This window comes from Streptomyces sp. NPDC001480 (assembly GCF_042894725.1).
In the GTDB taxonomy this organism is placed as follows: Bacteria; Actinomycetota; Actinomycetes; order Streptomycetales; family Streptomycetaceae; genus Streptomyces.
In genome coordinates this window covers 56476-111625 of record NZ_JBIAVX010000010.1, presented here as the reverse complement: position 1 = coordinate 111625, position 55150 = coordinate 56476, and the positions used below count along the sequence as shown (strand labels likewise).

At 70.3% G+C, this 55150-nt stretch carries 56 protein-coding genes and 5 pseudogenes (2 of these 61 running past the window's edge); 26 read left to right on the top strand and 35 right to left on the bottom strand.

Features of this window, described 5'->3' with window-relative positions:
* The 3 genes in view from ACFY01_RS25470 to ACFY01_RS25460 are tightly spaced (at most 16 nt apart) and all read right to left on the bottom strand, a layout consistent with a single transcriptional unit that may run on beyond the window.
* A protein-coding gene (locus tag ACFY01_RS25470; RefSeq protein WP_390738042.1) for a flavodoxin domain-containing protein crosses the window boundary here: on the bottom strand, window positions 1-151 show its start. The gene continues 344 nt to the left of window position 1, outside the view; only the first 151 of its 495 coding nucleotides appear in the window; it begins with the start codon at window positions 149-151; its stop codon lies beyond the left edge, outside the window.
* 16 nt (window positions 152-167) lie between these two features.
* Window positions 168-899, bottom strand: a complete 732-nt coding sequence (locus ACFY01_RS25465) for a CBS domain-containing protein (protein ID WP_390738041.1) — start codon at window positions 897-899, stop codon at window positions 168-170.
* 13 nt (window positions 900-912) lie between these two features.
* Entirely contained in the window at window positions 913-3606 is a 2694-nt protein-coding gene (locus ACFY01_RS25460) for a GNAT family N-acetyltransferase (protein WP_390738040.1), read from the bottom strand.
* A gap of 155 nt (window positions 3607-3761) precedes the next feature.
* On the opposite strand from ACFY01_RS25460, the gene ACFY01_RS25455 reads away from it, so the two are divergent.
* The gene (locus ACFY01_RS25455; RefSeq protein ID WP_390738039.1) at window positions 3762-4127 is read left to right on the top strand and encodes a DUF5808 domain-containing protein; all 366 of its coding nucleotides are present in this window, start codon (window positions 3762-3764) and stop codon (window positions 4125-4127) included.
* On the opposite strand, the gene gap is transcribed toward ACFY01_RS25455, so the two are convergent.
* Complete coding sequence (gap, locus tag ACFY01_RS25450; RefSeq protein ID WP_390738038.1) at window positions 4079-5092, bottom strand: type I glyceraldehyde-3-phosphate dehydrogenase; 1014 nt, start codon at window positions 5090-5092, stop codon at window positions 4079-4081. The two genes, ACFY01_RS25455 and gap, sit on opposite strands and share 49 nt — an antisense overlap.
* 76 nt (window positions 5093-5168) lie before the next feature.
* On the opposite strand from gap, the gene ppk2 reads away from it, so the two are divergent.
* The gene (gene ppk2, locus ACFY01_RS25445) at window positions 5169-5972 is read left to right on the top strand and encodes a polyphosphate kinase 2 (RefSeq protein ID WP_390738037.1); all 804 of its coding nucleotides are present in this window, start codon (window positions 5169-5171) and stop codon (window positions 5970-5972) included.
* A gap of 14 nt (window positions 5973-5986) precedes the next feature.
* Here the strand turns inward: ppk2 and ACFY01_RS25440 are convergent, their stop codons facing one another.
* From ACFY01_RS25440 to ACFY01_RS25425, 4 genes are all read right to left on the bottom strand, one after another.
* Complete coding sequence (locus ACFY01_RS25440) at window positions 5987-6859, bottom strand: universal stress protein (protein WP_390738036.1); 873 nt, start codon at window positions 6857-6859, stop codon at window positions 5987-5989.
* A gap of 5 nt (window positions 6860-6864) precedes the next feature.
* A complete protein-coding gene (locus ACFY01_RS25435) occupies window positions 6865-7887 on the bottom strand; it encodes a zinc-dependent alcohol dehydrogenase (protein ID WP_390738035.1) in 1023 nt (340 codons plus the stop codon).
* Between the two features lie 39 nt (window positions 7888-7926).
* A complete protein-coding gene (locus ACFY01_RS25430) occupies window positions 7927-8871 on the bottom strand; it encodes a universal stress protein (RefSeq protein ID WP_390738034.1) in 945 nt (314 codons plus the stop codon).
* Window positions 8872-9032: 161 nt separating this feature from the next.
* Window positions 9033-9659, bottom strand: a complete 627-nt coding sequence (locus ACFY01_RS25425; RefSeq protein WP_390738033.1) for a hypothetical protein — start codon at window positions 9657-9659, stop codon at window positions 9033-9035.
* Between the two features lie 232 nt (window positions 9660-9891).
* Here ACFY01_RS25425 and ACFY01_RS25420 point away from each other — a divergent pair, with 232 nt between their 5' ends.
* On the top strand, window positions 9892-11604 hold the full coding sequence (locus ACFY01_RS25420) for a SulP family inorganic anion transporter (protein WP_390738032.1): 1713 nt from the start codon (window positions 9892-9894) through the stop codon (window positions 11602-11604).
* A gap of 46 nt (window positions 11605-11650) precedes the next feature.
* Here the strand turns inward: ACFY01_RS25420 and ACFY01_RS25415 are convergent, their stop codons facing one another.
* From ACFY01_RS25415 to ACFY01_RS25400, 4 genes are read right to left on the bottom strand one after another with little or no spacing between them, the layout of a single operon-like run.
* Entirely contained in the window at window positions 11651-12574 is a 924-nt protein-coding gene (locus ACFY01_RS25415; RefSeq protein WP_390738031.1) for a carbamate kinase, read from the bottom strand.
* A gap of 3 nt (window positions 12575-12577) precedes the next feature.
* Entirely contained in the window at window positions 12578-13579 is a 1002-nt protein-coding gene (gene argF, locus ACFY01_RS25410; protein WP_390738030.1) for an ornithine carbamoyltransferase, read from the bottom strand.
* 18 nt (window positions 13580-13597) lie between these two features.
* Window positions 13598-14812: an arginine deiminase gene (locus ACFY01_RS25405; protein ID WP_390738029.1), complete on the bottom strand. Its 1215-nt coding sequence runs from the start codon at window positions 14810-14812 to the stop codon at window positions 13598-13600.
* Between the two features lie 28 nt (window positions 14813-14840).
* A complete protein-coding gene (locus ACFY01_RS25400) occupies window positions 14841-16331 on the bottom strand; it encodes an APC family permease (RefSeq protein ID WP_390738028.1) in 1491 nt (496 codons plus the stop codon).
* 551 nt (window positions 16332-16882) lie between these two features.
* On the opposite strand from ACFY01_RS25400, the gene ACFY01_RS25395 reads away from it, so the two are divergent.
* Window positions 16883-17332 carry a cyclic nucleotide-binding domain-containing protein gene (locus ACFY01_RS25395; protein WP_390738027.1) on the top strand — a complete coding sequence of 150 codons (450 nt, stop codon included), beginning with the start codon at window positions 16883-16885 and terminating at the stop codon, window positions 17330-17332.
* A 27-nt stretch (window positions 17333-17359) separates the two neighbouring features.
* Window positions 17360-18064: a CBS domain-containing protein gene (locus ACFY01_RS25390; RefSeq protein ID WP_390738026.1), complete on the top strand. Its 705-nt coding sequence runs from the start codon at window positions 17360-17362 to the stop codon at window positions 18062-18064.
* A gap of 182 nt (window positions 18065-18246) precedes the next feature.
* Here ACFY01_RS25390 and ACFY01_RS25385 read toward each other — a convergent pair whose 3' ends face one another.
* A complete protein-coding gene (locus ACFY01_RS25385; RefSeq protein ID WP_390738025.1) occupies window positions 18247-18939 on the bottom strand; it encodes a response regulator in 693 nt (230 codons plus the stop codon).
* A gap of 326 nt (window positions 18940-19265) precedes the next feature.
* Here ACFY01_RS25385 and ACFY01_RS25380 point away from each other — a divergent pair, with 326 nt between their 5' ends.
* From ACFY01_RS25380 to ACFY01_RS25370, 3 genes are all read left to right on the top strand, one after another.
* Window positions 19266-19661, top strand: coding sequence for a hypothetical protein (locus ACFY01_RS25380; protein WP_390738024.1), 396 nt, complete (start codon window positions 19266-19268; stop codon window positions 19659-19661).
* 268 nt (window positions 19662-19929) lie between these two features.
* A complete protein-coding gene (gene adhE, locus ACFY01_RS25375) occupies window positions 19930-22617 on the top strand; it encodes a bifunctional acetaldehyde-CoA/alcohol dehydrogenase (RefSeq protein ID WP_390738023.1) in 2688 nt (895 codons plus the stop codon).
* Between the two features lie 215 nt (window positions 22618-22832).
* Complete coding sequence (locus ACFY01_RS25370; RefSeq protein ID WP_390738022.1) at window positions 22833-23297, top strand: pyridoxamine 5'-phosphate oxidase family protein; 465 nt, start codon at window positions 22833-22835, stop codon at window positions 23295-23297.
* Window positions 23298-23393: 96 nt separating this feature from the next.
* On the opposite strand, the gene ACFY01_RS25365 is transcribed toward ACFY01_RS25370, so the two are convergent.
* The 3 genes and pseudogenes from ACFY01_RS25365 to ACFY01_RS25355 form a co-directional block, all read right to left on the bottom strand.
* Window positions 23394-24308 carry a universal stress protein gene (locus ACFY01_RS25365; protein ID WP_390738250.1) on the bottom strand — a complete coding sequence of 305 codons (915 nt, stop codon included), beginning with the start codon at window positions 24306-24308 and terminating at the stop codon, window positions 23394-23396.
* 127 nt (window positions 24309-24435) lie between these two features.
* A pseudogene (locus tag ACFY01_RS25360) lies at window positions 24436-24647 on the bottom strand (pyruvate formate-lyase 1-activating enzyme); the annotation flags it as partial.
* 322 nt (window positions 24648-24969) lie between these two features.
* The gene (locus tag ACFY01_RS25355) at window positions 24970-25410 is read right to left on the bottom strand and encodes a pyridoxamine 5'-phosphate oxidase family protein (RefSeq protein WP_390738021.1); all 441 of its coding nucleotides are present in this window, start codon (window positions 25408-25410) and stop codon (window positions 24970-24972) included.
* Window positions 25411-25587: 177 nt separating this feature from the next.
* Here ACFY01_RS25355 and ACFY01_RS25350 point away from each other — a divergent pair, with 177 nt between their 5' ends.
* A complete protein-coding gene (locus ACFY01_RS25350) occupies window positions 25588-25977 on the top strand; it encodes an STAS domain-containing protein (RefSeq protein WP_390738020.1) in 390 nt (129 codons plus the stop codon).
* An 89-nt stretch (window positions 25978-26066) separates the two neighbouring features.
* Here the strand turns inward: ACFY01_RS25350 and ACFY01_RS25345 are convergent, their stop codons facing one another.
* Complete coding sequence (locus ACFY01_RS25345; RefSeq protein WP_390738019.1) at window positions 26067-27047, bottom strand: Acg family FMN-binding oxidoreductase; 981 nt, start codon at window positions 27045-27047, stop codon at window positions 26067-26069.
* Window positions 27048-27457: 410 nt separating this feature from the next.
* Between ACFY01_RS25345 and ACFY01_RS25340 the strand changes: the two genes are divergently transcribed.
* Both ACFY01_RS25340 and ACFY01_RS25335 read left to right on the top strand, forming a co-directional pair.
* Window positions 27458-27946: a hypothetical protein gene (locus tag ACFY01_RS25340; protein WP_390738018.1), complete on the top strand. Its 489-nt coding sequence runs from the start codon at window positions 27458-27460 to the stop codon at window positions 27944-27946.
* Between the two features lie 706 nt (window positions 27947-28652).
* Window positions 28653-29117, top strand: a pseudogene (locus ACFY01_RS25335) (transposase); the annotation flags it as partial.
* Between the two features lie 128 nt (window positions 29118-29245).
* Here ACFY01_RS25335 and ACFY01_RS25330 read toward each other — a convergent pair.
* Window positions 29246-29962 carry an SDR family oxidoreductase gene (locus ACFY01_RS25330; RefSeq protein ID WP_390738017.1) on the bottom strand — a complete coding sequence of 239 codons (717 nt, stop codon included), beginning with the start codon at window positions 29960-29962 and terminating at the stop codon, window positions 29246-29248.
* Window positions 29963-30033: 71 nt separating this feature from the next.
* On the opposite strand from ACFY01_RS25330, the gene ACFY01_RS25325 reads away from it, so the two are divergent.
* Both ACFY01_RS25325 and ACFY01_RS25320 read left to right on the top strand, forming a co-directional pair.
* Complete coding sequence (locus tag ACFY01_RS25325) at window positions 30034-30849, top strand: helix-turn-helix transcriptional regulator (protein ID WP_390738016.1); 816 nt, start codon at window positions 30034-30036, stop codon at window positions 30847-30849.
* Between the two features lie 305 nt (window positions 30850-31154).
* On the top strand, window positions 31155-31892 hold the full coding sequence (locus ACFY01_RS25320; protein ID WP_390738015.1) for a hemolysin III family protein: 738 nt from the start codon (window positions 31155-31157) through the stop codon (window positions 31890-31892).
* Window positions 31893-31988: 96 nt separating this feature from the next.
* On the opposite strand, the pseudogene ACFY01_RS25315 reads toward ACFY01_RS25320, so the two are convergent.
* Window positions 31989-32195 (bottom strand): annotated as a pseudogene (locus ACFY01_RS25315) (MerR family transcriptional regulator); the annotation flags it as partial.
* A gap of 14 nt (window positions 32196-32209) precedes the next feature.
* On the opposite strand from ACFY01_RS25315, the pseudogene ACFY01_RS25310 reads away from it, so the two are divergent.
* A pseudogene (locus ACFY01_RS25310) lies at window positions 32210-33268 on the top strand (IS30 family transposase).
* Between the two features lie 72 nt (window positions 33269-33340).
* Here ACFY01_RS25310 and ACFY01_RS25305 read toward each other — a convergent pair.
* The 4 genes from ACFY01_RS25305 to ACFY01_RS25290 form a co-directional block, all read right to left on the bottom strand.
* The gene (locus ACFY01_RS25305; protein ID WP_390738014.1) at window positions 33341-33667 is read right to left on the bottom strand and encodes an SCO5918 family protein; all 327 of its coding nucleotides are present in this window, start codon (window positions 33665-33667) and stop codon (window positions 33341-33343) included.
* Between the two features lie 50 nt (window positions 33668-33717).
* Window positions 33718-34119 carry a CBS domain-containing protein gene (locus ACFY01_RS25300; protein WP_390738013.1) on the bottom strand — a complete coding sequence of 134 codons (402 nt, stop codon included), beginning with the start codon at window positions 34117-34119 and terminating at the stop codon, window positions 33718-33720.
* A 45-nt stretch (window positions 34120-34164) separates the two neighbouring features.
* Window positions 34165-35661 (bottom strand): DEAD/DEAH box helicase, encoded by a 1497-nt coding sequence (locus ACFY01_RS25295; protein WP_390738012.1) that lies wholly within the window; start codon window positions 35659-35661, stop codon window positions 34165-34167.
* A gap of 347 nt (window positions 35662-36008) precedes the next feature.
* The gene (locus ACFY01_RS25290; RefSeq protein ID WP_014145516.1) at window positions 36009-36212 is read right to left on the bottom strand and encodes a cold-shock protein; all 204 of its coding nucleotides are present in this window, start codon (window positions 36210-36212) and stop codon (window positions 36009-36011) included.
* 473 nt (window positions 36213-36685) lie between these two features.
* Between ACFY01_RS25290 and ACFY01_RS25285 the strand changes: the two genes are divergently transcribed.
* Window positions 36686-37015: a hypothetical protein gene (locus ACFY01_RS25285; RefSeq protein WP_390738011.1), complete on the top strand. Its 330-nt coding sequence runs from the start codon at window positions 36686-36688 to the stop codon at window positions 37013-37015.
* 156 nt (window positions 37016-37171) lie between these two features.
* Here ACFY01_RS25285 and ACFY01_RS25280 read toward each other — a convergent pair whose 3' ends face one another.
* From ACFY01_RS25280 to ACFY01_RS25270, 3 genes and pseudogenes are all read right to left on the bottom strand, one after another.
* Entirely contained in the window at window positions 37172-37414 is a 243-nt protein-coding gene (locus ACFY01_RS25280; protein WP_134028265.1) for a DUF5302 domain-containing protein, read from the bottom strand.
* Window positions 37415-37626: 212 nt separating this feature from the next.
* Window positions 37627-38001 (bottom strand): annotated as a pseudogene (locus ACFY01_RS25275) (RNA helicase); the annotation flags it as partial.
* A gap of 533 nt (window positions 38002-38534) precedes the next feature.
* Entirely contained in the window at window positions 38535-39536 is a 1002-nt protein-coding gene (locus ACFY01_RS25270) for an IS110 family transposase (RefSeq protein ID WP_390738010.1), read from the bottom strand.
* 181 nt (window positions 39537-39717) lie between these two features.
* Here ACFY01_RS25270 and ACFY01_RS25265 point away from each other — a divergent pair, with 181 nt between their 5' ends.
* Window positions 39718-40908, top strand: a complete 1191-nt coding sequence (locus ACFY01_RS25265; protein WP_390738009.1) for an IS110 family transposase — start codon at window positions 39718-39720, stop codon at window positions 40906-40908.
* A 219-nt stretch (window positions 40909-41127) separates the two neighbouring features.
* Here ACFY01_RS25265 and ACFY01_RS25260 read toward each other — a convergent pair whose 3' ends face one another.
* The 5 genes from ACFY01_RS25260 to ACFY01_RS25240 form a co-directional block, all read right to left on the bottom strand.
* Window positions 41128-42333, bottom strand: a complete 1206-nt coding sequence (locus ACFY01_RS25260; RefSeq protein ID WP_390738008.1) for a PP2C family protein-serine/threonine phosphatase — start codon at window positions 42331-42333, stop codon at window positions 41128-41130.
* Between the two features lie 993 nt (window positions 42334-43326).
* Window positions 43327-43830 carry a hypothetical protein gene (locus ACFY01_RS25255; RefSeq protein WP_390738007.1) on the bottom strand — a complete coding sequence of 168 codons (504 nt, stop codon included), beginning with the start codon at window positions 43828-43830 and terminating at the stop codon, window positions 43327-43329.
* A 98-nt stretch (window positions 43831-43928) separates the two neighbouring features.
* On the bottom strand, window positions 43929-44297 hold the full coding sequence (locus ACFY01_RS25250; protein ID WP_390738006.1) for a hypothetical protein: 369 nt from the start codon (window positions 44295-44297) through the stop codon (window positions 43929-43931).
* Window positions 44294-44965, bottom strand: a complete 672-nt coding sequence (locus tag ACFY01_RS25245) for a hypothetical protein (RefSeq protein ID WP_390738005.1) — start codon at window positions 44963-44965, stop codon at window positions 44294-44296. Before ACFY01_RS25245 ends, ACFY01_RS25250 begins: the two co-directional genes overlap by 4 nt.
* Window positions 44956-45531, bottom strand: a complete 576-nt coding sequence (locus tag ACFY01_RS25240; protein ID WP_390738004.1) for an RNA polymerase sigma factor — start codon at window positions 45529-45531, stop codon at window positions 44956-44958. Before ACFY01_RS25240 ends, ACFY01_RS25245 begins: the two co-directional genes overlap by 10 nt.
* 153 nt (window positions 45532-45684) lie before the next feature.
* Between ACFY01_RS25240 and ACFY01_RS25235 the strand changes: the two genes are divergently transcribed.
* From ACFY01_RS25235 to ACFY01_RS25205, 7 genes are all read left to right on the top strand, one after another.
* A complete protein-coding gene (locus tag ACFY01_RS25235; protein ID WP_390738003.1) occupies window positions 45685-46182 on the top strand; it encodes an Asp23/Gls24 family envelope stress response protein in 498 nt (165 codons plus the stop codon).
* An 84-nt stretch (window positions 46183-46266) separates the two neighbouring features.
* Window positions 46267-46434, top strand: a complete 168-nt coding sequence (locus tag ACFY01_RS25230; protein ID WP_030645371.1) for a hypothetical protein — start codon at window positions 46267-46269, stop codon at window positions 46432-46434.
* The gene (locus ACFY01_RS25225) at window positions 46431-46838 is read left to right on the top strand and encodes an Asp23/Gls24 family envelope stress response protein (RefSeq protein ID WP_365245119.1); all 408 of its coding nucleotides are present in this window, start codon (window positions 46431-46433) and stop codon (window positions 46836-46838) included. Before ACFY01_RS25230 ends, ACFY01_RS25225 begins: the two co-directional genes overlap by 4 nt.
* Window positions 46839-46950: 112 nt before the next feature.
* Complete coding sequence (locus ACFY01_RS25220; RefSeq protein WP_390738002.1) at window positions 46951-47577, top strand: DUF6286 domain-containing protein; 627 nt, start codon at window positions 46951-46953, stop codon at window positions 47575-47577.
* Between the two features lie 28 nt (window positions 47578-47605).
* Window positions 47606-48214 (top strand): alkaline shock response membrane anchor protein AmaP, encoded by a 609-nt coding sequence (locus ACFY01_RS25215; protein WP_390738001.1) that lies wholly within the window; start codon window positions 47606-47608, stop codon window positions 48212-48214.
* Window positions 48215-48303: 89 nt separating this feature from the next.
* Window positions 48304-48459 (top strand): DUF6131 family protein, encoded by a 156-nt coding sequence (locus ACFY01_RS25210; RefSeq protein WP_099054839.1) that lies wholly within the window; start codon window positions 48304-48306, stop codon window positions 48457-48459.
* Window positions 48460-48803: 344 nt separating this feature from the next.
* Window positions 48804-49772, top strand: a complete 969-nt coding sequence (locus ACFY01_RS25205) for a PP2C family protein-serine/threonine phosphatase (RefSeq protein ID WP_390738000.1) — start codon at window positions 48804-48806, stop codon at window positions 49770-49772.
* Between the two features lie 51 nt (window positions 49773-49823).
* Here ACFY01_RS25205 and ACFY01_RS25200 read toward each other — a convergent pair whose 3' ends face one another.
* Window positions 49824-50429, bottom strand: coding sequence for a DUF5994 family protein (locus ACFY01_RS25200; protein WP_390737999.1), 606 nt, complete (start codon window positions 50427-50429; stop codon window positions 49824-49826).
* A 361-nt stretch (window positions 50430-50790) separates the two neighbouring features.
* Here ACFY01_RS25200 and ACFY01_RS25195 point away from each other — a divergent pair, with 361 nt between their 5' ends.
* From ACFY01_RS25195 to ACFY01_RS25185, 3 genes are all read left to right on the top strand, one after another.
* The gene (locus ACFY01_RS25195) at window positions 50791-51480 is read left to right on the top strand and encodes a DUF5994 family protein (protein ID WP_390737998.1); all 690 of its coding nucleotides are present in this window, start codon (window positions 50791-50793) and stop codon (window positions 51478-51480) included.
* 139 nt (window positions 51481-51619) lie between these two features.
* On the top strand, window positions 51620-52231 hold the full coding sequence (locus ACFY01_RS25190; RefSeq protein ID WP_390737997.1) for an SPFH domain-containing protein: 612 nt from the start codon (window positions 51620-51622) through the stop codon (window positions 52229-52231).
* A gap of 118 nt (window positions 52232-52349) precedes the next feature.
* The gene (locus ACFY01_RS25185) at window positions 52350-53618 is read left to right on the top strand and encodes an ATP-binding protein (protein WP_390737996.1); all 1269 of its coding nucleotides are present in this window, start codon (window positions 52350-52352) and stop codon (window positions 53616-53618) included.
* A 38-nt stretch (window positions 53619-53656) separates the two neighbouring features.
* Here ACFY01_RS25185 and ACFY01_RS25180 read toward each other — a convergent pair whose 3' ends face one another.
* The 3 genes from ACFY01_RS25180 to ACFY01_RS25170 form a co-directional block, all read right to left on the bottom strand.
* Window positions 53657-54145, bottom strand: a complete 489-nt coding sequence (locus tag ACFY01_RS25180; protein WP_390737995.1) for a DUF5994 family protein — start codon at window positions 54143-54145, stop codon at window positions 53657-53659.
* A gap of 283 nt (window positions 54146-54428) precedes the next feature.
* On the bottom strand, window positions 54429-54953 hold the full coding sequence (locus ACFY01_RS25175) for a hypothetical protein (RefSeq protein ID WP_390737994.1): 525 nt from the start codon (window positions 54951-54953) through the stop codon (window positions 54429-54431).
* On the bottom strand, window positions 54950-55150 hold the 3' portion of the coding sequence (locus ACFY01_RS25170; protein ID WP_390737993.1) for a DUF5994 family protein. Its footprint extends 348 nt past the window's final position; the window shows 201 of its 549 coding nt (coding positions 349-549); the start codon falls outside the window, past its right edge; its stop codon occupies window positions 54950-54952. The genes ACFY01_RS25175 and ACFY01_RS25170 overlap by 4 nt, the downstream gene beginning before the upstream one ends.

The window sequence follows — 55150 nt, the reverse complement described above, 5'->3', positions numbered from 1 at the left end:
CAGCGTCGTATGTCTCGATGCTCGCCACCGATGACGCAGGCCGCGCCTCGGCCGTCAGCCCCTCCTTGCACAGGACCTGGGCGACGGCCTCGGCGATCTGCGCGGTCGATCCGTTCGTCGTCCCGTAGGCGACCAGGACACTGCCGGTCATGGCAGTCCTCCTCCCCTCACAGGCGGCGCAGCCAGTCGTCGGCCACGCCATGCAGGGCCTGCTCGGCGGGCTGGACGTGGCTGTCGTCCAGGCGGTAGGCGAGGTTGTCGACCACCGCGACCACGCCGTCGATCTGCTTGGTCATGGAGACGGCGATCTCCGTCTCACTCTTGCGCTCCATGTGGCCGGCGAGCGTGACCACACCCTCCACCACGGAGACGTCGATGCTCTGCGGCGGCAGCCACAGCGCGCGGCCAAGGACTTCCTCGACCACCTCGTCGCGGATCTCCGTGTCCGGCCGGAGGAAGACCTGGAGCAGGTCCCGGCGGGTGACGATGCCGACGAGCCGGTCCTCGTCGTCCACGACCGGCAGCCGCTCCACGCGCCGCTGGGCCATGGTCCGCGCGGCCTCGACGATGGTGTCCTCGGCGCGCACGGTGACGGGCGGTTCGGTCATCAGCCGGCCGGCGGTGCGGGCCACGGCCTTGGCGGCCCTCCGCCTGCCGTCGCGCGTCAACGCCGCGATGAGCGAGCGGTGCTTCGGCTCGTACGGGTCGGGGGTGTCGGCCTGGCGGGCCATCAGGTCGGTCTCGGAGACGACGCCGATGACCTTCTCGTCCTCGTCCACGACCGGCAGTCCGCTGATCCTGTGGTCAGCGAGCAGCCGGGCGACTTCCTTGAAGGGGGTGCCGTAGGAGGCGCGGACGACGTCCGTGGTCATCACGGAGCCGATCTTGTTGTGCTTCATCTCGGGTTCCTCCTCAGCGGAGTCGGCGCAGATAGGGATCCTGGGGCCGGCGCGGCACCAGCCGCACCCGCGCGTCGAGCACGGATACGTCGGCCGTGGTCGCGAGCACGGGGTTGAAGTCGACCTCGGCGAGCTGCGGCAGGTCGGCCGCCATCCGGGACAGGCGCAGAAGCAGCTGCTCCAGCCCTTCGAGATCGGCCGGCCCGTTGCCGCGGGCGCCGAACAGCAGCGGTGCGCAGCGCGGCGCGGTGATCAGGTCGTGCACGTCGTGGTCGGTGAGCGGGGCCAGTCGGGCCGCGTGGTCGCCGAGGACCTCGGTGGCGGTGCCGCCGAGCCCGAACAGCACGAGCGGGCCGAAGACCTCGTCCTGGACGACGCCCGCGAACAGTTCGGTGCCGCGCGCGGCGAGCGGCTGGACGACCACACCGGTGAGCAGCCCCGCGAACCGGGTCTCGAAGTCCCGGAAGGCCGCCCTGACTTGGGCATCGCCCTGGAGGTCGAGATGCACGGCACGCTGCTCGCTCTTGTGGACCAGTCCAGGCCAGTGGGCCTTCATCACCACCCGGTCGTCCGGGCCGCGCAGCCGCTGGGCCGCGAGCACGGCATCGTCCTCGGTCTCCGCCCACGCCCACGGGATCTGCGGGATGCCGTAGCAGGACAGCAGGTCGGCGCAGGTGCGTGGGTCGAGCCAGGCGCCGTCCGGGTGTGCGGCCAGGAAGGTGTCGGTGATCTCCTGGGCACGGGTGGTGTCGATGCCGTCGAGTTCCGGGACCGTGCCTACGGGCCGGGCGAGCCAGGCCGCGCGGCGGGCGGCGTGGGCCAGCGCCCGTGCCGCCGCCTGCGGTTCGGCGTACGAGGGGATCGTGCCGCCTTCTACGGCGGGCAGCAGCTTGACCGGCAGGTCCTGTTCGAGGCGGACGGCGGCAACCGGCTTGGCCCTGTGCGCGGGGGCGTCGGTGAGTGCCCGGATGAGGTCGTCACCGGTCGCGGCGGCGACCGCCGTGGGTACGAGGGCCACCAGGACGGCGTCGATGCCCGGGTGGTGCGTCAGCCGGTCCAGGCAGTCCGCGAGCTGTTCTTCCGTGACGGCCGCGGTGGCGTCGACGGGGTTACCGACCGCCGCACCCTGCGGGAGCACGGCGAGCAGGTCGTCGACGACGTCAGCGGGCAGCGGCGGCAGCGCCAGTCCCGCCTCCGTGCAGGCGTCGGCAGCGAGGACGCCTGCACCGCCGGCGTTGGTGACGATCGCGACGCGGGTGCCTGCGGGGAGCGGCTGGGAGTTCATCAAGGCGGCGGTTTCGAGGAGTTCGCCGACGGAGCGGGTGGCCGTGATGCCGGCCTGGGTGAACAGTGCCTGCCGGGTCATGGTGCGGGTGGCGGCGGCCGCGGTGTGGGAGGCGGCGGCCCGGCGGCCCGCCTCGGTACGGCCCGCGTCGACGGTCAGCACCGGCATGCGGCGGGTGACGCGGCGGGCCGTGCGGGAGAACGCTCGGGGGCTGCCGAAGGACTCCAGGTGCAGGAGGGCGAGTTCGGTCCGGCCGTCGCTCTCCCACCACTGGAGCATGTCGTTGCCGCTGACGTCGTATTTGTCGCCGAGGGAGGCGAAGGACGAGACGCCGATACCCAGCCGGGACAGCCCGTCGAGCAGGGCGATGCCGACCCCGCCGGACTGTACGGCGACGCCCGCGGTACCGGGGCGGGGGTGGTCGGCGGCGAAGGTGGCGTCCAGGCGCAGGTCGGGGTCGGTGTTGGAGATGCCGAGGCAGTTGGGTCCCACCAGGCGCATGCCGTGGGTGCGGCACGCGGCCAGCAGCGCCTGCGCCTGGTCGGCGTCGAGGCCGGCGGTGACGACGAGCAGCGCCCGGACGCCGGCCTTGCCGCACTCCTCGGCCGCAACCGGTACCACTGCGGCCGGGACGGCCACGACCACCAGGTCGGGGGTCTTCGGCAGCGCGCTCACGGACGGGTACGACGGCACGCCGAGGATGTGGTTCACGCTCGGGTTCACGGCGAACAGGCGGTGGGTGTAGCCGCCCGCCTTCAGGTGGTGCAGGATCGCCCGGCCGACCGAGCCGGGTTTGCGTCCGGCACCGACGACTGCGACCACGTTCGGGCACAGCAGCGGCTCGAGGCTGGCCACGTCGGCGGCCCGACCCCGGGCCTCCACGGCCGACAGATAGGCGTCGTCCGCGTCGAGCCGGATGGTGCAGCGCACCTCGGGACCCTCGAAGCGGCGGGCCGTCCGCAGGCCGAGGTCGGCGAACAGCCGGAGTATCTCGCGGTTCTCGCTGAGCGCGTCGGCGGTGAACGTGGTGATGCCGTCGGCCCGGGCTGCGGAGACCAGGTGCTCGACGAGCAGGGTGCCGACCCCGCGGTGGTGCAGCCCGTCGCAGACGGCGATGGATATGTCGGCCTCGTCCTTCTCACCCGCCGTGTCGTACTCGGCGATCCCGATCACCTGACCATGCGTCTCGGCCAGCAGGGCCCGGTAGCCGGGGCGCGCCGGGGCGCAGGCCCGGTCGGCGGCCAGGGCAGCGGACCGCGGGCTCAGCGAGAAGAACCGCAGACGGAGATTCTCCGGCGACATCTCCTCGTAGAGCCCCTGCACCTGGTCGTGGTCGGCCGGGGTCACAGGACGGATGCACACGGTGGTGCCGTCAGCGAGCAGGGCGTGAACCGGCGGTCGGTTGAGCACGGCGTCCGACATCAGGGATCTCCTCCAAGCTTCTCGATGGTTCGAGCATCCAGCGGACGGCAGGGCCGTCCCAGGGGCTGTCCGGGGCCGGGCGTTGGGCCGGTCGGCCCTGGTTGCGCTGCGCCATGGCCTTGGCCTCGAGCCTGGACGCCGCGTAGCGTCTGACCGTGAACAGGCAACTGCGAAAGAACGTGGTGCTCGTTGCCGCCGGCGCGGTCGTCGCTGCAGCCCTGGCGAAGGAACTGCGCCAACCCCCAAAGGCGCGCACATGGACAGGGCGCATCTTCGGCCTCCCGTACGACTTCCGGCGGCCCACTCCGGAGAAGATCGCCCGCGAGTTCTGGGATCCCGACAGCGACGCCTTCTTCACGCCGCACGCCTTCGGCGTCGGATACGGGCTGAACCTGGCCCGTGTGACCCGTGGGCTACGCCGTTGTCGTCGACCGGGTTCCAGCGGCCACCTACAGCTGCCGGCCGTTGTCCATCAGACGTCGGCGACCAGCGCAGTGAGGTCCAACAGCCGGTTCGTGTAGCCCCATTCGTTGTCGTACCAGCCGAAGACCTTGGCGAGGGTGCCGTTGGCCTGGGTGAGCGCGGCGTCGAAGACGCAGGAGGCCGGGTCGCCGATGACGTCTCGGGAGACGATGGGCGCCGTCGAGACGCGCAGGATGCCGTTCAGCGGTCCTTCGGCCGCCGCGGCGAAGGCAGCGTTGATCTCGTCCGCAGTGGCCTCGCGGTTCAGCACCACCGTGAGGTCGGTGAGCGAGCCGTCCTCCACGGGCACCCGGACGGCGATCCCGTCCAGCGCACCGGCCAGCTCCGGCAGTACGAGACCGACGGCGCGGGCGGCACCGGTGCTCGTCGGGATGATGCTCAGTGCCGCCGAGCGGGCGCGGCGCAGGTCCTTGTGCGGGCCGTCCAGCAGGGACTGGTCGTTGGTGTAGCCGTGGACGGTGGTCAGCAGGCCGCGGTCGATGCCGAAGTTCTCGTCGAGCACCTTGACCATCGGCGCGAGGCAGTTGGTGGTGCAGGAGGCAGCCGAGATGATCCGGTCACGGTGCCGGTCGTAGGTGTCGTCGTTGACGCCCATCACGAGGGTGGCGTCCACGCCCTTACCGGGCGCCGACAGGAGCACTGTGTGGGCACCCGCCTTCAGGTGCAGGGCCGCGGAGTCGCGGTCGCGGAAGCGGCCGGTGGACTCGATGACGATGTCGGCTCCGTGGTCGGACCAGTGCAGGGCGGCCGGGTCGCGCTCGGCGGTGACGGCAATACGCCGGTCGTCGACGGTGATCGAGCTGTCGTCGTGCGTGACCTCGCGTCCGATGTGCCCGAACGTCGAGTCGTACTCCAGGAGGTGGGCAAGGGTGGCGGGCGGGGCGATGTCGTTGATCGCGACGACGTGGACGTCCTGCGTGCCCGCCTCCGCGCGGTCGAGCGCCGCGCGGAGATAGGTGCGGCCGATGCGGCCGAAGCCGTTGATGCCGACACGTACGGTCATGGTGAGGAGCTCCTTCACAGTCGGGGGCCTACCGTGGTCGGAAGTGACTCAGTGAGTCGTCGGTGGTGGAGGCGGCATGGCCGGTAAGAAGGCGGCGAAGCTGCCGCGCGAGGTGTATGAGAAGGAACTTCTCTGTCTGCAGGCCGAGTTGGTGAAGCTGCAGGAGTGGGTGCGGGCGGAGGGTGCCCGGCTGGTCGTGATCTTCGAGGGGCGGGACGCGGCCGGCAAGGGCGGCACGATCAAGCGGGTGGCTGAGCACCTGAACCCGCGGGTGGCGCGGATCGCGGCGCTGCCGAAGCCGACCGAGCGCGAGCGGACCCAGTGGTACTTCCAGCGGTACGTCGAGCATCTGCCGGCCGGCGGGGAGATCGTGCTGTTCGACCGGTCCTGGTACAACCGGGCCGGAGTCGAGCACGTCATGGGCTTCTGCACCAGGGAGGAATACCAGCTGTTCCTGCGCCAGTGTCCGATCTTCGAGCGGATGCTCGTGGAGGACGGGATCCTGCTGCGCAAGTACTGGTTCTCGGTGAGCGACACCGAGCAGCAGGAACGGTTCCGGCGCCGGCTGGAGGATCCGCTGAGGCGCTGGAAGCTGTCGCCGATGGATCTGGAGTCGATCACCCGGTGGGAGGCCTACTCCCGGGCCAAGGACGAGATGCTGGTGCACACCGACATCTCCGAGGCGCCCTGGTACGTCGTGGAGAGCGACGACAAGCGCCGGGCCCGGCTGAACATGATCGCCCACCTGCTCGGGTCCCTCCCCTACCGCGACGTCCCGCCGCCGGTACTGGAGCTGCCGCAGCGGCCACCGTCGACCGGCTACGAGCGCCCGCCGCGCGATCTGCAGACCTACGTCCCCGATCACGCGGCCAGCCTGTAAACCGGTCATCTCGCTCATGCCCGCTGCGGTACGACGGCGACGGGACAGGTGGCGTGGTGCAGCACCGCGTGGGCGACGCGGCCGAGTTGGAGGCCGTAGTGGCCCTCGCGGCGCCGGGCCCCGACGACGAGCAGGTCGGCGTCGGCCGAGGCGTCGAGCAGGACCCGGCGGGCGTGGCCCTCGACGGTACGCCGATGCACCTCCACATCAGCCGGGACGTCCCGCAGGGCCGCTTCCAGCACCTCCGCGGCCCGCTCCTCATGCAGTCGGGCCGGTTCACCCGCCAGCAGGGGGTGGTCGGTCGTCTCGTGCGCGGGGCAACGCCAGGCCCGCACGGCTTCCAGCGGCACGCCTCGGCGCCGTGCCTCCTCGGCGGCGAAGCGCATCGCAGCCGCGTCCACCGGCTCCTCGCCCACGCCCACGACGATGCGGCCGTGCCTGCCGAGTACAGCCCGGTTGTCGTGGCTGCCACGCAGCACGATGACAGGGCAGTGCGCGTGGCCGGCCACCATCACGCTGACGGAGCCGAGGAGCGCCTCGGCCAGGCTGCTCCGGCCGCGTGAACCCAGGACCACGGCAGCGGCGGTGCGGCTCTCGCGGACCAGCGCGTACTCGGGTTCCTCGGGCAGCACGTCGACAGTGATCTTCACGTCCGCCTGACGGCCGTGCGCACGGCGCGTGGCGGCCTCCACGATGTTCTCGGCCCTCACCTGTTCGGAGGGCTTGCCGAGGTCCTTTGCGAGCGCGGTGCCTTCGTACCGTTCCCACAGCGAGGCGTACACCACTCGCAGCGGCAGCCCGCGCAGGGCGGCCTCGTCGGCCGCCCAGTCGACGGCGCGCAGGCTCGGCTCCGAACCGTCGACGCCGACGACCAGGGCGAGTTCCATCGTGCTCACCTTCCCGAGTCCAGGTCGAAGACGATCCGGGCCTTGATCTCGCCGCGCAGCACCGCGTCGATGGACTCGTTGACGGAGGCGAGCGGGCGGGTCTCATAGATGACCTTGGTGCGGCCGGCCGCGTGGAGCTGGAAGACCTCGGCGAGGTCCTGCCGCGTGCCCACGATCGAGCCGATCACCGAGGTGCCGTTGAGGACGGTGTCGAAGACCGGGACCTGGAGTGTGCCGTGCGCGGGCAGGGCCACCATGACGAGCTTTCCGCCGCGCCGCAGACCGGAGTTGACGGCCTCGAACGCTGCCGGGTTCACGGCTAGCGCGATCGCCGCGTGGGCGCCCCCGTGCTTCTTCAACTCCTTGCCGACGTCCCGCTTGCGGGCGTCGATGACGAGGGCGGCGCCCAGCTCGCGGGCGAGTTCGAGCTTGTCGTCGGTGACGTCGATGGCCGCGACGGTGGCCCCGGCGATCTTGGCGTACTGCACGGCGAGGTGGCCCAGCCCTCCGACGCCGGAGATCGCGACGAGTTGGGTGGGCCGGACGCCAGCGACCTTGAGGGCCTTGTACGTGGTCACGCCGGCGCAGGTCAGCGGGGCCGCGTCGAACGGGGTGACGCCCTCGGGCACAGGCTGGGCGAAGTCGGCCCAGGCCAGCATCTTCTCCGCGTACCCGCCGTCGCAGCCGTAACCGGTGTTGACCTGCTGCTCGCACAGCGTCTCCCAGCCGGACAGGCAGTGCTCGCACCGCCCGCACGCCCTGCCGAGCCACGGCACCGCGACGCGCTGCCCGACGGACAGGTGGGTGACGCCCTCGCCGAGCTTCTCGACGACGCCGACACCTTCGTGGCCGGGGACGAAGGGTGGGGTGGGCTTGACGGGCCAGTCGCCGTGGGCGGCGTGGATGTCGGTGTGGCACAGCCCGGAGGCCTCGACACGGATGCGGACCTGACCGGGGCCGGGTTCGGGGTCGGGGCGCTCCTCGATGACGAGGGGCTCGCCGAAGGCTCGTACGACCGCTGCCTTCATGATCTGTTCTCTCCTTTGGAGGGGTGCGGCGGTGGTCTCTCAGTCGTGGGCGACGACGGCGACGGGGGCGGTGGAGTGGTGCAGGACGGCGTGGGTGACGGTGCCGATGTGGGCGCCGACGGAGGAGCGGCGGATGCGGCGGCCGACGACGACCAGGGAGGCCTCGTGGGAGGCGTCGATCAGGAGGAGCGAGGGGCTGCCGTACTGCGACTGCTCGACGACCTCGACGTCGGGGTACTTCTGCCGCCAGGGGCGCAGCACCTCGCTCAGGATGGTGGCGTCGCCCTTCGCCATCTCCCGCTCGACCGCGGGCTCCAGGGCCATGCCATAGGCGTAGTAGGGCGGCGGATTCCAGACGTGCACGACCCGCAGCGGCACCGAGCGGCGAGCGGCGGCCTCGAAGGCGAACCCGAGCAGCGCCTCGTCGGGGCCGGCGACGTCGAGCCCGAGGACGACGGGACGAAACCCTGTGGCCGCGGACGGGATGCCCGCGGGGTCCATCTCGTGCTCGTCCGCGGCCTGCTCGCCGGCGTGGACCAGGACGACGGGCCGTTCGGTGTGCGCCACGACCGCGAGGCCGACCGAGCCGACCAGGAAGCCGCCGATGCCGCTCAGGCGGCGTGAGCCGAGGACGAGCAGTTCGGCGTCCTGCGCCGCCCGGGCCAGGGCCTCGGCAGGGACTCCGGTGAGCTGCTCCGTGGTCACCTCGACGCCAGGGTGGCGCAGCCGCAGTCCCTCGGCGGCCTCGCGGGGAATCCTCCCCCAGCCTTCGGCCGGGGGTACCCCCATCTCGCTTCGCTCGGTCCAGTGCTGGAGAGTCTCGGCGCCGCGATGCGTGGCTTCGGCCAGGTGCTCGGGGATCGGCTCCCAGGCGTGGACGAGCTTCACCGGCAGTCCCCGCAGCTTCGCCTCGCGGGCCGCCCATTCCGCTGCGGCGCGGCTCTCGGGCGAGCCGTCGAGACCCACCATGATGGTGCGGGACATGTTCTCCACCTCCTGAATCGGGCCCCGAGGGGGCCCGATTCCAGCGTCGTGTCGGGGGGTTGTTCGGGACAGGGGCCGCTGGTCCTTCGGCGGGGACCATGGGCCCCGGGAGCGGGTCGGCGGGACGGGCCCGGGGCGAGGTCCGTCCCGTCGCGTGAGGGTCAGCGCAGCCAGGTGTGGTCACGGACGATCGGCAGCCGTGCCCACAGCCGGCCCAGGCCCCAGGTGGTGCCCGCGCCCGCTGCCGCGACGGCGATCAGTGCGGCGGCGTAGATCACGTGGTAGTCGGTGAACGGGTTCGTCGACATGCTCGGCGAACCGTCCGACAGGTGCCTGGCCGGCGGCCACTCGGCGATCCACATCAGCACCATCATCGCCGTGCCCGCCACCGCGGCCGGCCACAGCGCCGCACCGGCCATCACAGCCAGGCCGATGCCGAGCAGGCCGAGCATGAACAGCCAGTCCGCCCACGTGTCGCCGGCCCACGAGTGGAACGTGGACTCCATCGGCCCGGCGGCGACGGAACTGAGGAAGCCCTTCGTCGGCGATCCGCCGTCGATCCAGCCCTTGCCGGAGGCGGTCGCGTAACCCAGGGCGAACGTCTTGTCCAAGAACGCCCAGAGAAAGACGAACCCGGTCAGGATGCGCAGGGACGCGAGTGCGTAAACCTGCGCGGTGTGCGCGCCGAGACGTGCCGACACAGCGGACTTGGTGCCGGTCCTGTTCCAGTGGAAGGCGGCCGCCAGGTGGAAGCCCGGGCTCCGGTGAGGGTGTTCGTGCGCGGCCATGATGGTGATCCCTTCGGGGATGTATGAATCGTCGTCTCCTTGGCGTGTCTCACTCTCGTCCGATGCCTGACGCCACGCCGGATGCCGAAGGTCTCCATCCGTTGGGCTGAACGTCCCTGCATGCCAGGCCCGTTGGGCTGGAGGTGGCGAACCGGGCAGGTTGGACACCGGGCGAGTGTCGCGGTTGATCGCCCAGCCATGGATGCTGGGCCCAGGCAGAGATGGGTGGCATATGGCTGAGGACGCGGGCAGACGGTCTTCGTGGTGGCGTCGGCTGGTACCTGGCCTCGACGCCCTGCTCGGTTACCGGCGCTCGTGGCTGAGAGGCGACCTGCTGGCCGGCGTGACGGTGGCGGCGTACCTCGTGCCACAGGTGATGGCGTACGCGGGTGTGGCCGGGCTGCCACCGGTCGCCGGGCTCTGGGCGATCCTGCCCGCTCTCGCGTCGTATGCGTTGTTCGGTTCCTCCCGGCTGTTGTCGGTGGGGCCCGAGTCGACGACCGCTCTGATGACGGCCACCGTGGTGGGCCCGCTCGCCGGCGGGGACGTGGGGCGCTACGCATCGCTGGCCGCGGCCCTCGCGGTTACGGTCGGCCTGCTGTGCCTGGTCGCGCGGGTGGTGCGACTCGGCTTCCTTGCGGACCTGCTCTCCCGCCCCGTGTTGCTCGGCTATCTGGCGGGGGTGGCGTTGATCATGATGGTGGACCAGCTGCCCAGGCTCACCGGCATACGGACCACCGGTACCGAGTTCTTCGCCCAACTGTGGTCCTTCGTCAGGCACCTGTCGGGCGTCGATGCGAAGACGGTCGTCTTCTCGGCGGTCGCGCTGGTCTTTCTGTTCGCGGCGAAGCGGTACGTGCCGGCGTTGCCGGGACCGCTGTTCGCGGTGGTCCTCGGCACGGCAGTCGTCACCGTCTTCGGCCTCGACCACCGGTACGGCATGAAGGTGATCGGCGCGGTGCCGTCGGGGCTGCCCTCGCTCGCGCTGCCGGCCCTGGGCGAGCTTCCGCACCTCGTACTGCCCGCACTGGGCGTCCTGATCGTTGCATACACCGACTTCATCCTCACCGCGCGCGCCTTCGCCGGGCGCACCGACGACGAACCCGGCCTGGACGCCAACCAGGAGTTCCTGGCGCTCGGAGCGGCCAACCTCGGTGCGGGTGCCCGGCACGGCTTTCCGGTCAGCAGCAGCGCCAGCCGTACCGCGCTCGCCGCCTCGACGGGCGCCCGCAGCCAGGGCTACTCGCTGGTGGCCGGGGCGGTGGTCCTCGCCGTCCTGCTGTTCTTGAGCCCCTTGCTGAGCCGGACGCCCTCGGCGGTGCTGGGGGCGCTCGTCGTCTACGCCGCCGTCCGCATGATCGACCTGGCCGGGTTTCGCCGCCTGGCCTCCTTCCGCCGCCGCGAACTCCTGCTGGCGCTCGGCTGCCTGGCCGGCGTGCTCGCACTCGACATCCTGTACGGGGTGATCGTGGCGGTCGGCCTGTCGGTGGCCGAACTGCTGACGCGGGTGGCGCGACCGCACGACGCGGTCGAGGGGCTGGTGCCCGGGTTGGCGGGCATGCACGACATCGATGACTATCCGAAGGCCCGCACGATCCCGGGCCTGCTGGTCCACCGCTACGACTCTCCGTTGTTCTTCGCCAACGCGGAGGACTTCCGGCGCCGCGCCCTGGCCGCCGTCGACCGACAGACCGTGCCCGTCCGCTGGTTCGTCCTGAACACCGAGGCGAACGTCGAGGTCGACATCACGGCGCTCGACGCGGTGGACGAGCTGCGCCGCGAACTGGTGCACCGGGGCGTCGTGTTCGCCTTGGCCCGGGTCAAGCAGGACCTGCTGGGCGACCTGAAGGCGTACGGCCTGGCGGACTCCGTGGGCACGGACCTCATCTTCCCCACGCTGCCCACCGCAGTGGCCGCCTACCGCGAGTGGAACGGCGAGCGATAGGAACCGTCCTGGACGCGACACGGAGCGGGACCGGCCATCCTCTCTGTCACCCGACCGTGAGGTCCGGCCGGATCAGCGTGCCCGACCTGGCGTGGACGATCTCGTACGCCGCGTCCAGCGCGCCGATCGCGGCCAGGCCGCCGGTGTGCTCGACGAACCGGGCAGCCGCCTCGGTCTTGGGGCCCATGGAGCCGGCCGGGAAACCACCGTGCCGCAGGTCGCGGGGGGTGGCGTCGAGCAGCGGGTGCTGGTCGGGCGTCCCGTAGCCCTCGTAGACGTAGGGAACGTCGGTGAGGATGAGCAGGAAGTCCGCCTTGAGGTCCTCGGCGAGCAGGGCCGCGGTGAGGTCCTTGTCGATGACGGCCTCCACCCCGGTCAGTGCGCCGGTGTCGCGGTCGGCGGTGACGGGGACCCCGCCTCCGCCCGCGCAGATCACCAGGGTGCCGCTGTTCAGGAGTTCGTGGATGGTGTCGGTCTCCAGAATGCGTTCGGGTGCGGGTGAGGCGACGACGCGCCGCCAACCGGTGGTGTCCCGGGCGATGTGCCAGCCTCGCTTGCGGGCCAGCTTCTCGGCCAGCTGGCGGGAGTACACCTGGCCGACGAACTTCGTCGGCCGTTCGAAGGCGGGATCGTCGGCCCGCACGAGGGTGTGCGTAACAAGGGCGGCGATCCGGTGCCCGGGCAGAGCATCATGCATGGCACGGGTGAGCAGGGAACCGATCATGCCCTCCGTCTGGGCGCCGAGCAGGTCCAACGGGTAGGGGGCGCTGAGCGCGGGGTCGGCCTCGCTCTCCATGGCGAGCAGGCCGATCTGCGGGCCGTTGCCGTGTGTGATGACCAGCTCGTGCTCGTGGGCCAGGGCTGCCAGGGCGGTGGCGGCCCGGTCGATGTTGGCCTGCTGGATGGCGGCATCGGGGCGTTCGCCGCGGTGCAGCAGGGCGTTGCCGCCGAGAGCGACGACGATGCGCATGGTTCAGCCCTCCTGGGTGGCGACGAGCACGGCTTTGATGGTGTGCAGCCGGTTCTCGGCCTGGTCGAAGACGATCGAGGCGGGCGAGGAGAAGACCTCGTCGGTGACTTCGAGGCCGTTCAGGCCGTAGGTCTCGAACAGCTCCTGGCCGAGCCGGGTGCGGTGGTCGTGGAGGGACGGCAGACAGTGCATGAACTTCACGTCCGGGTTGCCGGTGAGGGCGAGCGTCTTGTCGTTGACCTGGTAGGGCAGCAGCAGCTCGATCCGCTCGCACCAGGTGCCGGCAGGTTCTCCCATGGACACCCAGACGTCCGTGTGCAGGAAGTCGGCGCCGTGTACGGCGGTCTCGACGTCCTCGGTGAGGGTGATGCGCGCCCCGCTTCGGCTGGCCACTTCACGGCATGTGGCGACCAGAGCGGATTCCGGCCACAGCGCCTGCGGCGCGGCGATGCGCACGTCCATGCCGAGCAATGCGCCCATCGACAGCAGCGAGTTGCCCATGTTGTTGCGGGCGTCGCCCAGGTAGCAGTAGCTGACATCCGTGAGCGGCTTGGTGCTGTGCTCGCGCATGGTGAGCATGTCGCACAGGCTCTGGGTGGGGTGGGCGGTGTCGGTCAGGCCGTTGTAGACGGGGACGCCGGCGTGGGCGGCGAGTTCGGTGACGATCGACTGGGCGGAGCCCCGGTACTCGATGCCGTCGAACATGCGGCCGAGGACGCGGGCGGTGTCGGCGATGGACTCCTTGTGGCCGACGTGGGTGTCGCCGGGACCGAGGTAGGTGGTGCGGGCGCCCTGGTCGGCGGCGGCCACCTCGAAGGCGCAGCGGGTGCGGGTGGAGGTCTTCTCGAAGATCAGGGCGATGTGCTTGCCGGTCAGCTGTGGCTGTTCGGTGCCGGCGCGCTTGGCCGCCTTGAGGTCGTGGGCGAGATCGAGGAGGTGGTGGATCTCGGGGGCGGTGAAGTCGAGTTCGCTCAGGTAGGAGCGGCCTCGCAGGTCGACGGTCATGATGGTGTCCTTACGGGGTCAGGCAATCGGGTCGCGCTCGATGGGGCAGCTCATGCAGCGCGGGCCGCCCCGGCCGCGGCCGAGTTCGGCACCGGCGATCGTGACGATCTCGATGCCCTGCTTGCGCAGGTAGGTGTTGGTGGTGACGTTGCGCTCGTAGCCGACGACCACGCCGGGGGCGAGGGCGAGGAAGTTGCTGCCGTCGTCCCACTGCTCGCGCTCGGCGTTGCGGATGTCCTGGGGAGCCGAGAGCATCCGCACCTTGTCCAGGTCGAGGGCCTCGGCGAGCGCGGTCGCGAGATCGGAGTTCGCGGTGACGTCGAACCCGGTCTCACGGCTGTCACTGGGCCGCAGCGTCCAGGAGCGCAGGGAGTCGGCGAGGCCCGGGTAGATGACGAAGGCGTCGCGGTCGACCATGGTCAGCACAGTGTCCAGGTGCATGTACGCGCGGGCTGCGGGCAGCTGGACGGCGATCAGCCTGCTCGCCGTACCGGCCGCGAAGAGCCGGGCGGCCAGGTTCTCCACGGCCTGGGCCGTGGTGCGCTCCCCCATCCCGACCATGACGGTGCCGTTGCCGAGGACGTGGACGTCCCCGCCTTCGAGTGTGCCGACGGGTCCGTCGAGCAGGGGTGCGGGCGCGACGTCGGCGAACATCGGGTGGAACCGGTAGATGGCCTGCGCGTGCAGGCTCTCGCGTCGCCGGGCGGGCTTGGCCATCGGGTTGACCGACACCTGGTCGTACACCCAGCAGGAGTTGTCCCGCGGGAAGAGGTGGTTGGGCAGTGGGGCGAGGGCGAAGTCGTCGGGCCCGAGCGTGTTCCACACCAGGCTGTGCGGGGTGGCGAGCGGCAGATCGCTCTTGAGGAGCCCGCCGATCAGATAGCCGGCGAGAGTCTCGCCGTCGAGTTCGGAACACAGTTCGCGCACCGGATCGATGAGGGCCGGGCCCACGGTTCCGGGAGTGACAACCCGGTCCAGGAGCCAGTCACGCGCCTCGGGGACGTCCAGGGTCTGGGCGAGCAGGTCGGCGAAGTAGTGGACGCGGGCGCCGTGGTCGCGCAGGACCTGAGCGAAGGCGTCGTGCTCCTCGCGGGCCCTCTTGGCCCACAGGATGTCGTCGAAGAGCAGGGCGTCGACGTTGCGCGGGGTGAGGCGGGAGAGTTCGAGGCCGGGGCGGTGCAGGATCACCTGGCGCAGGCGGCCGGTCTCGGAGTCGACGTGGAAGGTGTTCATAGCGGAGGTTCCTCTGTGCTCGGGGCGGTCAGTCGTGGTGGCGGACGTCGTTGCGCTTCCGGGCTCCGCTGGTGCGGCTGGTACGGAGCCCTCGGGACAGCCGCTGGGCCGGCGGGGGCGTCTCGGGTGCCCGTTCCGGCCGGTCCGCGGTCGCCGCGGTCCTCGGCACCGTGGCCTCGCCGAAGGTGTCCTGTCCCCGCTTCAGCCAGACGTAGACGGGGACGCCGAGCAGCAGCACGAACAGGCCGTAGTAGACGGTCTGGTAGCCGCTTCCCTGGATCGACCAGTAAGAGAAGGCGAGGGCGAGCGCGGCGACGGTGACGTCACGGGCGAGCCTGCGGGGGCTGAGGCTCTCCCGGCCGCGGACCAGCAGCCAGTACAGCTGGGCGGCGGCGGAGAAGAGGTACGGGATGACGGCCGTCAGCACGCTGAGCAGCACGATCTTGGTGAAGACGTCGTCGAAGCGCGTGTAGCTGAACACGGTGATCAGTGAGGCCAGCACCGTGGAAGCGACGATGCCGAAGGCCGGGACACCGCTCTCACCGCGCAGCCGGGCGAAGGCCTGCGGGAACAGTCCGTCGCGGGCGGCCGCGTACGGCATCTCCGCGCACAGCATGGTCCAGCCGTTCAGGGCGCCGATGCCGGAGATGATCGCGGCGACGGCGACGATGTCTCCGGCCCAGCTGCCGCCGAAGATGTTGTTCGCGGCGTCGGTGAACGGCGCGGTCGAGCCGCCCAGCTTGCCGTGTGCGACGGTGCCGAAGACGGCGAGGGTGCCCAGGATGTAGATGACGGCGCAGACGAGCGTGCCGTAGACGGTGGCGCGGGGGACGTTGCGCTCCGGCTCGCGCACGCGTCCGGCGACGACGGAGGCTGCTTCCAGGCCCAGGTAGCTGAACAGGGCGATGGCGCCCGCGGCCGAGATCACGCCCAGCGCCGACTGGCCGCTGGCGTTGAACGGGCCGAAGTTGCGGGCGTCGATGAACAGCAGCCCGACGGTGGCCATGAAGATCAGGGGAACGAACTTCAGCACGGTCGTGATCACCTGGAAGGCGCCCATGTTCCGGATGCCGGTGAGGTTGATCGCGGCGGGAATCCACAGTCCGACCAGCGCGAGAAGCACGGAGGCCCACTTGTCGTGCCCGGTGTTCACGAACACCTCGACGTAGCCGACCCACGCCACGACGATGGCTGCGTTGCCGGCCCAGGCCGTGATCCAGTACGACCACGCGTTGAGGAACCCGGCGAACTCCCCGAAGGCCTCGCGGGCGTAGACGTACGGACCACCGCTCGCCGGAACGCGCTTGGACAGCGCCCCGAAGGTCAGCGCGAGCGCGAGCGCGCCGAGGGTGACGGCGATGAACGCGACGAGGGAGATGGGCCCGTACGGGGCAAGTGCGGAGGGTAGCGCGAACACTCCGGTTCCGATGATGCTGCCGATGACGAGAGCGGAGGCGGCGGGAAGGCCGAGCGCCGTTGTAGGCGCTGTCGCCTTTCCGTCTCCTGTGGTTCTGGGCATGGCTGAGGCTCCTTACGGACCGGTGTGGGTGAGTCGATCCGCAGCTGATCTTTCTGCTCCTCAGCCGCGCACGGTCAGCGGCCACACGGCCCATGCGCGACCCCGATGGTCCCGCTGCCGTGGGCCTGGACAGCCCAACTCGTCCGTTTCCCGGTGCTCCTGGTCACAGGACATGGGTCGTTCGGTCCACGGCATGGCCCGGCCAGCCCCATCGTCAGCACCGTTGCGAACTGGACCATCGAGGGCAGGAGCTACGGCCGACCCGCGACACGGGTGTCGACCGGCCGGGTGCCATGTCCTTACGGCTCGTTCGAGATGGGTGCCGCACACCCCATGAGCCGCGAGGGCTTCCGCGCGAGTCCCGTGTTGGGGAGGCACGGTCCTCGCGCCACGGCCGCCGCCCTCGCCGACACGGGGGCGGCGGCCGTCTTCACTGCCATCTGCCTCGGGGCCGGATGGCCCTGCTCCGGACCCGAGGGCCCCTCCCCCGACTGGAGTCGGCGCCACCCGCTGGAGTCAACCGTTCGCACACCCTGACCGGGAGGCCGGCCATGCCGAGCATGCTGCGCGCGCTGCCCACCCAGCACCGGCAACGGCTCATGCGTCTTGCCCGGGAGGTGACCTTCCCGCAGGGGACGCGCATCTTCAACGAAGGCGGACGTGCGGACCGGTTCTGGATCATCCGCACCGGCTCCATCGAGCTCGACGCACACGTACCTGGCCGGCGCCGCGCGATCATCGAGACTCTCGGCCACAACGAACTCGTCGGGCCGTCCTGGATGTTCGCGCCGCACGTGTGGCATCTGAGCGCCACAGCATCGACCCCGGTACGGGCCTACGAGTTCGACGCCACGGCCGTCCGCTCCCTCTGCCAGGACGACCCGGCACTCGGCCAGGCCGTCACCCGGTGGGCCGGCGACGTACTGGCCCACCGCCTCCGTACCACCAGGACCCGGCTGCTGGACCTCTACGCCCCCTACGGCGCCGCAAGCGCCGTGTGAGCGGGCTGACCGGACGAAGGAGTCACCGTGCACAGCACCCCGCACATCGTCAGCGATGTCATGTCCCACACGGTCGCCGCCGTCGGCCGACGAGCCGCTTTCAAGGAGATCGTGCAGCTCATGCACTACTGGGAGGTCAGCGCCCTGCCCGTCCTGGAGGGCGAGGGCCGCGTGGTCGGCGTCGTCTCCGAGGCCGACCTGCTGCCCAAGGAAGAGTTCCGCGACAGCGACCCCGACCGGGCCACACAGCTGCGCCGTCTCGACGATCTGGCCAAGGCCGGCGGCCTCACCGCAGAGGACCTGATGACCTCCCCCGCCCTCACCGTCCGCGCGGACGCGACCCTGGCCCAGGCCGCACGGACCATGGCGCACGCCAAGGTCAAGCGGCTGCCCGTCGTGGACGACGTGGGCATGCTGCAGGGCATCGTCAGCCGTGCCGACCTGCTGAAAGTGTTCCTGCGGGACGACGACGAGATCGCCGAGGAGGTCCGGCGGGAGGTCGTGGCGCATCTCTTCCCCGCGCCGGTGTCAGCTGTGCGGGTGGAGGTGCGAAACGGCGTCGTGAAGCTCGTCGGCCACGCCCGGGACACCTCCCTGGTCCCCATGGCCGCGCGTCTGGTCCGGGCCGTCGAGGGCGTGGTCGACGTGGAGTTCGAGCTGATGCGCTCCGAAGGCCCTGCGGAGCCAACGGCCGCCCCCGCGAACGGCGGCGAAAACCTGTCTCGGGCCTGACCGGCAACTTCTTGCAGAACAGCGGGATCCTCGCCGGGCCGGTCTGACCCTCCACCACGACGCCCACCATGTCCGTCTCACTGGCCAGGGACGGAGTGGTCCCTGGTGGTGGAGGCGGTTACGAGCCGGGCGCTGAGCACGTTGCCCGGCGATTCGTTCTGGTCCGCGCCGGTTCCGGGATTTCAGTGCCCTTCCTGCCGCTGCCGGTCCTGGACCTGGGTGGCGATGACGGCAGCCTGGATACGGCGCTCGACGCCGAGCTTGGCCAGCAGACGGGAGATGTGGTTCTTCACCGTCTTCTCGGCCAGGTACAGCCGCTGGCCGATCTGGCGGTTGGTCAGACCCTCACCGATCAGAGCCAGGATCTCCCGCTCCCGCTCGGTCAGGCCTTGCAGTCCGTCGGGCTGCTGCTCCTCCTGCCGGCCGCCACGCAGCCGGGCCATCAGCCTGGTGGTCGCACTGGCGTCCAGCAGGGACTGGCCGGCGGCCACGGTGCGTACGGCGGACACCAGGTCCGAGCCCTGGATCTGCTTCAGGACGTAACCGGACGCGCCCGCCATGATCGAGTCGAGCAGTGCCTCCTCGTCGTCGAAGGAGGTCAGCATGAGGCAGGCGAGCTCGGGCATGCGTGAGCGGAGTTCCCGGCACACGGTCACGCCGTCGCCGTCGGGGAGACGGACGTCCAGCACTGCCACCTGCGGGCGCAACGCGGGTACCCGCACCAGTGCCTGCTCCGCCGTGCCGGCCTCACCGATCACCTCGATGTCCGGCTCGTCGTTCAGCAGGTCGCGCACCCCGCGCCGTACCACCTCGTGGTCGTCCATCAGGAAGACCCGGATCGGGTTGCCGGCGCCGGGCTGCTCACTGTCCGCCATCAAACTGCTCCGTTCCGCGTTGCGTACCGATGTCCGCTCGTGGACGGAATCGGCCCTCAGTGTCGAGATCTTTTCTCGCACGGGGCCGAAGGACCAGGGCCGGTCGGCCCTGCTTTCCGCACATAGTGTCCCTCGGCCGTAAGACATCGCTGCCACCAGGGTGCGAAACGGCCAACTGTGATGAACCTGACATTCGCACGGCGAACTCGCCACCCCTGAGAGTGAAGGTCCAATGGCCCCACTGCTGGGGCCCGACAGCCCTGGGCCAGGACCGCTGCCCGCAGAAGTCTGAAGCCGCTGCGAAACGATCAGAAGGAGCGGAGCACATGACTGCCAAGGACACCAGCACCCAGGTCACCAGCGCCGCCGTGGAGGTGCGCGTGGAGGGCGATGTGGACGAGGAGGCCGTCACATACCTCCGGGAGAAGGTCGACGCGGTCCTCGGCCGGCCCGGGGTGCCGGCCGTGAGCGGTGCGGTGAGGATCGCCAGGGCGGTGGCGCACCACGCCGAGCGGCCCTGGTCCGCCGGGGCCGAGCTCGTCGTGGGGAACACCCTCGTGGTCGTTCATGCCCAGGAAGCCACGGGACACGAACTGGCGGACCGGCTGCAGGACCGGCTGCGCAGCCAGATGAACCGTGTCCTGCACCGCAAGGAGGAGGCCCGCAGGTCGGCCACTCCGCCTCCGTGGCGCGGCGGCCCCACCGACAGCGGCCGGGAGTAAAGCCCTTCGTGAGCCTCCTCTGCGGCGCGGTCGCCCTCCTTCGCGTACGTGTGGTTCCTGCGCTCGGCGAGGGAGCTGCCCGGACGGGTCGCCAGGCCTCGCCGGACCAGTGCCGGTCAGCCCCCGGAAGGGACCATCGGCACCTGGGAGTCGGGATCAGGCACGACGAGAGTGGAGGCGTGAGCGGCACCGAATCCCCCGCGGTGCCGCTCCGGTCCGCACACCGTCGGCCACCGCCGGCGGCTCTCGTCAACGGAGGCGCTCCCCAATGACCCGTCATCAGGCCGGAACCCAGGCAACAGCAGCTGCCGACGCGCCGTCCGACATCACCATCGCCGTGGACCAGCTCGTCACGAACGGACTCAAGGCGCTCGCCGACTACGACGCCCTCACCCAGGAGCAGGTCGACCACATCGTCAAGAAGGCCTCGGTCGCCGCCCTGGACCAGCACACCGCGCTGGCCCGCCTCGCCGTGGAGGAGACAGGGCGCGGTGTCTTCGAGGACAAGGCGGCCAAGAACATGTTCGCGTGCGAGCACGTCACGCACAGCATGGGCCCGATGAAGACCGTCGGCGTCATCGCCCGTGACGACATCGAGGACATGATCGAGGTGGCCGAGCCGGTCGGCGTGGTCTGCGCGATCACGCCGGTCACCAACCCGACGTCCACCACCGTCTTCAAGGCCCTGATGGCGCTGAAGACGCGCAATCCGATCGTGTTCGCCTTCCACCCCTCGGCCCAGCGGTGCAGTACGGAGGCGGCCCGGATCGTACGGGACGCGGCCGTCGCCGCCGGTGCGCCGGAGCACTGCGTGCAGTGGATCGAGACGCCATCGGTGGAGGCGACCGGCATCCTGATGCGCCACCCCGGCGTCTCGCTGATCCTCGCCACCGGGGGCAACGCCATGGTCCGGGCCGCTTACTCGGCGGGCAAGCCCGCCCTGGGCGTCGGCGCGGGCAACGTGCCAGCTTACGTGCACAGGAGCGCGAAGCTGCGCCGGGCGGTCAACGACCTAGTGCTGTCCAAGTCGTTCGACAACGGCATGATCTGCGCCTCCGAGCAGGCCGTCATCCTGGACGACGAGATCTACGACGCCGCACTGGCCGAATTCCACACCCTGCACGCCCACCTGGCGACCGCCGAGGAGAAGGCGAAGCTGGAAGCCTTCCTGTTCCCGACCGACCGCACCAACGCGGGCTGCGAGCCCAAGGTCAACGCCGAAGCCGTCGGTCAGAATCCGGCATGGATCGCAGAACAGGCCGGCTTCACCGTCCCGACCGACACCTCGCTGATCCTGGTCGAGGCCGACCGGGTGGGCCCGGACGAGCCGCTGACCCGCGAGAAGCTCTGCCCGGTGCTCGCCGTGCTGCGCGCCGGCTCCGAACAGCAGGGCTTCGACCTCGCCGCCGACATGGTCGCCTTCCACGGCCAGGGGCACACCGCGGTCATCCACACCGAGGACCCGGCGCTGGCGGAGGCGTACGGCCGGCGCATGAAGACCGTACGGATCATCGTCAACGCCCCGTCGTCGCAGGGCGCCATCGGCGGCATCTACAACAGCCTGCTGCCGTCGCTCACCCTGGGCTGCGGCTCGTGGGGGCACACGTCCGTGTCCAACAACGTCTCCGCCGTCCAGTTGCTGAACATCAAGCGGGTCAGCGCGCGCCGCAACAACCTGCAGTGGTTCAAGCTGCCGCCGAAGATCTACTTCGAGGCGCAGTCGCTGCGCTACCTGTCCTCCATGCCGGACGTCCACCGCGTCACGGTCGTCACCGACGCCACCATGACCCGCCTCGGCTTCGTCGACCGCGTCAGTCGCGTCCTGCAACGCCGTCACGAACCGGTCACCCTCCAGATCATCGACAACGTCGAGCCCGAGCCGAGCATCGACTCCGTGCAGCGCGGCGCCCAGCTCATGCGGGACTTCCGCCCGGACACCATCATCGCGCTCGGCGGCGGCTCCCCTATGGACGCCGCCAAGGTGATGTGGCTGCTGTACGAGCACCCGGACATCGACTTCGCCGACATGCGGCAGAAGTTCTCCGACATCCGCAAGCGCGCCTTCCGCTTCCCGGTCCTCGGCACCCGGGCCCGCCTCGTGTGCGTACCCACCACGTCCGGCACCGGCGCGGAGGTCACCCCCTTCGCGGTCATCTCCGACCCCGCGAGCGGCAAGAAGTACCCGCTCGCCGACTACGCACTCACCCCGAGCGTGGCCATCGTCGACCCGCTACTCACCGCGGACCTGCCCCCGGCGCTGGCGGCCGACAGCGGCTTCGACGCCCTCACCCACGCCATAGAGGCGTACGTGTCCGTCTACGCCAACGACTTCACCGACGGCCTGGCCCTGCACGCGATCCGCCTGATCTTCGACAACATCGAAGCGGCGGTGAACGACCGCAGGGGCCGACCCGACGCGCGGGAGAGGATGCACAACGCCGGCACGATCGCGGGCATGGCCTTCGGCAACGCCTTCCTCGGCATCGTCCACGCCATGTCGCACACCCTCGGCGCCACCTTCCACATCGCCCACGGCCGCACCAACGCGGTCCTGCTGCCGCACGTCATCCGCTACAACGGGACTGTTCCGGCGAAGCTCACGGGCTGGCCCAAGTACGAGAGCTACCGCGCTCCCGAACGCTTCCAGGACATCGCCCGCGCCCTCGGCCTGCCAGCGGCCACCGCGCAGGAGGGCGTGGAGTCGCTGGCCCGCGCGGTGGAGCGGCTACGCGATGTCGTGGGCATCGAGCCGTCGTTCCAGGCCCTCGGCGTCGACGAGCGTGCCTTCCTCGTCGCCCTGCCCCGACAGGCCTTGAACGCGTACGAAGACCAGTGCGCGCCCGCCAACCCACGCATGCCGATGCTCGACGACATGCAGGAGATCATGCGCATGGCCTACTACGGCGACGAACCTCGGCGGGCGGACACGGACAAGGGCCGAACGGCCCTGGCGTGAAGAGCCCTCAGGCCGTTCCAATGACCTGATCGAGCCTGCCCGCGGCCGCCCGACCTGGTGCGCCGCGGACAGGCAGCCGCGCAGGCCTCGAAGGGACGTCGCACATGCCCTACCGGCGCACCGCCCGTCGCCACGGTGACAGACCACGTATCTGCCTGGTCACGCCGGCCGAAGACACACAGCAGTGAGCAACGAAACCGCACGGAAGCCACCCCATGACCACTGACACCCCGCAGACTGTCCCGACCGGGCCGCGCCGGAGCATCGAGCTGGACAGCGACGAAGCCCTGCGGCTGCTGGGCAGCGTCTCCTTCGGCAGGATCGTCTTCACCCGCCAGGCACTGCCGACCGTCCGCCCGGTCAACCACGTCCTTGACAACGGCGACATCGTCATCCGCACCTACGAGGGCGCAGCTCTGACCGCACGCGCCGGGCAGGCCGACGGCCAAGGCGTCGTGGTGGCATATGAGGCCGACTCCATAGACCCCGACACGCACCTCGGCTGGAGCGTCGTGGTCACCGGCTACGCCCGACTGGTGACCGACTCGCATGAGCTGGCCCGCTACAAGGCACTGCTCACCCCCTGGGTGAACCAGACCATGGACTATGCGGTACGCATCCGTCCCGACCTGATCAGCGGGGTCCGGCTCACTGCGGACGAGGAGCACGATCCCGCCTGATCGCGGTGTTCGATTGCGACTGAAGGCGGCGTGAGAACTGGAGGGTTCTCACGCCGCCTTCAGTGGGATACGGGCTCTGGCTCGCCCGGCAACCCGTCAATCGTGGGGGACCACCGCGACCGGTGCGGTGGCATGGTGCAGCACCGCGTGGGCGACCGGCCCGATCACCGTGCCGATCGGCGTCCGGCGCAGGCGGCGACCGATCACGACGAGGGACGCGTCGCGCGAGGCCTCCACGAGGTGCGAGCCGGCCTTGCCGATCACGGCCTGCTCTGTCACGTCGACGCCCGGAAACTTGTCCCGCCAGGGCTCCAGCGCCTCGGACAGGGCACGGTGCATCTCCCCGGTGAGTTCGTCGTGCAGTTCGGCGTTGAGGTCGCCGCCGTTGTCGTAGTACGGCAGTTCCGGGCTCCGACCATGGACGACACGCAACCTCGTGGCGCGCTGCAAGGCTGCTTCGAAGGCGAATCCGATCACGGTGTCGTTCGGAGCCGCGCAGTTGAGACCCAAGACTACGTCCCGGAACGCCATGGCCCCGGACCCAACGGCGCCAAGCTGGTGTTCGTCCTCGGAACGCAGGCCACCCCGCACGAGGACGACAGGCCGCCGGCTGCCCGCCACGACCGCCTGGGCGACGGAACCGACCAGGAAGCCGGCTATACCGCCCAGGCCTCGAGAGCCCAGCACCAATAGGTCAGCTGCTTGAGCCGCACCAAGCAAGGCCGTGACGGGTTCTTCGGTAAGACGGTCGGTGGTGATCCGCAGGCCCGGGTGGCGCCGCGCGATCGTCGCTTCGGCCTTACGAAGCATGTGGTCCGCCTGGCGCATCTGCTCGTCCGGACTCAGGGACGGCTGGGATGCCCCACCCAGGGGCGCGTAGGGCTGCTGCCGCCCAAGGGCGTGGACCAAGTGCAGCGGGAGGTCCCGGAGCAGGGCTTCCCTGGCTGCCCAGTCGGCGGCAGTCAGGCTCTCCGGGGATCCGTCCAAGCCTGCGGTGATGGTGCGGGGCATCTCGGCCTCCTTCAAAGTCACGAACTCAGTGTCGAGGCCAGGTACTTGGGGCAGGAGAGGCCTCAGGTCCCTGTACGGAAGCCGAGTGGCCCACACGCGGGTGAACTTACGGCGGAGATCGGCCTACTTACAACGCCCGCAACCCGTGCTCCCGGAACTGCTCGCGGACGCGTTCCGTCAGCTCCGAGTCGGGCACGGGCGTGTCACGTAGCGGGAACTCGATACCCAGGGCCTCGTACTTGTGGGCGTCGAGTTGTGGAAGGGCAGGACGTCCACCCGGTCGACATTGCTCAACCCGGTCAGGAAGGCGCCGAGAGCGTCCACGGCGGACGGGTCGTCTGGCGTGACCTGCCGGAACGTTATGGCTCATGGCAGACGGTCTACACCCGCTTCCGCCGCTACGCCCGCGCACGGGAGCAGTCGGGGTTCACCCCGTGGGGGCGTGCTGCGCAGCACCGTGTTCGGGAACGGCAGTGACGGGACGTCGTGTGCTACAGCCTGCTCCGCGATCCTCGCCCGGACGGCGGGGTGAGGCAGGTGAACCCCTTCACACACGCTTGACGATGCTCCCCGCGTGCCCCTGCCCGGGGCAGGGCCGGCGGGAACCCGTCGCCGCACCGTTGGGCCCTTCGGACCAGGTCACGGCACAGATGCCCAGCGGTCAGGCGGAGAGGTGCAGGCCGTACATCGTGCGGCCCCCGACGAGTTCACGCCCGGTGACCAGTTCCGGCTCGATGCGCACGAAGACCTCCTCGGGCGAGGGAGCCCAGGAGCGCGGGCCGATCCGCTGCAGGCGTGCCGCCTCGGCCGGATCCGTCACGATCTCGGCCCGGCCGATGACGACGACGCTCCAGCCGGAGTGCATCTCCGCATCGGCCGCGTCCGCCTCGAACGCGACGACCGCGCCGTCGACTGCGCGGGCCAGCTCGGAGGCCGCCGAGGTGCGCAGCAGTACCGCTTCGTCGGCGTCCAGGCCGAAGTTGACCGGCACGACCGCGGGCAGCGCCTGGCGCGTGTAGACAATGCGGCCGATGGGAGCCGTCGCCAGCAGGCGCAGGCACTCGTGACGACCGAGTTCACGGAGACCGTCGTTCGGGTACATGAGTCAGCCCGTCCTTCGCCCGGTGGAGGGGATCACACTCCATGCTGAGTCCGCCGGCGGCCGCGGGTGAGGGCCACGGGTCCCGCCTTGGCCGGAGAGCGGCCCGAGGAAACGTGGCGGCGAAGGGGGGCCGGACGGCCCTTCCGGCACGCCCATCGGCCCGGATTTCCTCTGACCATGGTCGAAACCCTCATCACGTCCGCACCCCGCCATACCGACCGTGCCGTCGGCGGGACGACCCTCTTGGAGCTGCGCGGTGAGATCGACATCCTCACGGCAGCGCCCCTTGGAGCACGCCTGGACGATCTGACGGCCGTCGTTCTCGCCGACCTCGTGGTGGACCTCCGTGCCGTGTCCTTCATCGACTGTGCCGGGCTGCGGGTGCTGTGCCGGGCGCGGAACAGGGTCATGGAACGGCACGGTCGGCTGCGTCTTGTCACTGACAGCAACCAGTTCCTTCGAATTCTTCGTGGTGCGGGGCTGGATGGCGTGTTCGAGATGTACGACCACCTGCCCGAAGCCTTGGCTGCTGTGCCCGGCGCGAGCCTCACCGCCACAGCGGGCTGACACTTCTGAGGCAACCCGCAACCACACGAGGCCATCGGAGTGGCCGCGGCTCCGGATCACGGCTACTCAAGCGGCACGGTCGTTGAGCGTCACCACGCCTGATCCGGTGCACGCCGCGGAGTGGCCGGGCCCTCCGGGCCGTACCCGAGGCGAATCAGCATCTGCGCATGCCCGGTGAGGTCCGGGGCGGGGCTCAGGTCCCGACGCAGATCGGGCCACTCCATCGGCTGGTGCAGCAAGGAGGCACGCACACCGTGCGCCGTGGCCACCAACAGGAGGTGCTCCAGCGCCTGCCCGGCGCGCAACCAGTCACCGCGCCGGTCGTGCCCGGTGGTCAGCAGGGCTACCACAGGACGGGACTCGAAGGGCTGGGCAGGGAGCCGCTCAGGGTGCCGTTGCGCGGTGAAGTCACGCATGGGCAGCTGCTCGTGTGTGTCCTGCGGCCCCAGCGCCGTCTGCGGCACGCCGACTTCGCTGGAGTGGTCCGGGCCTCGGTGCACCCATCGGCGGCACTCGACGGCCCGCTCCGGGTCGGCGCGGTTGCGGTGTTCGGCCTCCGTGGCCACGCGCAGCAGCCGTGCCGTTTCGGCGACCCCGGGAAAGGTCAGTGAGGCCCCTTCCGTTTGAGCGGCTTCGGCAAGTTCCGCTCGCACGTTCGGCGGAAGCGGCCTGCCGGAGAAGGGGAACCTGCTGCTGTGCCTGCGCCAGATCATCGGGTAGAGGTCGGGGCGGTGTCCCGCAGTGTGCCGCTGGCCCGTCCCGGACAGCCGAAGGGTGGCCAGCACGCTCGGGTCTTCAGGATCCGACAGCAGGCGTACGACGGCTCCCCAGCCGAAGTGGGCCATCGCGACCCGGAGGTTGAAGACGGCGGCACCCACCGACAGATGCAGAGCCCGGCCGACAGGATCGGCGTGGCGCAAGCCACGCTCTGGTACGGCACGCACCTCCAGCGCGACGTTGTCCGGGTCGAACCGAAAGCGCCACGGCTGGGTGTTGTAGATCGAGGGCGCGGCCCCGGCGGCCGAGATGCAGGCTTCCAGGGACACGGCGTCGACGGGCGCAGTTCGCATGATGGCCTCCTACCGCAAGAAGTCGGACGGGTCCGGATGTCCTACGAGCGTGAGAGCACCGCGGCAGAACGGGGAGGGCCCGATGGTCCCCTTGCCAGGCCCGTACAGGGCACACCGACCACTGCGCACGGGCACAGCACCACGGCGAGTCGACGAAGCCGTACGGGTGCTGGGCCGAACGGCCCACCGCTGGCCTGGGCTCGGCCCGATCGGCCCTCCGCTTCCACCTGACCGGCCCATGCCACCGCAATGCCGCCGCTGTCACCTTCATGTGTGTGACGACGAGGAGGTGCGCAGAGATGCGCGAGGACAATCCCGCGAACCGGAAGCGCAAGCCATCGAGGCTACCGCTGTGGCGGTGGCGCAGTAACCCGATCCGGCGACGCGACGACGTCCTCGAGGCATGGCTCATGCTGGTCACATGGGTGCTCGTCGCGGTGGGTGGCACGGCGGTCGGTGTGGTGACGGCCCATGCAGCCGACCAGGTCTTCGCCCAGCAGCGGGCCGAGCGGACCCCCGTCCACGCCGTTCTCCTCGATGACGTCCCGCGCACCGCGACCTCGGAGATGGGCAGAGAGCTGGCATCGGCAAGGGTCCGCTGGACGAACTCCGACGGCTCCACGCACAGCGGCATGACGCTGGTGAGCACCGGGAAGAAGGCCGGCTCCACGGTCAGGATCTGGATCGACGCCCAAGGGAAGCTGAGTACACAGCCGCCCACGCCCGGCAAGGCGGCCGTCGAGGCGGGGCTTTTCGGAGCCTCCGCCGCCCTCGCCCTGAGCGGCGTGGTATTCGGGATCGGGGGCGTCGGCCGACTGTACCTCGACCGTCGCCGCATCAAGGAGTGGGACAGGGAGTGGTCCCTGGTCGGGCCGCAGTGGGGCCACAAGACCAGTTGACCGTCGGACCCCATGCACGAGCAACCTCGGTCATGTCATCGGAGAGGGACACCACCGCCGAGGTGGCGTCCCTCCGGGCGTTCATCACCTGCAGGCTGTTGATGGTCTGCGACAACATGCTCGTGCCGAGCAGCCTCGGTGGGTAGCCGGCTTGATCCCTCCGGACAGCGACTGCTCCGGAACCGCGAACACCCCTGCCCGGGAATATCGTGACCGAGCGGACGTCGGGCGGCCCGACATCTGGGACCGGTGTTGCCGCAGGGCACTCGGAAAAGTCTGCAGCCGGCGCCGCCACCGCAACCCGGCCATGTTCGCTCTGCGGCATCGTCCAGGTCCGGTCAGTCGCACCCGGGACACGCCTCCCCTCTCCGCCAGCCCGACGCGGAAGCACGCTTCCTGCCAGGCGGCCGCCGAGTCGGCCCGGAAGCGCCGCATCGATCCACTCGCTCATGAACCAGTACGGGTGCCCATCCTCAGCGCCGGCGACACCGCCAAGGCCGCCGCCCTCCACCAATCGGCAAGCCGTAGCGAGCTCCCGCCTGCCGGGCTGGCCCACCGCTGCCGTGTACATCGAAACTCACGCATCTGCTCGACGACGGCATCATCGAGACCTTCCAACAGACCATGGCCGCGGTCGACCGAGCGGAAGAACACGCATGATGCGACGCCGCACGCGCCGCGACACCCTCCCGTCGACCCCACAGACATCGACCGGGGCAAACAGGGCCTGAAATGCTCCAGTATGACGGATGGGTATGGGATCCCCCTCGGCAGGGTTCTCGCCGGAGCGAACCGCCACGACTCCCTGCTACTGGCTCCGAGCCTGGACCGGCTGGCGGACCTGGGACCGCTGCCCGACGACATCACCCTGCACCTGGATGCCGGCTACGACTCGGACAAGACCCACACCGAACTCACCACCCGCGGCTTGCATGGCCGCATCGCACACAAGGGCGAGAAGGCACCGATCCAGGCGAGCCAGCGGTGGCACGTCGAACGCACCCACGCCTGGCAGAACGCCTTCCACCGCCTCGCCCGCTGCCATGAGCGCTGCGCGACCGTCATCCACGCTTTCTTCGACCTCGCCGACACCGTCATCGCGGTCCGTAGCCTGATCCGCCGGGCCTGGACGACCCACCGGTGGGACGACCGCCCGAACCGCCGCTCATGAGCGCGCACCTGTCTGCGCAGCCTTTGCGCTGCTGCCAAGCACGCTTCGGCCCGAGGAGGACCGCCGCTCTGGGAATACGCTTCTTGGGGCGTGCGAGTCGATGCCGTCGCCTGGGAGCTCAGCGCCGCTCACCAGGGCACGGGCGTTCCGTCCCAGGAGAAGAAGCCACCGCTGGGGCCGTCGTCTGGCAGCAAGGCCAGGCGGGCGGCTCCCTGGGCGGCCTCGGCCGGGTCGTCGCCGGCAGCGGCGGCCAGCGGGTTGAGGTCGGTGGCCCGCATGCCGGGGGCGAGCGCGTTGACCTTGAAGCCGTCCTCGGCCAGCGCCTGGGCGTACAGGACGGTGAGGGCGTTGAGGGCGGCCTTGGACGACCGGTAGGCGGCGGCGCCACCGCTTCCCGGGGTGAACTGGGGGTTGGGGTTCGTGCTCCAGGTCAGCGAGGCGGTGCCACTGGAGATGTTGACGATGCGCGGATGCGGGGACCGGAGCAGGGCGGGCAGGAAGGCATTGGTCACCGCCACCACTCCGAAGACGTTGGTCTCGTATGTGCGCCGGAACTCCTCGACGCTCGTGTCGGCCGGCGGGGCGAGTGACGGTGAGATCCCGGCGTTGTTGACCAGCACATCCAGACGGTGCACCTGGGTCGCGGCCCGTGCGATGCCGTCAAGATCTGTCACGTCGAGGACCAGCAGGCGGGCGCCTGCACCGATCTCCTCGACGGCTCGCTGTCCGAGCCCGCGGTTGCGTGAGCCCACGTACACGGTGAGGCCCTCGGCGGCGAGGAGCCGGGCGACGTGCTTGCCGATGCCCTTGTTGGCACCGGTGACAAGAGCTGTGCGATCGTTCATGGCAACTACCGTCCCCTGGCTGTGGGCGCCCTGCCAGGGACAACCTGTACCAGGCAGTGGGAGGAAGCGGCATGGCACGGCAGGAGCTGGCCCGCTTCCTGAGGGACCGCCGGGCGGGCCTGCGTCCACACGAGATCGGCCTGACGGCGACGGGCACCGATCGCCGGACACCGGGCCTGCGCCGCGAAGAGGTGGCGGAACTCGCCCACATGTCGGTCGACTACTACACGCGGCTGGAGCAGGCGCGGGGCCCGCGGCCGTCCACCCGGATCCTGGACGCGTTGTCCCAGGCACTACGGCTCACGCCGGCCGAGCGCAGCCACCTGTTCCGCCTGGCGGGATCGAGCGCGCCGCCCGGCATCAGCGCCGTGCGGCGGGTACGCCCGCATGTGGCCCGGATGCTGGAGCGGTTGCCGGAGACCGGTGCCATCGTCACTGACGCGGCGTACGGAGTCGTCGCCTGGAACCCCCTGGCCCGGGCACTGCTCGGCGGCGATCTCGGAGACGGGAGGACGAACCTGGCCCGGCGCCGCTTCCTTGGCCAGGGGCGGACGTACGAGAGCTCCAGCGCTGAGGAGTTCGGGCACATTGTGGTGGCGCGGCTGCGACGGGCCGCCGGCCGCTACCCGCATGACCCGCAGCTGACCGCTCTGCTGGCCGAACTGCACACCGGCAGCGAGGAGTTCCGACAGATATGGCAAACGCGTCCGGTCCACGCCCCCGGGCACCGCACCAAGATCCTCGATCACCCGGAGACCGGCACGCTGCGGTTGAACTGTGACGTCCTGCTCGTGCCCGAGGATGACCAGGAAGTCGTCCTGATCACGGCCGACCCCGGATCACCTGCCGCGCGGACCCTGCACAGGCTGACCAGGCAGGCGACCTGAAACATAGGACTGGCACAGGTCTCGCCAGCGGTTACAGAGCGTCGCAACTCCATGATCACTGGGGCCTGTGCCCACCTACTTTCCACGCCGCCTATCTGCGCGGGCTCTAAGGCGCACGAATACCACCGAAACGGCATGGCACGCATCCGCACCACCGGCCCCCGCCCGGCGTGACTTCCTGTGGCGGCCACCGCAGGCCCAGTTGGTGGCGAGACCGACCTCGACGGACGCTGCCACGGGCAGGCTCTTAGCATGATCGGATGGTTGCCGATGATGCCCAGAAGAACAGGACAGGACGGGAAGTTGTGTCTGGGGACGCCGTAGCCGGTCTCTCCGGCGGATCACATCATGGCAATGCCGGGGAGGAGTTTCACCCGGTTGCCGACCTGGTCGAGTGGGCGGCCGACCTGGTCGAGCCGGTCAAGCCGAAGCTGCGTGGCTGGCTCCATGCCGCGATGGTCCCTGCTTCGGTGAGCGCCGGCATCGTCCTCGTCCGCCTGGCTCGGACCCAGCAGGCGGCCCTGGCCTGCACCGTGTACTCCGTCACCGCCTGGCTGCTGTTCGGGACGAGCGCCGTCTACCACCTCGGTACCTGGGGGCCGATGGGCGAGGCCGTCCTGCGTCGCCTCGATCACGCCAACATCTTCCTGATCACCGCCGGGACCAGCACCCCTCTGGCCGTGCTCCTCCTGCCTCCCGACCGGCGAAACCTGCTGCTGTGGATCGTATGGACGGGCGCGCTGACCGGTATCGCCTTCCGCGTGCTGTGGGTCAACGCTTCCCGCTGGCTGTACACCCCCTGCTACCTGGCCCTGGGGTGGGCACCGGTGCGTTACCTTCCCGACTTCCTGCACACCGGCGGTGCGGCCGTGGTCACCCTGACAGTGACCGGCGGTCTCCTCTACAGCGCAGGCGCGGTGGTCTACGCCGTCCAACGCCCCGACCCCTCGCCCCGCTGGTTCGGCTTCCACGAGGTGTTCCACGCCTTGACCGTGGCGGCCTTCACCGCGCACTACATCGCCATCTCCCTCGCCGTCTACTGACGGGGGAGCCGTTCGGACACGAGCACCATCTCTGCGCGCCGCAGCCCGGCCACGCGTGGGTGTGACAGCCCGCCGATACCGGCGGGCCCGCTCACCTCAGGCTGCGGCCGACGGACTGGACGATGCGCCGGTGCGGCGGTATTCGGCGTTGATGCGCTGGGCTTCTTCGAGCTGGTCTTCGAGGATGATGATCCGGCATGCGGCCTCGATCGGGGTGCCCTGGTCGACGAGCTCACGCGCGCGGGCCGCGATGCGCAGTTGGTAGCGGGAGTAGCGGCGGTGTCCGCCCTCGGAGCGCAGAGGCAGCCCCACCCATCGTGGACACGGGGCTGCCCTGGCAAGCACCCGAACCCGCGGCTCGCCCTGAGGAACCCGTCGGCCCGTCGCGCTACCTCACCGAGGCCGACCGCATCCGCATCGCTGACCGGCTCCGTGAGAAGGCGTCCGTCCGGGCCACCGGGGCCGAGCTTGGCCGCAGTCCCTCCACCCAAGCCGGGAGATGCGCCGCAACCGCACGCTCATGCCCAACGGCGGCTGGTCCTGCCGTCCGCACGCCGCCCAGCGCCGCGCGGACGCCCGCGAACCGCGCCCCAAGCCCGGCAAGATCGGCCAGAACCCCGAGCTGCGGGACTTCATCCAGGACCACGTGACCCGGCGGTGAAGCCCGGAGCAGATCTGCCACGCTCTACGGGCACGCTTCCCCGACCAGCCGGAGATGCACGTGGTCCACGAGACGGTCTACCAGGCGCTTTACGTCCGAGGCCGCGGGGAACTGAGGCGCGAGCTGACCCGGGCCCTGCGGACCGGACGCGCGATGCGCCGCCCGCACCGGCACTCGGCGGCCCGCCGATCGCGGTTCGCGCACCCCATGGTCATGATCAGCGAACGGCCCGCCGAGGCCGCCGACCGGGCTGTCCACGGCCACCGGGAAGGCGACCTGATCGTCGGCAGGAACAACGGCTCCGCCATCGGCACCCTGGTCGAACGCAGCACCCGCTACCTGATGCTCGTGCACCTCCCACGCGACCACGGTGCCGCCGCTGTCCGCAACGCGCTCACCGCGACCGCCCAGACCCTCCCGCCTGACATGATGCGGACCCTGACCTGGGACCAGGGCATCGAGATGGCCTCCCACCGCGCCTTCACCATCACCACGGACATCCCAGTCCACTTCTGCGACCCGGCCAGCCCCTGGCAGCGCGGCTCGAACGAGAAAACCAACGGCCTGTTGCGACAGTGCTTCCAAGGGCACCGACCTATCCCCCCACACCCGCGAGGACCTGGACGCCGCCGCCACCGAACTCAACAGCCGCCCACGCAAAACGCTCGACTGGGAGACCCCAGCCGAGCGTCTGTTTAAACTGCTCGCGGCTTGATCAACTCACCGCAGTGTTGCTACGGCCCCTGCAATTCGCCCACGCCGGTAGGGCCTCACTGCTCTGTTCGGCTCACACCTGTCCGTACGTCAGGCGGACAGGGGGAGCGCCGAGCGTTGCGGAAGCCGGCCCGTACGGGCCGGCCAGGGGCGCAGATGCGGCGGTAGGGCGGGCGCGGCAGGTGAAGCCGAGTTGGGTCATGGCCCTGGGGACTTCGCCGGTGCTGAAATCACGCCGGTCCTGGCGGGTGACGACCTGGCCGACCTGCTTGGCGGGGTAGTGGCGTCGTCCGATGATGACGAACTCACCGGTGACCAGCTCAGGTGTGACGCCCTTCATCGATTCCACCACGCCGCTCTTGGTCAGGTCGGACGGGAAGCGAGCGATGACACAGCGCACGATGCCTCCAGGGAGAAGAGAAGACGGGCCCGGATAGGGGTGACGGCGGTTCAGCGAGAGAGGGCGAGGACGCCCAGAGCGTTGCCGTGTCCGTCGACCACGGGCGGGGCCCCGAGTCGGCGGCAGCGCATCGCACGCTCGGCTTCGGCCCTCGTGGCCAGCGGCGACGCGAATGGCCCGATGACGTCGGCGATGTCACGCAGGCGGATCCGGTCCGTGTATCCGGAGCCGTCACGAACGGCCGTGAGCCGGTCCCGGGTGACCAGGCCGGTGCACATACCGTCCTCGTCACAGACGACCAGCTGACCTGTACGGGCGGCGGCCATCACGGACAGTGCCACCTCCACGGTCATGTCCTCCCAGACCTGCGGTCCGGCCGCGTCCGCGGGATCGGCCGCCGTCTGCACGGCGTTGGTACGTGTTGAGCGGAACTGCGTCTGGTCCAGCGTCAAAGGGTGCCTCCTGCGAAGTTGGGCGGGCTTCCTGACACGAAGGTTCTATGCCGCCGCACCGGCGGTGGACTGCCCTACGAGCGCGCGGCGGGCCTCCGAGACGGGGCGGCGCCGACCGCGTGAGGTGGCGCCGCGCTTCTTGGGGCGTTCGACCACCGGTGCGGTGATGACGACCGGGATACCGGAGGGTGCCTGGGCGCCGGTGATGCGGTGCAGGGCCTCTTCGCCGACGCGGACCTGGGTGGTCTGCGGGACGATGCCGGCCGCTGCCATGAGGCGAGTCAGGGCGCGGCGCTGGTTGGGGGTGACCAGGGTGACGACACTGCCGGACTCTCCTGCGCGGGCGGTACGGCCGCCGCGGTGGAGGTAGTCCTTGTGGTCGGTCGGCGGGTCGACGTTGACGACCAGGTCGAGGTTGTCGACGTGGATGCCGCGCGCCGCAACATTGGTCGCTACCAGCACGTTGACGTGCCCGCTCTTGAACTGTGCCAGCGTGCGGGTGCGCTGTGGCTGTGACTTCCCGCCGTGCAGGGCGGCGGCCCGTACTGCGCTGTTCAGGAGGTGTTCGGTGAGGCCGTCGACGGCGTGCTTGGTGTCGAGGAACATGATCACGCGGCCGTCGCGTGCGGCGATCTGGGTGGTGGCCGTGTGCTTGTCGGCGCCGTGAATGTGGAGCACGTGGTGCTCCATCGTCGTGACCGCGCCGGCCGAGGGGTCGACGGAGTGCACGACGGGGTCGCTGAGGTAGCGGCGCACGAGCAGGTCGACGTTGCGGTCGAGAGTGGCGGAGAACAGCATGCGCTGGCCTTCGGGGCGGACCTGGTCGAGGAGGGCGGTGACCTGCGGCATGAAGCCCATGTCGGCCATCTGGTCGGCCTCGTCGAGGACGGTGATGGAAACCTGGTTCAGTCGGCAGTCGCCGCGGTCGATGAGGTCTTTGAGGCGTCCCGGTGTGGCGACGACGATCTCGGCGCCGGCGCGCAGCGCGCTCGCCTGTCGGCCGATCGGCATTCCGCCCACCACCGTGGCCAGCCGCAGCCTCACAGAGCGGGCGTACGGGGCGAGCGCGTCGGTGACCTGCTGCGCCAGCTCACGCGTGGGTACGAGGATCAGCCCCAGCGGCTGCCTCGCCTCGGCACGCTGCCCGGCCGTACGGGCCAGCAGCGCCAGCCCGAAGGCGAGGGTCTTGCCGGAGCCGGTGCGGCCACGGCCCAGTACGTCGCGGCCGGCGAGGGAATTCGGCAGGGTCGCGGCCTGGATCGGGAAGGGTACGGTCACGCCTTGCGAGCTGAGCGCGCCCAGCAGCGCCCCGGGCATGTCGAGATCGGCGAAGCCCTCCACGGCGGGGAGCGCGGGAGTGATCGTCTTGGGCAGCGCGAACTCCCCCTGGACCGCGGCGGGCCGGCGGCCGTAACCACCGGAACGGCCCGGCCCGCCGGAGCGGCTCCTGGCCGACGAACCGAATCGGCTGCCGCCCCTTCCGGATTCGGCACTGCCGTTACGGGTGCGGTTGAAGCGGTCGTTCGTGCGTGTGCGGTTCATGCGGAACCTTCCTCGATGCGGCACATATCAAGGAATTCCCGCAGCGATCAGCAGCACAGAGAATTGCAAGAATGGACCGGTGGAATGCGACAGCGAATCTGACCGACGAAAAATCCGTGCGGCACAGGAGCTGGAATGAGTGGCGCGAAGCGGACGCAATGTTCGGGCGTCCGCCGCGATGAAGCTATGAAGGGATGCGTGCACCCCTGCAGGATGCCCCGTATGCGGTCAGCCTACGGGTTTCCTGGTTGTCGTCCGCAGGCGAAACCACTGCGGGAAAATGCGAGTAGCTGGGGCCCGCGCCCCGAAGGACGCGGGCCCCAGCTACAAGTATGCGACAGTCGGCGTCAGGCGAGAACAATGTTCTCGGCCGTCGGGCCCTTTTGGCCCTGCGCGATGTCGAAGGTCACCTTCTGGCCCTCCAGCAGCTCACGGAAGCCCTGGGCGGCAATGTTCGAGTAGTGGGCGAACACATCAGCCCCGCCACCGTCCTGCTCGATGAAGCCGAAGCCCTTTTCCGCGTTGAACCACTTCACAGTACCAGCAGCCATGTCATTCTCCTTTGGGGCAGTGCATCGGGATCCGCACTGCGCGGACCCTGTGTCGCCGCGATGATCACCCCGCCCGGAAAAAGAACCGGATAACAAAAGCGCTTCCAGCGGCACAGATGCCGACCGGACGGCACTTGAAGTTTTGGGAACCACAACTGCAACTGACATCGACAGTAGCACGCCGAAGCGGCCTGTGTACGGTGAAGAATACCACCCCCACTTAATGCAATAGAGAATCTGTCTGCCTGTTCCGTTGAAATCTCAGCTCGCGGGCACAGATATTGACCCAGCCGGAGCGCAACGTTTCGGGAAGCATTGGGGGCGCGCCCAGCGTAAGGGCTGCTCCCCCAAGGTATGGTGCGGGCGGGCGTGGAGATCAGGGTGGCTCCGGCAAGCGTCACGGCCCGTCTCCGGCGCACGCACGGGAGCGGCCATATCGAAGACCATCAAGCACCAGACCGTCGATCAGCTCGGTGGAAACAGCAGCATCCTGGTGCGGCAACGCCGTGAGCACGAGGAAACGGCGGCTGACGGATCAGTACCTGACCCTCGACGACCTTCACCAGCGGGAGCGCGTTCTGAAGCAGGCGGTGCAGCTGGTCTTCAGCCATGCCTTCGTGGAAGAGCCGGTGCTGTGGGCCGCCCTACGAGCCTCAGGCCCGGACGGCGAGGAGCTGACGACAGCCGCAGTCGTTTTTCACAGCGGTACAGGGGCACGCAAGGCGCGCAACACCGGCCTCGTACCCTCGGACAAGGCAGTGCTCTCATCCCGGAATTCCAGTTCGGCGGCGCCACCGACCTGAGCCAACCGCATCTGGGCCATTCCCTCAGGCGAGTCCGCCGGCTACGCCCGCCCGCGACGCGCACACGGGCATGCGCACGTCGCGGGCCACTGGACGGGACGCGCGAGTGGATAGCGCGAGTGCCGGTGAAGCGGTTAGATCGCGGGACTCATCGACTCAGCCGCCACTCTTGCGCCTGAACGACCGCTGGCTCGCAGCCGGGCCGTGCGCCGAACGCACCTTCGACGCATCGGACTTGGCGGCAATATCAGCGGCGTCCGCCTGCGCACCGCGCTTGCGCGCCAGGGCTTCGCGGAACTTGCGCTTGAGGTCATAGTTGCCGTCGCTGTCCGGCTCCAGAGGGGACGTCTCGGGGGCAGCCGGCTCCGAACCTTCCGTAGATACGGGCTCTGCGGTCATGGTGATCTCCTGGGTTCGGGGATGGGCAAGCACAGCTTGTCATGCTGGGCGCAGTGCGAGGCGCCGGCAACATCATTCTGCTCCGTTTCGGCGGGTATCCCTCTCGCGGCCAAAGGCGTTGACTTCGTAGGTGAGGCGCACATGACGGCTTCGGGCCGGGCCGAGGGTTGCCGATCCCGTGGCCAGGAGATTCGCCGCCAGGGCAACGGCTCTCAGCCGTTGCGACGCACGAGGGCGGCCTTGCGGGCCTCGGCGAACTTGCGGGCCTCGCCGGCCTTTCGGGACTTACCGCCGGCGCCGCAGGAGGTGCCCTTGCTGCTGCCGAGGCCGCGGAAGGGAGCGTTGGTGTTCTTGGGTCGGGGGACGGCGGGCCCGCCGTCGAGCGGGATCCCGGAGGGAGTCTTGGCGCCGGTGATCCGGCTCAGCTCCGCCTCGCCCGAGCGCACCTTGGTGACGGTCGGCTCGATGCCGTCGGCCCCGGCCATCATGCGGCTCGTCTCGCGGCGCTGGCCCGCCAGCACGAGCGTGACCACGCTGCCGGACTCACCGGCGCGGGCGGTGCGGCCCGCCCGGTGCACATAGTCCTGTCGCAGCTTCCGCGACCATGAACAGCCTGCGGACGAGAAGCCCGTGCGCCCCTCGGCGGGGGCAGGCATCGCCTCAGACGCCTCCCGGAGCGTTCGACTTTGCAGGGGCGAAGGCTATGACTGTTGGTCGCCAAGGGCCCCGGCCGGATTTGCCGAGCACTCGACGCGAGGGCGCAGGGAGGAGGACCCGGGGGCAGCGGTGCCGACGCCGGAGCTGCAGCACACCCGCCCGGAAGCCCCCGCCGGCCGCGCCTGTAGGAGCTTGCCGTCGAACGAGCTCTCGCCGGCGCTCTCACACGTCTGTCACCAACTACGTCGACTCCCCCGGACCGCAGTGCCTGACCTGCTGTTACGCGCCCGCCCTGGACTGACGTGGACGCCCGAAGACGGTCTCTACAACCTGTGCCATGTGGTACCCAGTGAGGGACCCAAGATCAGGACCGGAGCGTCTTCTGGCCCGTCAAAGCGGTATTGCAGGGTGTTCGGGGGTGTCTCACTCACGCCCCAGACCCTCTCACGTCTCACGGACGCCCCTATAACGCGGGGGCGCGGGAGATCGGTCTGACCAGGTTGAATACCTCCCGGGCGGCATATCGCTTGAGGCACCGAATGATCTCACGTCGGGTCTTGCCCTCCTGGGTGCGGCGTTCGTAGTACGCCTGGGTGCGCGGGTCGTGGCGCAGGCGGGTGAACACGATGCGGTGCAGGGCGGCGTTGGCCTGCCGGTCGCCGCCGTAGTTGAGCCGGCGCGTGCTCCGACGGCCGGAGGAGTACTCGATAGGGCTGACTCCGCAAAGGGCAGCAAAGGACGCCTCGGAGCACAGCCGCTCGGGATTGTCCCCCATGGTGATCAGGAGAGTGACGGCACTGTCCGGGCCGATGCCCATCGGTACGAGCAGTTGCGGCGCGTGGCGTTCGACGAGCCGGGTCAGGCGTTGGTTCAGCTCGTTGATCTGCCCGGTGAGCTGTTCGATGCGTTCGGCGAGCATGCGTAATGTCATGTGGGTGGCCTGGGCCACCGCGTCCTCGTCTCCCCCACCCTCGGGAGAGCCGAGGCGCGCGCAGGTGCGGAACAGCTCGGCATTGCCCAAGCTCGACAACCGTTCTCGCAGGGCGGGGTCGGCGATCACTAGGACGGCCTTGAGCTGGTTGATCGCCTGGGTGCGAGCCTTGACCGCGGAGTCCTTGGCGAGCTTGAGCAACCGGGCACCGTGCACGGGACCGTCGCCGGACTTGGCCCGGGCGCGGCCACTGAGTACGGCCCGCGCGGCGGCCTGTGCGTCGATGGGGTCCGACTTGCCGAGCAACCGGCGGGCCGTGCGGTCAGGCCGATTCACCTCGTGCACCTGGACATGCTGGGCCAGCAGGTAGCGGGACAGGCCCGCGCCGAAGGCACCGGTGCCCTCCACACCGGCCCGGCGCACCGTCCCCCGCCTGCGGGCCCACACGAGCAGCCGCCGGTAGCCGGCCACCGTCGCCGGAAAGGACTCCCTACGTTGTCCTGCGGGAGATGGTGAGCCCTTCGTATGGTTCACCCACCCAGGGGTGCCGGGTGTGGTTCAAAGAGCTCTGCCGCAGGTGGCTTGCACTGATTGGCCGCCCGGTACCCCACGACGACTCGGCTGCCAATTAGGAATTGCGAATGATCGCTCTGTAGGGAATCGACAGCGAGGTCGTCCGTGGGAGGCATCAGCAGCACACCGCACGGAGGGGCCCATGGCAGCGATCTGGGCCGGCATCGACGCAGGAAAGACCCACCACCACTGTGTTGCGATCGACGACAGCGGCCGTCGGCTGTTGTCACGCCGCATCGCCAACGACGAGCCCGAACTGCTCCAACTTCTCGCCGATGTCCTGGCTCTCGGCGACAACGTGACCTGGGGTGTTGATCTGGCCGACGGCGGGGCCGCCCTGGCCATCACGATCCTCCTCAACCACGACCAGCCAGTGCACTACATCTCCGGCCGGGCCATCCACCGAGCCTCCGAGACCTACCGCGGCGAGGGCAAAACAGACGCCAAGGATGCCGCCGTCATCGCCGACCAGGTCCGCGTCCGCCGCGACCTGCACCCCTTACGCACCACCGAGGAAACCGTCACCGACCTCAAGATCCTCACGGGTCGGCGCATGGACCTTGTCGCCGACCGCACCCGCACGGTCAACCGTCTCCGAGCCCAGCTCACCGGCGTTTTCCCCGGCCTGGAACGAGCATTGGATGTCACCAACGTCGGCCCGCTCACCTTGCTGACCGGCTACCAGACCCCCGCCGCCATCCGCCGGATCGGCAGCAAGCGGCTGGAGACCTGGCTGCGTAACCGTCACGTCGTCCGCCCCGACCGGCTCGCCGAGATCGCCGTCCAAGCTGCCGAACGCCAGCACACCAGCCTGCCCGGCGAGAAACTGACCGCCCAGCTGGTGCACACGCTGGCGAAGGAGGTGATGGCCCTCAACCAGAAGGTCGCCGAGCTCGACAAGGACATTGAGGCCCGGTTTCGCGACCACCACGCCTTCCACGTGATCACCAGCGTGCCGGGCCTGGGCGTCATCCTCGGCGCTGAGTTCCTGGCCGCCACCGGCGGCGACATGACGGTCTTCGGCACCGCTGACCGCCTCGCCGGCTTCGGCGGCGTCGCCCCGGTGCCCCGCGACTCGGGGAAGATCAGCGGCAACCTGCGACGCCCCCAGCGATACAACCGCCGCCTCCAACGCGTCTTCTACACCTCCGCGCTGTTCAGCATTCGGCACTGCGACGAGTCGCGCCGGTTCTACGATCGCAAACGCGCCGAGGGCAAGCGGCATACCCAGGCCGTCCTCGCGCTCGCACGCCGCCGCGTCAACGTCCTCTGGGCTCTCCTACGCGACGACCGGTGCTACGAGCTGTCGCCGCCCAGCGCCCTCGCAGCTTGACAGACCGCATTAGGAATCCCTAGCAACTCGGCAAAGGCACCGGCGAGTGCTTGGGAACTCGGTCTACTCGAGTAACGGGGAACAGCAGCACCGCACGAAGGGGCGCCCGCATGGAAGGCATGGCGCATGTGGGCGCTGCCGGACCCGATGCTCGCGGCCCCCGTCACCGACCCGGCGCCGCCCCTGATGTCTCATTCGCGTTGGCACCGTTCACCCAGGTCACGACTGGTCCTTCGTGCGTGCGGCTGAGGCTTGCCGGGTGTCTGCGCCGCTGCTGACGTGCCGCTGGGTCTCCTGGGGGCCGTGCCAGTCCAGGCAGACGGCGGTGGCATCGTCTTCGAGCCGGCCGTCGGCGGCGTCCCGGACCGCGGACGTCAGCGCCAGCACGGTCTCCCTCGGGTGCAGATTCCGGGTGCGCGCCAGCAGGGCGGGCAGATCGACCTTCTCTCCGTGACGTTCGAGCATGCCGTCGGTGAACATGAGCAGACGGTCACCGGGCCGCAGGTCGAGGTCCTGCACACGGTACGGGTGGGGAGTCAGCTCAGACAGCCCGAAGGGATGGTCCACCTCGCAGGTGATCGTCTCCACAGCCCCGTCGCGCATGCGCAGCGGCCAGGGATGACCGGCGTTGACGAGCCGGGCCCGCCCGGTATGGAGATTGATGCGCAGGAGCTGCCCGGTGGCATGACCGTGGCCGTGTTCGATCAGTGCCTGGTCTGCCCGGTGGGCCTGTTCGGCCAAGCCGGTGCCCGCCCGGCGGGCACCGCGCAGGGCGCCCACCAGGACCGTGGCGGCCAGGGCGGAATCCATGTCGTGGCCCATGGGATCGGTCACCGACACGTGCAAGGTGTCGCGGTCCACGGTGTAGTCGAAGGTGTCGCCGCTGAGGTCCTCGGAGGGCTCCAGGTTCCCGCACAGGGTGAACTGTGCGGCCTCGCACGACAGCGACAGGGGCAGCAGCTGGTACTGGATTTCAGCTGCCAGGGTGGGGGGCTTGGAGCGTTTGCCCCAGGTGTAGAGATCGGTGAAGCGGCCGTTGGCGATCACGATGTAGGCCAGGATGTGGGCGGCTTCCCCGACTGCGTCGAGCACGTCCTCGCCAGGGCCGGTCGGCAGGAGCAGTTCCAGCAGCCCGATCGTATCCCCCCGGTTGGTGACGGGCACGATCACCCGCTGCCCCTCGCCGGTCGCGTCCTGATACAGGCGCTGGGTACGGATCACCTCCTCGTAGACACTGCCGAACAGGGGAACCCGCTCGGCCTGCCGCCCACCTTGAGTGGGAGCGGTGGACAGCCGAGCCACCGCCTTCCCTGTCAGGTCCACGACGAGGAAAGAGACCTTAGTGGCCTCGAAACGCCGCCGCAGGTCCTCCGCGATCACGTCGACGGCGTCCGCCGGCGCCGCTGTCTCCGCTGCTGTCAGCAATCGGGTGAGCCCACTTTGTCCACCGCTCACGACCGCAGTCCCTTCCGCAACCCCCCCACCAGCTTGGTAATAACCGCAGTGAGCGTCAATCCGTGAACAGTCACGCTCCGGCGTTCGCCCGCGGACGGGGCCGCCACGGCTGCTCTGTACAAAAGCGGCTCGACGGGCCCATGCCTTGGGAGACACGCCAGAGTCTGGATAACGATGGCTGGAGAGCGCTGCTCTCTCTGGATGCCGGGCGTTTGGTGTTGCGCTCGCGCAGGGACAGGAACCTCGCACCTTCCTTCCCCGAGGTTCGTTCCGGGCACGGTCCAGCTGCCGACGCGACGGCCCTGGACGGCGAGCTGGTCGTACGGGAAATCCAGCAGGCTCGCCTTCGAGCGGCTCCGGGGTCGCCTCCAGCGGCGCGGTGCCGGCACTGCCCGGCTCGCCGAGCAGTGGCCCGCCCACTTCGTCGCCTTCGACTTGTTGCGCCTGGCGGGCACCGACACGACCAGGTGGCCGTACGCGGGCGCCAGGGCGGCTGCTCCGGAACGCCTTTTTGCCGAACAGAACCTCACCACGCCGTGGGCGCTGTGCCCGTCGTTCCCCCCGCTGACCTGGGGATTCACAAAACTGCGGACAGGGCCCTGAAAGCGGCCAGGGCTACTTGTCGCCCCAGCCGGACGGGAGCCGACCCGCAGGTCCACCGCGGCCCGGTCGGTGAGGCGGGGAGCAAGGCTGCGGCTCAACCGGGCGAGGGCCTCGTCCACCTCCAGAGTCTGACCGAGCACGTCGGGACCAGCCGTCCGTCACCACGCAGGCATCTGTCGTCGTCCCCGCGTGCCGCACGCCTCCCGGCCAGCGCCCACAACAGCGGGCAGCGCTCCCGCGGGACGAGGGCACCTCCCGGGTCACGATGGCACAGATCGTGCGTGGAACTCCCCGTCGCCACCCGCCACACCAACGGCGGGGCCATGGGCGCCATCGCGGGGCGCCGTCACTGCGGTCACGTCAGCGGCTCCCCCGGCTCGTTGGCTGAACCGGAGGAGCCTGAGTCGAGCCGGCCCCATGGATGCGCTGCTGAACGCGGCCCACCTCCGGGTCCCCCTCCCGAGTCCCCCGCACCCGAATGCCTGCCGCGATGTGCTGCAACGGATCGGACGCCTCCTGCGCGGTCGGCAGCCGCCCGGCCGACAACAGGAGCGGGCCAGCGCCGCGAAGCACCCGGGACAGCGGGCCCGTCGCCGTCTCCGGCACCGGCGGCAACGGTCCCGTCAGGCCGGTCAGGGCCGCGTCGGGGTCACGGTGTGAGAAACAGACCCGCTCGGCGGCGCCGTCCTCGTCCACCAGACCGGCCGCGGACCAGTCGGCCAGTCCCGGCACCAGCACGCGGCACACCCGTCTGAGCCCCTCGACCGCGTCCAGCGTGCTCGACAGCGCCGCCGCGCTCCGGGTGGCGAACGCCAGCTGGTCGAGCGCCGCTCGCAGCGCCGCGGCCGCGTCATCCTCGTCCATGGCGACCACCTACCCGCCTGAGCGCTCTACGGCCGCTTCCGCCCTGGGAAACCAGCTTGCCGAACGACGGTTCGTGGGGCCTGTGCCCGCGCCGCCGCTCATGCCGCGTCGCGCCAGGCGGCGATACCGGTCACCGTGACCGCGACGGTGACCGGCTCCGCGGCACCGTGGGTGGCGAGGTGGGTGACGAGGGCGGCTGTCACCCGGTCGTGGACGATTCGGGCGATGTCCAGCGCCCGCCGACCCTCCGTCATGACGCAGCGCACCTCGATGTGCCATCCGGAACCGTCCGGCGCCCGGTCGGCGCGTACGCCGGCCTCGGGCGGCGTGGTGTCCGCCCGGGTGGGCGCGGCGGCTGCCGCGAGGCGCCGGGCGAGGCGGGGCTGCAGGGCGGCCACGCCAGGAACCGCGAGGGCTGCCTCGGCCGCGACGCCGAGGAGCGCGGTGGTCCCGGTGGCGGTCATCATGCGCCACCGCCCGTCGGGAGGCGGGGACCGAGGGTCGGTCCCGGTTCCAGTACGTCGGCCACGGTGATGTCGACGGCTGTCACCGTGAGCCCCAGGTCCTGTCCGGCCGAGTGGAGGACCGATCGGCGTACCTGGTGGACCCGGTCGGGCAGCGGGCGGTCGAGGGCGGCGGCCAGGGTCATGGTCACCCGCACGTCGGTGCCGTTGCCCTCGGGTACGAGCCGGCAGGTCGCGGCCCTGGCACCGGGGACCGTGTCCGCGGCCCGCCTCAGCACCTTCGCCGCGGCGCTCTCGGCGATCCGCAGGTCCCGGTCGGGGTCGGCCAGGGGCAGCAGCCGCCCGAACCGGACCTCTGCCCTGACGACGTCCATGACCCGGTCGGCGAGTGCGTGCAGGCCCGGAGGGTCCTCGTTGCGCAGCGTCCGGGCGGCCGCGTTCACCGTGGCCAGTCCCTCGACCGCCTCTCGGCAGTATGGACAGGACGCCGGGTGCGGGTCCGCGGCCGGTGGTGCGTCCCGCGCCTGTTCCCAGACCCGGCTGAGCAGGCGGCCGCAGGGCAGTACCTCATCGCCTGCGATCGGGGGCACGTCGGCGGCGGCCCAGCCGTTGCGGGGCCCGTCGGCTCCGGGCGGTTCGGGAGGCCGCGTGTGCGGGTCGTCTAGCGCCATGAGCCCATCGCCTCCTGCAGGGATCGGCGTGCCCTGAACAGTCTGCCGCGTACCGTCTGCTCGTCGGTACGCGTCACGTGCGCTATCTCCTTGTAGGGCAGGCCCTGCACCTCCCTCAGGATCCAGCAGACCCGCTGTCCGGCGTCCAGCTCGGCGAGCGCGCGGAACAGGGCGGCCATGGCCGCGTCCTCCTCGGCGGTCCGGGCGGGCTGGCTCCACGCGTCGCCCGCCGCGGGTTCGGCGACGGTGTCCAGGGAAAGAGGCGGCGGCCGTCGGTGGCACATGCTCTGGCAGCGGTTGACGGTGATCCGGTACATCCAGGTGTGGAACTCCGCCCTGTGGCGGTATTCCGGCAGGTGGCGCCAGGCGCTGACGAAGGCGTCCTGAACGGCCTCCTCGGCGTCCTGGGGGTTGCCCAGAATGCAACGGGCCAGGGTCAGCAGGGACCGGCTGTGCCGCTGGACGAGGACGGCGAAGGAGTCCTCGTCTCCCTCGGCCGCCCGTACCGCCAGCAGGCGGTCGGGCAGGTCGCACCCCAGTCGTGGGGAAGCAGTGCGTTCGATCATGACGCTCCCACGCAGGCTCGGAACGATCGTGTACCCCCGATACGAGTTGTGACGCACATCACACGCCAGACGCGTGAGGATTGTGCCGCCCGGTATGTCCAACGTTCGACGGGCACCATTCCGGTGTCCGGCCGACCGATCGAGGCGACCGCCATGACGGACAACATCACCAGCGTCGGCGGGGGCAGCCGACCCGAAACAGGCACGAGCGCGCTCAGGGGCCGCACAGGGGCCGGGGCTCCGGCCGAGACACGGGGCAGGACCACCATCGCGGACGGTGTGGTGGCCAAGATCGCGGGCATGGCCGCCCGCGAGGTACCGGGCATCCACAGCCTGGGCGCCGGCATGGCCCGCGCCTTCGGAGCCATGCGGGAACGCGTCCCCGGCGCAGGCGGAGGCGGAGGCGGAGCGGTCACCCGCGGCGTCAAGGTCGAGGTCGGGGAACGGCAGGCCGCGGTGGACCTGGACGTCGTCGTCGAGTACGGCGTCTCCATCGTCGACGTCGCGGGCGGCGTACGCACCAATGTCATCAGCGCCGTGGAGCGGATGACGGGCTTGGAGGTCGTGGAGGTGAACATCGCCGTCGACGACGTCCACCTGCCCGACGACGAGGAGCAGCAGACCGAACCGGAAGAGGGCCGCGTGAGATGACCGCTGCCGGGACCACCGCCGTGTCCTCGGGCCCGAGCGGATGATCACGGCGAGAGGGACGCTCGCGAGACGGGTGAGTGCGCGATGAACACAGCAACGACGGGACTCGCGGCCGGCATGGCCCTCGGCTTCGCCGGCTACTTCGGCGGCTTCTGGGCCTTTCTGCTGGTGCTGGTCCTCGGTGCGGCGGGGCTGATCGTCGGCCTCGTCGTACAGGGCGACCTGGACCTCCGGACACGGAGGCAGCGGTGAAGACCCGGCCCGGTTCCCCTGGCGAGGGGTCGGGCCCGCCGGCGCCGGCCGCCGGGCTGCCGCCCCCGGCCGAGCGGGGCGCCACCGTCATCCCGGACAGGGTGGTCGCCCGTATCGCCGCGCAGGCCGCGCGCGCGGCCCAGTCGCGGCGCGCCGCCGTACCGCCCGATCGGGGCGGACCTGCGGCACCCCACGCCTCCGCCGCCGTCCGTACCGGATCGGTGCGCCTGCATCTGACCATGGACCTGCCATACCCCACCGACATCCCCCGTGTCTGCGAGCGGATCCAGCGGGACGTCGCCGAACGGGTCGCCCAGCTGACCGGGCTGCGGGTGGGAGAGGTCCTCCTCACCGTCCGGCGGCTGGTGACCGCCGCCGACTCGAGCCGGGGGCGGGTCCGGTGAGCGGCCGGGCGGCCCGGGTCACCGGGCACGCCGTGCGGGAAGGGCGATCGCGATGACATCCGATCCACGTCCCCCGGGCCACGGCCCCGCGTCGTCCACGCACCGTGCCGCAGTGCCGCTGACGAAGGAGCCCGACCCTCCCGAACGCGACGTGTCCACCTCGGACCTCACAGCCGGTGAGCGCGAAGGAGGGCACCGAACCCGTCGCAAGTGGTCCGCGCGCCGCATCACGGCAGCGCTGGTCGCCACCGTGATCCTCGTGGCCGCGGTCGCGACGCTGGTCGACGTCATCGCCGTACGGGCGGGACATCCGGCGGCGGCCTGGCGACGGCATCTGGCCGACGAACTGGCCACCCGCCCGGTGGACGACGTGTGGATGCTGACGGGAGCCGCTGTGGCCGCCGCCCTCGGCGTCTGGCTGATCGTCCTGGCCCTCACCCCCGGTCAACGCCGCTGGCTGCCCCTGCGGTCACCCGCCGGCTGCCCGCGAGTGCGGGCCTTCGTGGACCGCGGCGGAGCCGCCGTCCTGCTGCGCGACGCCGCCATGCGGGTCCCCGGAGTCGGCGCGGCGCACGTCCTGGTGGGCCGCCACCGCATCAAAGCCCGCGCGGACGTCCGCTTCCGCGACCCCCGACAGGTGAGGGACGACCTCACCGCCGTCCTCGACGAGGAACGCGACCGGCTCGCCCTCGCCCGTCCTCCCCGCATCGCCCTACGGGCGCGGCGACGCACCCACTGACCCAAGACCCGCAGCACCGGAGCCCGCCATGACGCCGCGATCCGCACTCAACCGCACGCTGCTGGCCCTCGCCGGACTGGTCCTCCTCGGCGGCGGACTGCTCATCCTCTTCGCCGGGCTCGATCTCTACCGGCGGCACGATCTGGCCCCGCCCGCCGGCTGGCCCCTGACCACCCCGGCCGACGTCCTGCTCGGCTCCGCCGACCGGGCCCGCTGGAGCAGCCAGGGCTGGTGGTGGTGGCCCGCGGTCATCGCCACCCTCGCCGTCGCCGCCCTGCTCGCCCTGTGGTGGCTGCTCGCCCAGCTGAGCCGACGCCGCCCCGGCTCACTGCCCGTCGGCGGCACGCCCCCGCAGGAGGGCGTCGAACTGCGCGACCGCGCACTCAGCGAGGCGATCGCGAACGAAGCCGGTGCCCTGCCAGGGGTAGGCCATGCGGCCGTACTCATCACCGGCCGACCGGCCCGCCACCGCACCCGCATCGACCTGACCCTCACCCCCGAGGGCACGCCCGGCGCCACTCTCGGTGCGCTGTGCGAAGGCCCGCTCGGCACCGCGCGTCGGTCCACCGGCCTCATCGACATGCCCGCCGAGGTCCGGCTACAGGTCAGCCGCCACGGACCACACCGCGTGGAGTAAGGAGGAGAGAGATCGGCCGTTCCCGCCGACGCCCTTGCGGCCCACAGCAGTTCGCGGGCGAGTCGGCACCACTCCCCAAAGGAGAGACCATGATCATCCTGGGCGTCATTCTGCTCGTCGTCGGCTTCCTCACCGGCCTGTCCATCCTGTGGACCATCGGGATCATCCTGCTGGTCGTCGGAGCCATCCTGTGGATCCTCGGCGCGATGGGACACGCCGTCGCCGGTCGACGCCACTACTGGTAGGCGGGATCATTGCCCTGCATGGCAGTGATCCAGGCTGCGGGCAGGCCGGCAGACGGCGCGGACCCCACCCAGGCGGCCGCGGCAGTGGACGACGACGGCGGAGAGGTCGATCCGCCTGAGGCCGGTGCCGGTCAGCCGCCGCGGCTCGGACGCGGGGCGCCCGGTGGCCGTTGTGCCCGTCCTCGCCGCACGAGCGCACGGCCGACTCGACGGGGAGTCGGTGGATCGACCCCCACGATCCGGGCGAGAGTTCCCCACCGCGTCGACCGGTGAGTCTCCGTCGGGAGTTCGTATGCACAGCACCTTCGTGAAGATCCGCCAGAACGTCCCCCTGGGCCACGGCGATGACGGGCGGTGAGGGGCAAGGACCCGCGGAAGGCTCCACCCGGTCGGAGCGCTTCGGGGAGGAGTTTCTGGGAGTCCTGCTGGACCAGGGGCACGAGTTGCCGCCGCACCAGCTCGGTCCGCTCGTCGCACGGCAGATCGGCAGGCTCGACGGCCGTGAGACCTCGCTCTTCCTGCAGGACTACGGCCAGGTGTGGCTCGTCCCCCTGCCGGGCGACGGGCTGGCAGCCGGGGAACCGCAGCCGATCGACGGCTCCGATGCCGGTCGCGCCTTCCAGGAGGTGCGTCCCGTCGAGGTGCCGCAGGCAGGCGGTGTACGGGTCTATCTGCCCCTGCTGGACGGTGGTGACCAGGTGGGCGTCATCCTGCATGTGGCCATGGTCGACGCGATGGGCCACGGACTGGACGCCGCCACGATGGCCACGGTGGTCATCGGAGCCTACCGGCATGCCCGGCGCATCAGCGTCGGCCTGTCGGAGATCTATACGTTCATGGACCGGGCCGTCGCCGAGCAGTTCGGCCCCGACCACTTCGTGACCGCTCAGATGATGCGGCTCAACACGGCCACGGGCAGGCTTCAGTGGGTCAACGCCGGACATCCCGCTCCTGTGCTGATCCGTGGACACCGTGTCGTACGACGGCTGGAGGGCCCGACGACGCTGCCCCTCGGCTTCGGCGGTCACGAGCCCCGGATCAGTGAAGTGGCTCTCACCCCCGGCGACCGGATCCTGTGCTTCACCGACGGACTGATAGAGGAGCGCGATCTCGGCGGTGAGGAATTCGGTGAGGAGCAGCTCATCGGGTGGGTGAACCGCCTCGAGCCCACGGCGCAGCAGATCCGGACGGTGGCGCGCTCCCTCTCCCACACGCTGCAACGAGCGCGGGGCGGGATCACGACGGACGATGCGACGCTCCTGCTGATCGAATGGCGCGGGAGCGCCACCGACGACCTCGCCCTCCCGGAGTGAGCCCGCCTCCCGCCCCCGACGGCACGCAGCCTTTCCCCCACCGCCGGTCTCTCACACTCCTGCTGCCGCGGTGGGCACGTGACGGGTGACCGGTCCGTCAGGAGTGCGTGAGGCGGGGTGGGGGGCGTCGTGTCCGCCTTCGGAGTCCCAGACCGCCTCCCGGAGCGAGTCCGAGTCGGCCGCTGCCTCTGCCGCGGCCCGGAAACTTTCGGCCTCACGGATCAGGCCGCTCGCCGGGAGGCTCCGTGACGGGTCGGTGGCCGTGGCCATGAGCCGGGCCGCGGTTGCCGGCCCTGTCTCCGGTGGGATCACCAGCAGGCTCCAGCAGCCGAACGTGTAGGACAGCAGCAACAGTTTGTGCGGGTCCTGCCCGGCGTTGGACCAGCCGACGCGCACCATGTGGCCGTGCGCGGGCACTTCTCCCGGGATGACCGGCCAGAACGTGCGGCTCACCGCTATCCGGGTGATCCGCCCCCACAGCGGGTCGAGACATTCGACGAGCGCCGGGAGCTGCTCCGTCAGGTTGCGCGAACGGGGCCACCAGGCACCGTCGATCAGGGCCGGAGGGGCACCGGCCGACGCCAGCGTGAGTCGGAGCGGTGACGAAGAAGGGGCCCGGTTTCCGACTGCGGGTGTGAACGGAATGGTCGCGGTCATGGCGCGGACCCAACCCCGGGCCGGTCACGGCCGGCCCGGTTGTCATGAATCGCCGAGAACGACCCGGCGTGGAAGCCGGTGTACGAGATGCTCTCGGTAATCACCAGGATACTCCTCGCCGAGGCCCGGCGGACCGGCGGGGAGCGACGGGCTGAACGGAACACGAGGAACAGCTCCCACGTAAGACAGCCAAGGAGTGCTGGGCCTCTGGGCCAGGGGCATGCGGGCGTCGGGCGCGGGACCGGTCCGGGAGCCGGCATACGAAGGGCCCCGGCACCGGCGGCCCACTGCCGCCGGTGTCGACAGCCGTTTCCGGAATGCGACGGCGCCTCCACAACCGCCCCGGCGTGTGCGGAGTACCGTGGACAGCACCGAGGGCATTTCGCACACCGGCTTCCACGCCGGGTCGTTCTCGGCGAGAGACGAAACCCGGGTCGCCGCTGAGGCGGCCCGGAGACGGGTCCGCATCATGTCGGCGACCTTGCACGAACCCCTGCCACACCACGAGCCCGTCGCAGCCCCGGCCGCGCGTCTCGCGCTGAAGACCGACGGCCCGTCGCGCGGCCTCCTGGACGGTGCCTGGTGGCCCCGCTCCCGGGACCTGCTGAGCGAGCTGCCCGCACTGACCGATGTGCTGGACCCTCTGTGGGGCCGCATCACCCGCATCGCCGTCAACCCGAAGTACTGGCCGGTCATCCCGCACGAGATCGCCGTGGGCGGTCATGTCGTCAAGGTCGGATGGTTCAGCCCGGAGATCGACCCGCACAAGCTGCTGCTGCTCTCCTACGGCACCGGCCGCTGGGATCTGCTGGTCGTCCCACCCGAGACCGAGACGAAGTCGGCGGCCCGCCTGATGGCGGCCGCGTCCGACTACGACGGCCCACCGCTGACCGCAAGCGCTCTCATGGCCGCGGACGAGACCCGGCACGCCGTCTCCACCGCCGACCGGCCACTCGAACCGGACGAGGCAGGGAAGTACGGGGACGGCCCCGCCTCAGCGGCCGTTCCGGCACGGACCGATCGCGCCAGTCGCCTGGTCATCGGCATGTGAGACGGCCGCCACGACCGGTGCCTTCCCGGGTTCCGGACCTGCCTCACGAACCGGCGCAGGCACATGCAGGGGTCTCGACCGGCGGATCCCCACCCCCGGTCCTCGTCCCGAGGAGCAGCCCACGCAAGCCCTGAAGGGAGTGCTGTTCCGCTTCGGCGGACTCGTCGGAACACGCTCCCCGGGGCTGCGGTTCATCAGCCCGTTCGTCGACGCCCTGCACCGGGTGTCGCTGCGGGTCGTCACCATGCCGATCCAGTCCCAGGGCATCATCACCAGGGACAACGTGAGCGTGGACGTGTCGGCGGTCGCCTGCTTCCGGGTCGTCGACGCCGTGAAGTCGGTCGTCGCCGTGGAGAACGTCAACGCGGCGATCAACCAGATCGCCAGACCACTCTGCGGAAGGTCGTCGGCCGGCACATGCTCGGCGAGACGCTTTCGGAGACGGACGGGATCAAACTCAACCTGGACATCCGCCAGATCCTCGACGTCACCACCGTCGACCGGCGTGTGCAGGTCACGCTCCCTGGCGCTTCAACTGCGCAATCTCCAGAGCCTGGTGGAGATCGGTGTCGACCAGAACACCACCGTCGTCTTCCCGGCCCCCCTCATGAGCACGATCGGCGAGCTCGGCTCCTTCCTAGCCCGGGAAACCGCGGCCGCCGCACCCGCCGCGGCAGCGCCACCGGCCGGCACCGGCCGCACCGACAAGTCCCTCAGCGCGGCAGGCAGCGCGCCCGGCACCGCGGCGTGACCCGACTACGGCCCGAGCGGTCCGTGGCACCAGGGAGGCTTCGTGACCGTCGCCTGTCGCGCGTGTCCTCCGGGCACCGGCTGATGATGGGAGTACGGCCTAACACGCGGAGCTGATCATGACGGGTTGGCGGGTCAGGGACTACACCCAGGACGATCTCGAAGCGGTGATCCGTGTCGACATGCAGAGCGGCACGACCGAGGAGCCGCCGCTCTTCCGGCTCTCGGACGCCGTGACGGCCCTCCAGACCCGCCACCCGGCCGTGGTGGCCACGGCCGACGACGTGCTGATCGGCGCCGCGGTGAGCAGGGTGGAGGGCGAACGGGCATGGATCCTGCGCATCTGCATGGCGCCCACCTGGCGGCAGCGCGGGCTGGGCAGTGCCCTGATCACCGCCCTTGAGCAACGGCTCTTCGCCGCCGGCGTCCGCGCGGTGCACGCCGCCCTGCCCGAGGGCGAGACCGGTGCCACCGCCCTGCGCAACTGCGACTTCGGTGCCCGCCCCGGGCTGGTCTTCTTCGAGAAACGCGGACCGGTGACCCCGCAGTCGGCCGGCACGCTGTCCTCGCTCGGAGCGGAGCTGCCGCCAGGGGGGCTGTGGCAGAAGGTCGCGGGCATGCAACGGGAGAAGCAGCTCATCGAGCGGCGCCTGGTCCTGCCGCTGGCCCATCCCGAACTGGCCGCCCAGCACGGAGTGGAACTGCCACGGGCGGTGATGTTGTTCGGCCCGCCCGGGACCGGCAAGAGCACGTTCGCGCACGCGATCGCCGGCCGCCTGGGATGGCCCTTCCTCGAACTGTTCCCCGCCCGTCTGGCCGCCGAGTACGGCCTGGCGACCGGGCTGAGCCGGCGCTTCGACGAGATCGCCCGGCTCGACCACGTCCTCGTCTTCATCGACGAGGTCGAGGAGGTCGCCGGCGAACGGGGCGGCGCGGACGCCACCGCTGTCGGCGTCGTCAACGAACTGCTCAAGGCGATCGTCCGGTTCCGAAGCCAGGACGGACGGCTGCTCGTCTGCGCCACGAACAACGTGACCACGCTCGACTCCGCGTTCCTGCGGCACGGCCGCTTCGACTACGTGCTGCCGATCGGCCCTCCCGACCACACCGCCAGGACCGCACTGTGGGAGAGCTACCTGGCCCGAGCGGGCGCACGGGCCGACAGCGCGGTACTCGCGTCCGCCAGCGAGGGGTTCACCCCCGCCGACATCGCCCACGCGGCGCGCACCGTCTCCCAGGCCCAGTTCGAGCGCACCTTCGACACCGGAACCCGGACCACCCCCACCACCGACGACTACCTGGACACGATCCGCGACACCAAGCCCACGGTCAGCGCCGCCATGGCCCGGGAATTCGCCCAGCAGACGGAGGAGTTCGCCCGCATCTAGCGTCCAGGCCGATGGGGAGGCGATCTGCGACGGACGTGTCAGGCCGGCGTAGGTGGCGTGTCGCTGCCCGTTTCGATGAGGATCTGCGTGGCCTCGGTGACGTTGTCGGCCCGTACGGCCCTGGCCATCGCGGCGCGTGCCGCGTCGGGCGACGTGTCCGGAGGGACCAGCATCAGGGTGAAGTGGTCCCGGTCGCCCCGGGTGATGAGGACGGTGTCGTCACCGACCGGGAAGGAGTCGACGTGCACGACCCGGTCGTCGACCATCACCCGGGTCGGCAGTTCGTCCCAGGCGCTGCCGTCCAGACCGACCCGGGTGACAGGCCCGAGATGCTCGGTCAACGCGGAGAGCAGCGAGGGCAGCTCGGCACCGATGTCCCGGGACCGCGGCCACCATGCGCCGTCCAGGATTCCCTCGCGTGCGTGTGTCGTCTCCAGCCGCAGCAGGGCCGTCCCGGGGTGCACCGACCGGTGGACGGCGTCCGGCAGGAGCCTGGGGATGTGGTCGGGGGTGTCTGAGTCGGCCATGGTGTCCGCCCGTCCGTAGAGAAGCGGGCGACGCAGAGCGTGCGACCGCGATACGACCCTGCCACCTCACCGTACTCCGCACGACGCTCGCGCGAGCGCCTCGCCGCAGGGCGCGGTTGCGGAAACAGGCAACGGCTCCGGCGTATACCCGCCGGAGCCGCCCTTCCGGGTCATCGCACGTGAGCGTGCGCCGACCCGCTTTCCAGGTTACGTCAAAGGGATTAATCCGCCGTAAGCAATCCTTGCGAGGGTTCACTTCGGTCCGAGAAGCCGACGCGGCGGCTCAGCCACGCCCTTCCTCTTCCGTCTCCATCTGCCGGATCCCCTGGTGCGTCAGCGTGATCATCGCGGGCGTGTTGCCCCTCTCCCAGTCCACGACGACCCAGCCCTCACCTGCCAGGTACATACAGGCAGCGGCCATGTCCTGCTCAGGGATACCGAGTTCCGTGCGGAGCTTCGCCCCATCGACGCCCAGGAGGCGATTGCCCTCGGCGGCTTGGTACAGAGCCTGCATGATCCTCTCGCGATACGTCTTCCGGTCTCGCAATATCGCCATCACGCGCCTTCCTCTACTGCCCACCGTCGGGCCGAAGTCGATGTCATCCGCGGTCGCCGTCGCGGTGGGGCGCGTCGGAACGGTCGCGTCCACCGCCGACCGACGGTGCCTTCGGAGACGCCCGATCCCCGGCAGAACATCGCTGTAGTGGAAGGCAGCGATCCGTTCGGCGTGCTGGCCGTTGAGCCGGCGGATCAGAACGACTCCGACGGCGATCAGAAGGAGCAGCGCGGCCGCGGCGATGACAGTCATGGTCCTCTCACCTCCGTCGAACGGTGGGCGAAGGGCCTGCCGATCCGATATACCGGGGCAGGCACGACGGCCCGACCGGCTCCGCCGTCGGTCTCCCACGCTTCTTCCCTGATCCGGGCGTCGATCCTGTCTGCTGCTTCCTCCCGTGCCGGGGCCTCGGTGCCGTCGCCCGCCATCAGCTGCGCGGCTGCCTCCGC

Coding starts and splice junctions, on each gene's coding strand:
- ACFY01_RS25180 (WP_390737995.1), bottom strand. CDS start 54,145: ATGGCCGACTCAGACACCCCCGACCACATCCCCAGGCTCCTGCCGGAC.
- ACFY01_RS25240 (WP_390738004.1), bottom strand. CDS start 45,531: ATGATCGAACGCACTGCTTCCCCACGACTGGGGTGCGACCTGCCCGAC.
- ACFY01_RS25245 (WP_390738005.1), bottom strand. CDS start 44,965: ATGGCGCTAGACGACCCGCACACGCGGCCTCCCGAACCGCCCGGAGCC.
- ACFY01_RS25430 (WP_390738034.1), bottom strand. CDS start 8,871: ATGTCCCGCACCATCATGGTGGGTCTCGACGGCTCGCCCGAGAGCCGC.
- ACFY01_RS25365 (WP_390738250.1), bottom strand. CDS start 24,308: ATGCCCCGCACCATCACCGCAGGCTTGGACGGATCCCCGGAGAGCCTG.
- ACFY01_RS25415 (WP_390738031.1), bottom strand. CDS start 12,574: ATGCGCATCGTCGTCGCTCTCGGCGGCAACGCCCTGCTGCACCGCGGC.
- ACFY01_RS25330 (WP_390738017.1), bottom strand. CDS start 29,962: ATGAACGATCGCACAGCTCTTGTCACCGGTGCCAACAAGGGCATCGGC.
- adhE (WP_390738023.1), top strand. CDS start 19,930: ATGACCCGTCATCAGGCCGGAACCCAGGCAACAGCAGCTGCCGACGCG.
- ACFY01_RS25435 (WP_390738035.1), bottom strand. CDS start 7,887: ATGAAGGCAGCGGTCGTACGAGCCTTCGGCGAGCCCCTCGTCATCGAG.
- ACFY01_RS25340 (WP_390738018.1), top strand. CDS start 27,458: ATGCTGGTCACATGGGTGCTCGTCGCGGTGGGTGGCACGGCGGTCGGT.
- ACFY01_RS25395 (WP_390738027.1), top strand. CDS start 16,883: ATGCCGAGCATGCTGCGCGCGCTGCCCACCCAGCACCGGCAACGGCTC.
- ppk2 (WP_390738037.1), top strand. CDS start 5,169: ATGGCCGGTAAGAAGGCGGCGAAGCTGCCGCGCGAGGTGTATGAGAAG.
- ACFY01_RS25465 (WP_390738041.1), bottom strand. CDS start 899: ATGAAGCACAACAAGATCGGCTCCGTGATGACCACGGACGTCGTCCGC.
- ACFY01_RS25350 (WP_390738020.1), top strand. CDS start 25,588: ATGGTCGAAACCCTCATCACGTCCGCACCCCGCCATACCGACCGTGCC.
- ACFY01_RS25420 (WP_390738032.1), top strand. CDS start 9,892: ATGGCTGAGGACGCGGGCAGACGGTCTTCGTGGTGGCGTCGGCTGGTA.
- ACFY01_RS25380 (WP_390738024.1), top strand. CDS start 19,266: ATGACTGCCAAGGACACCAGCACCCAGGTCACCAGCGCCGCCGTGGAG.
- ACFY01_RS25460 (WP_390738040.1), bottom strand. CDS start 3,606: ATGTCGGACGCCGTGCTCAACCGACCGCCGGTTCACGCCCTGCTCGCT.
- ACFY01_RS25295 (WP_390738012.1), bottom strand. CDS start 35,661: ATGAACCGCACACGCACGAACGACCGCTTCAACCGCACCCGTAACGGC.
- ACFY01_RS25250 (WP_390738006.1), bottom strand. CDS start 44,297: ATGATGACCGCCACCGGGACCACCGCGCTCCTCGGCGTCGCGGCCGAG.
- ACFY01_RS25370 (WP_390738022.1), top strand. CDS start 22,833: ATGACCACTGACACCCCGCAGACTGTCCCGACCGGGCCGCGCCGGAGC.
- ACFY01_RS25235 (WP_390738003.1), top strand. CDS start 45,685: ATGACGGACAACATCACCAGCGTCGGCGGGGGCAGCCGACCCGAAACA.
- ACFY01_RS25210 (WP_099054839.1), top strand. CDS start 48,304: ATGATCATCCTGGGCGTCATTCTGCTCGTCGTCGGCTTCCTCACCGGC.
- ACFY01_RS25175 (WP_390737994.1), bottom strand. CDS start 54,953: ATGACTGTCATCGCCGCGGCCGCGCTGCTCCTTCTGATCGCCGTCGGA.
- ACFY01_RS25345 (WP_390738019.1), bottom strand. CDS start 27,047: ATGCGAACTGCGCCCGTCGACGCCGTGTCCCTGGAAGCCTGCATCTCG.
- gap (WP_390738038.1), bottom strand. CDS start 5,092: ATGACCGTACGTGTCGGCATCAACGGCTTCGGCCGCATCGGCCGCACC.
- ACFY01_RS25185 (WP_390737996.1), top strand. CDS start 52,350: ATGACGGGTTGGCGGGTCAGGGACTACACCCAGGACGATCTCGAAGCG.
- ACFY01_RS25215 (WP_390738001.1), top strand. CDS start 47,606: ATGACGCCGCGATCCGCACTCAACCGCACGCTGCTGGCCCTCGCCGGA.
- ACFY01_RS25200 (WP_390737999.1), bottom strand. CDS start 50,429: ATGACCGCGACCATTCCGTTCACACCCGCAGTCGGAAACCGGGCCCCT.
- ACFY01_RS25205 (WP_390738000.1), top strand. CDS start 48,804: ATGACGGGCGGTGAGGGGCAAGGACCCGCGGAAGGCTCCACCCGGTCG.
- ACFY01_RS25280 (WP_134028265.1), bottom strand. CDS start 37,414: ATGACCGCAGAGCCCGTATCTACGGAAGGTTCGGAGCCGGCTGCCCCC.
- ACFY01_RS25440 (WP_390738036.1), bottom strand. CDS start 6,859: ATGGAACTCGCCCTGGTCGTCGGCGTCGACGGTTCGGAGCCGAGCCTG.
- ACFY01_RS25400 (WP_390738028.1), bottom strand. CDS start 16,331: ATGCCCAGAACCACAGGAGACGGAAAGGCGACAGCGCCTACAACGGCG.
- ACFY01_RS25265 (WP_390738009.1), top strand. CDS start 39,718: ATGGCAGCGATCTGGGCCGGCATCGACGCAGGAAAGACCCACCACCAC.
- ACFY01_RS25385 (WP_390738025.1), bottom strand. CDS start 18,939: ATGGCGGACAGTGAGCAGCCCGGCGCCGGCAACCCGATCCGGGTCTTC.
- ACFY01_RS25405 (WP_390738029.1), bottom strand. CDS start 14,812: ATGAACACCTTCCACGTCGACTCCGAGACCGGCCGCCTGCGCCAGGTG.
- ACFY01_RS25230 (WP_030645371.1), top strand. CDS start 46,267: ATGAACACAGCAACGACGGGACTCGCGGCCGGCATGGCCCTCGGCTTC.
- ACFY01_RS25255 (WP_390738007.1), bottom strand. CDS start 43,830: ATGGACGAGGATGACGCGGCCGCGGCGCTGCGAGCGGCGCTCGACCAG.
- ACFY01_RS25290 (WP_014145516.1), bottom strand. CDS start 36,212: ATGGCTGCTGGTACTGTGAAGTGGTTCAACGCGGAAAAGGGCTTCGGC.
- ACFY01_RS25425 (WP_390738033.1), bottom strand. CDS start 9,659: ATGGCCGCGCACGAACACCCTCACCGGAGCCCGGGCTTCCACCTGGCG.
- argF (WP_390738030.1), bottom strand. CDS start 13,579: ATGACCGTCGACCTGCGAGGCCGCTCCTACCTGAGCGAACTCGACTTC.
- ACFY01_RS25355 (WP_390738021.1), bottom strand. CDS start 25,410: ATGTACCCGAACGACGGTCTCCGTGAACTCGGTCGTCACGAGTGCCTG.
- ACFY01_RS25325 (WP_390738016.1), top strand. CDS start 30,034: ATGGCACGGCAGGAGCTGGCCCGCTTCCTGAGGGACCGCCGGGCGGGC.